The sequence below is a fragment of the Paenibacillus sp. strain BS8-2 genome (genome assembly GCF_054483835.1).
This window is the reverse complement of sequence record NZ_CM137010.1, coordinates 2,754,385-2,812,055: the sequence shown is the minus strand read 5'-3', so window position 1 is coordinate 2,812,055 and position 57,671 is coordinate 2,754,385. Positions and strand designations below refer to the sequence as shown.

Below are 57,671 nucleotides of genomic sequence, written 5' to 3'. Positions count from 1 at the left end.
CGTCAAGCTCCGCTTCCGCAACTGCAATCCAACCATCGATGGCATCATAATCCTTCTGATCTTTATAGGACATCTTAAGCGCCCGATCTCTGCCGGATGGGCGTTCTTGCTTGTTTTCTTGTTGGGTGACAGCAGCGGCGCTGACCCCGCTTCCTTGGCTGACTTTGGGCGATATAGCATTCTGGTCTGCTCCAGTCGAGGACCGTTTGCCAAGCGAAGTTAGTTTGTCCACATACTCCTGATATTCACTGTAGTTACCTGTATGCTGAGTAATTATTCCATCTTCGAAAGCAATAATCTTGTCGACCGTGCGATCCAAGAAGTAACGATCATGGGACACGACGAACACCACTCCAGGGAAGTCATCCAAATAATCTTCAAGCACCGTCAACGTCGAGATGTCCAGATCATTGGTCGGCTCATCGAGGAGCAGGACATTCGGCGCGTTCATCAGCACTCGAAGCAGCTGCAGACGACGTTTCTCTCCGCCTGACAGCTTGGAGATCGGCGACCACTGCATTGCTGGCGGGAACAAGAATCTCTCCAGCATCTGACCGGCAGAGATCGTGGTACCATCAGCCGTCTTGACCTGCTCCGCGTCTTCGCGAATATATTCAATGACGCGCAGCGTCTCGTCCATCTCTTCCCGTTCCTGCGAGAACCAGCCCAGCTTGACCGTTGTGCCTAGCTCAACCGTCCCTTCGTCTGGCTGGATCTTGCCTGCGAGAATTCGAAGCAGCGTGGACTTGCCGCTGCCGTTGCGTCCGACGATGCCGACTCGATCCTCCGGTACAGCGATGTAGTCGAACCCGCTGAACAACTGGCGATCGCCGTAGCGTTTGCCCACATCTTCGGCCTCCACGATCTTCTTGCCTAGCCGCGACGAAGCAACGGACAGCTCAAGCTTGCCATCGGAGCCCTTCGGACCCGCGTCCTTAAGCGCCTCGAATCGATCAATCCGCGCCTTCTGCTTCGTTGTCCGCGCCTTCGCTCCGCGTCTGATCCAAGCGAGCTCGTTCCGCAGCAAATTCTGACGTTTCGACTCCGTAGCCGCTTCACGCTCCTCGCGCTCCAGCTTAAGCTCGAGGAAACGGCTATAGTTCGCTTGATAGAAGTGAGCCCGGCCACGGTCCAGCTCAATGACCCGATTGCTGACCCGATCCAGGAAATAACGATCATGCGTAATCATGAGCAGACCGCCGCGCCGTTTCTGCAGCATCCCTTCGAGCCAAGCAACCGATTCATTGTCGATATGGTTCGTTGGCTCGTCCAGAATCAGTACGTCCGAGGGAAGGAGCAACGCCGCAGCCATCGCCACCCGTTTGCGCTGCCCGCCTGATAAGGTCTCTACTTTGGCGTCATGCTCAAGTATACCCAGCTTGGAGAGCGCCGTCTTCGCTTCATTCTCGAGTCCCCATGCGTCGAACTCGTCCATCCGCGCATTTGCCGCAATCAATTCTTGCTGCAAGCTTTCGCTGCTCGGATTTAACTCGATCGCTTCCATCGCTGCCGCATACCCTTGTACAGCTCTTAGCTGTGGCGAATCTCCACCGAGTACATGCTCCAGCGCCGTCTCGTTTGCCGTAAACACAGGATCCTGCGACAGCATCCGGACAACGACTCTGCCTCCGACGGATACATTGCCCGAGTCCGGCTGGTCGATGCCGGCGATAACCTTGAGGAAGGTTGACTTGCCTGTGCCATTGACGCCGATAATGCCGATTTTATCCCCATCCTCGACGCCGAACGTCACATCCTCGAACAGCAGCTTCTCGCCGTAACTCTTTGTTATATGTTCAACAGATAATAGATGCATGCGCTAACCTACTTTTTGTTTGATATGAGAAGAAACCATAAGTATCATACCATAATTGACTATAACCGCGCGACGCCGCGGACCAGCCGCCATCAGCGCTTCAGCATACCTTCATCACCGCTTTAACAAACGCTCATGCAAGAATCGATTGTCCCTGACGATTTTTCTAACCTTACTCATCGTATCTGCATGTTTGGGGACGCCATCGTATCGGTCGAGCATCAGCCATCTCAGGCAAGCAATCGCTTCAAAAATCTCTAATTCTTGCGTCGCTATATCTATTTCCTCTTGATACTTATACAGGAACGTGAGATATTTGCTCTCGCTCACATAAATACGCAGAAGCAGACAAGCCCACGCCAGATCATACCTCGGATCCCCCAGCTGCCCGTTCGTCCAGTCGATCACCGTGTACTGTCCGTCCTCTTCCACTATATTCCCCAGATTAAAATCACCGTGAATAACCCGGTCCATCTTCATATCTGCGTCGGCTGCTAGAGTAATCAGCGCCTCTTGCAACGACGGGAACGCCTCGATGCCAGCAAAAAAATATCCGACAAAATCATAGCTAGCTACCGTCTCGTTTTCTAACTCATTCGGGTTAAGCCTGTGAATATCTGCAAATACAGCAGCGATTTTCCCGAAAATGCTCGGACTCAACTTCGTAACCGTTTGACCGTGATAACGGGCTGCTAATACGCCATGCCCCTCTTCCGTTTGCCCATAGCCGATAGGCTCGGATACCCGAATTCCTTGACGAAGAAGGGCATGCAAGAGACGATATTGGCGCAGAATGTTGGGCCTCGATTGTTTGTTCCATACTTTCAGTACAAAGTGCTGCTCGCCTTGCGTGATCTTAACGACATCCGCCTCGAAACCCGGCGTAAGCGGGCTAACGCTCTCTTCAACTCCAGCAGTAATGAGCTCGTTTAAGGTTGGTGTTGTTTCATGCCATTGGATACCCGACAATCTATCCATCATTTGAGTGCCCGCTCCCTTTGCGTTCAACTTGTGTTTGGCCTTATCATCGTCCTAATCTCGATACGTGTAAAGAAGAACACCGCCCAAATCGTGAGAAGGCCATCTTTCCATTGGAGATGCGTTCAGCGTGTATGACTTGCCGTCAATACCGTATTCGAATGGGGCGCACGGCGAACGGAAGCGCCGATCCCGCTCATCCCATATCAGGATGCAGCTCTCTGTTGTATTCGGATCTTGTGCGGCGTACACTTCATGACCTTGCACGGTTTCAATTACAAAGTAATTTATCGAAGGGTATGACTCCCAATACAACACTTCCCCCTCACGAGAATGCTGGAAGTGATGAGCGCCTTGACCCTCAGGCAGCAGAATTTCCCAAGTATCCGTTTCTTTGCTATTTCGTATGAAGTAGCTTCCGTCAGCCTCATAAATCGGTGTTCCTTCTGCATATGTCCCTGTCTTCTCCGTCAGCAGATCGGTCATATCCTCCGGTCTCGTGTATTGAATATGATCAGGCAAAGTAGCTTTCACGGCAGCTACCTCCTTGTACGGCAGCAATGGCGACCAATCATCTCCCATAAAATAAGAAGTGAAGATCTCGCCGTTCAAGACGACCAATGGGCGCCAATTATCCAGGGTGATCTCCACATCGTCGCTACGGTCCATGTATCCGGAGAGCGGCATCGATAGCAGCGCATAAAGTTCAGTTGAAATCTGGTAATGATAACGGTTATTCACGATCATCATTGCTCCGTCGGAGACTCCAGCTCCCTGAGCCGAATCCGATAGAAATACCTTAGCGTCTAGCTTGGTGTGTCTACCATCTTCGACTTGCACATGTATGGTATCAACTCTTGATTTGGGATAATCGGGAGGGAAAGCCTCCTTGATAAATACTGACTGTTTCAAGTCGCCCAATACTTCGCGTATCCAAGCTTTATCCTTGATAAGAATAATTTCTTCTTGCAGAATTTCCCCGTTTCTGCGGACGATCTCAACCCCATCTGCTTGATAAGGGTTCAATCTGACGCCTTTTATCAGTGGACGATCCCAGAAGAACCAATAGAAGAGTCCAACAACAATAACAAAACCTGCGATTATAAACCATACTTTGCGATGTTTGTATAAATCGTGCATAGCTGCTCTTGTCTCCCCTCTACCATCCCATCCCTTTCGTTCCCGCAACGGGATGCTCCTCTGTTAATCCGCGTTTGAAGTGATACACAACATAAATATTTACATTTATTCTACCATCAATGCGTACAGGAAAGCTGTCTGATTTCTTAATTAGGCAGCTAGCATGCGGAAGTACAGTGCAAGAGATCGATATTTCGATCTCTTCTGCCCCGTTTGGTAGGGTAACTGTTGGAGCCGAGGCAGCACTTATTCACCAACTAGTTAGTCTACGTACGTTCCACATAACAAAGAAGCATGCGGTCAACGACCACATGCTTCCCCTCTTTACGAGAACGCTGACTCTCGTACTTCTACGCTGCAATCACAATGACTAACTCCCGTCGATACGAGGCCGATGCCAAGCAATCGCCCCACACCGACTACTCGACCGCCCATCCGCCATTCGATACTTGGTAGGAGAATCGATCATCGTCGAAGTCCAGGCCGAATCCCGCTTTAGGCGGAACGAGAAACATGCCGTCACGAACAGCATAAGCACTGGCATCCATGCCTGCAATTGTGATGTCATCCCATTCTACAAACTGGAATCCCTGGATGGCGGCGGAGAGATGTCCCGTCGCATAGATGCCATACGCATTGCCGTAACAATGCGGAGCAGTAAATAGCGCACGCTCATCCAGCCTAGCTCCTAACTCCAGCCAATGAGTGAAACCCGGATGGATAATATCGTATTGCAGCACGTCAACAAGTCCCTGCTCAGCCCATTCGATCAAGCGAGGCGAGGCATACCCTTCGCCGTCCGCGATTAACACATTCTGATTACGTCCCTTCAGCCACGACTTCAAATCTCTGTATAATGCATCATCCTCATGGAACGCTTCCTCGATCCAATACAAACCCACATCGGACAAAGCAGCGAGTACTTCTTTGGTCAGGTTGAGATTATAAGCGTTGTTGGCATCAATCATCAGTTTCCCTTCCGGGCCTGCGATTTCCCTTACACCTTCTACGATCGCGATGTCCCGCTTGGTCCCTTCCATCAGCGGCATATGCATCCCGCCGCGTCCTACTTTTATTTTAAAATGGCGATGCCCCTTCGCGTAACCCTGCTTGGCTTCTTCCTGTATTAGGGCTACCGCATCCCTATCGTTGCTTAGATGCAGATCGTCAAAATAAAGAGATGTGTCGTAACACGGCACAGATAATCCGCCCTGCGTTTGACTCAGCGCTCCCTGATAGAGCTCATACACCGGTTTATTCCATCTACGGCCAAGCCAATCCAATAGCGGATATTCGAGGCTGATACGATAAGGCTCCTGAATTTTTCCGTTATCATCGAATAAATCGCGAACTGGCTTCCCGATAGCAGCCTTCGCCTGCTCCTTTGTCATTCGCGAAGCGCCGTATGCCGTCTTGCCGTCGATCGTGATTCGCACAATGCTCACTTCGCAGGCGTTGCCATGAACGCCAAGTCTTGCGTTTGCTCCCGCGCTGCGAGCCCGCTCCCCGTGTAATTTAGCAAATTCGATCTTCTCGATCGTCCAATTTTTATCGATTGCCGCAAGATTCATTTTCATCTCATCTCCCTCATTAGTGGTTCTTGTATGGTCACTTCTCGTTCATGCTCCGATATTCCCCGGGCGTCTTGCCTGCCAGCTTCTTGAATACACGATTAAAGGAGACCGAATGCGTATATCCAACCAGATTAGCGATATGTTGAATAGGCTCAGCGGTTTCCCTCAAATATTGTTTGGCCTTCTCCATACGAAAATAAATTAAGTAGCTCACGAAGCTTTCCCCGAACTCCTCCTTGAACAGTCGGCTCAAATAATTGCCGCTCATGCCGAATTTCTCGCTAATCGTCGTCAAAGACAGATCGGCATCGTGGAAGTTCATTTCGATATAACTTTTAATTTCATGAATCGTTTCGTGGTTGCAATGATTTTCGCGCATGGCTTGGATGTCGTTAAATAAGGTCATAAGAATGTTTTTTAAATTGGCTTGCGTATCCGTGACAGACTCGATGACATCGATTTCCTCGCGAATATAGGACAAACTGTTTTCCTTTAAAGATTCTATCGGACCCATGTTTAAGTAGGATAACTCTTTATCCAACTCGAATAGCAGGTAATTCAACAGATTCACCATATCTTCCGAGGTTATGATGGCGCCTTTCACTTCTCTGAATAATTGTTCGAAGAGGCTCTCCCACTTCGCGTCCCCTACTCTGAATGAATCGGCGAGCGTATGAACAAGATGCTGGTATTCGTAATAAACCTTTCCCGATTTGCCATCCACATCTTCACGCGATATAATTTTGCGATCCTCGAGCAGCCACTTGTACCGCAGAATCTCATCGGCATCCCGGTAGGATCTGCTTAAATCGTGTATGGAGTAAACTTCGCTCCCGATTCCGACGGTTATGCTGAACCTCATATATCGGTCCATCCAATCAATGACTTCCCGCCACAATCCGTTCGCGGTCTCAGACATGTTGCACGATTCGGATTCGCCGAGGCTGAACAAGAGGATTAGTCTAGTTGGCGACATCCATTCAGAATAAATTCCGAACGGATAATACTCCGCAATCTCCTGAATCGCTTTGGTTACGGCGTATCTGAACAAATATTGGTCGGACGACGAGTACCGCTCTTCGAACTGGTGAAAACGGTCGATCTCAGCGATCGAGAACAGGAACCGCTTGGACTGGATTAACAAATCCCCGTCCTTTAATTCCGTAATCAATTGCTCGACCTCACCAGTGACATCCTCGCTCATGATCTTTTGAAAGACATGTTTGCGCTTAATAATGTCGTCCTTCGCAGACTGCGCCCGGAACCTGCCGAGCTCCTCTGTCATATTCCCGAATATAGATTCAATGAATCCAAATTCGTCCGTATTACCGTCACTGGCAATTTCGTCCCTTTTGTTCGGGGCATTCATGCGGATGTGCGTGAGAATCGATTCGATCGGTTTGTAATTTCTGCGTGTTGCATACACTACCCAGACGACGCCTACCACAGTGACCAGCGAACCCAGTATGATCCACAAGTACGAAAAGGCCGATGCATAACTAATCAAATTGCCCTGTTTGATTCCGCTTTCAAATGTCCATCCCGTGTATGGCGAAGTGACGCTTGCCAGCTTCACATGATGACGTTCGTCTTGCTCACCTGATGACTTGCTTGTGTCGAGTAGTACATCTCCTTGTCGTTGAATCGCGATAAAACTTAGCTTCATAGCTGTCTTTTCTTCAATCGACGCGGCGATGGCTCTGGCGCGAATGTTCACAACGATCAGCCCCTGGCTGCCATGATCCAGCGGCGCCTTACGTACGAGAGTTACCACCTTCTGCGAAGGATCATGAGGAGCGAATGGATCCTGTCTGGCGATCCAGTTTGGAAGATTCCTAGCATTCTGAGCTTCTTTAATAAAAACCTCGTCCCTGAACTCATCCAAATGAGACAAGCCGTCTTGGGCCAGCAAAGAACGATCGGACCAACGCACGACGTAGACGGACGAAATCCATGAATTAGAATAAATCCATGCCCGCAACTTCTCGCCTACTTCGTAATTTAGGAAATACGTATTTGTTGTCTTGTTTTCGTTAAAGAACGCGGAAAGCACCTCATCACTCTGAATGCCTTGCATGATGGCCCCATCAATCGTGAGCAGCGATTGATCAACGGATTGCATGACGGTCTGTGCGAACATCGCATTGGCCCGTCCTGCCTCTTCCTGCGACAGCTTCACAATGAACAGGAAACAAGAGATGATCAGACCCGAAACAACGAAGAGCAGGATCGGGAGATAAGAGAACAACAACCGATAAAACCAGTTATTCCGCTTCATTCTTTATCCCCCTGCCCTTCATTCGGATGGTTTATGCGCTTACTTGATATATAAATCTTTCGTTAAATAGGCTGTTTCTTTATTCGCATTATACCAATCTCTCCACCAAACGTCGATTTGTTCGCCGCCAACTTGATTCCATATTTTCTCAGCATCGGAAATTGCTTGATCCGCTGTATATGAGTCTCCGCTAACGATTGCTTTCTTAAGAATGTTATCGATTTGCCCATTTACGGTCGAGGAGATCGTCTGCAGCTCTTTGGGCAATACTGGTCTGAATTCCATAAAGGTGAATCCCGGGTAAGGACGTTCTGGACTCAGGTAATTTTGTTTGGCTTGCTCGTACAGCTCGAGCCACGTTTGCTCCACCTTGTTTTCGAGATTCAATGAATTGATATACGCTGGTACGCTGCCGAATGAGGCCGGAGAATACAATAGGTTAACATCGTTCGTCCAAGAGAACTTGGGATTGTTAAGCTCCTTGAGCGCCGGATAACCGGCTTCCGACAACGTATGTTCGGTACCCTCGTCCCCATAAGCAATCTTGGTCATATTCTCTTTATCCGATAGGAAATCGATATATTTCATGACGGCTACCGGATCTTTGGCATTGGCGTTCACGATGCCTACCACCTGGATCGGCGGAATGATTCCACCACTGAACTGTCCGTAGCTACTAGCGGGCAGCGGGATACAAAGCACCTCAGCATTCGGGTTATTCTCCATTAATGTGGCGAGCACTTGCATTTCGTCGATACCATCAATCGATCCGCCATAAATGCCGAGCTTGCCCGTTACCCACTCTTCTTTCGCCTTGGCCCCGTCCTTGTCGTTCAGGAAATCCTTGTTGACAATGTCTGCGTCAAATAATTGCTTCTTGAATGCCAACGCATCCTTCTTGCGGTCCCAGCCGTTTACTAGCTCGTCGTTTTCTACCACAGGGCTGACATTACCGAACATCACGTCAATCAAGGAACCCGTAATGAAACTCATCGATATGCCGTGCGTATCGGTTTCCCCGTTGCCGTCGGGATCTTGAGTTGCGAATGCCTTCGCCACTTCAAGGAGCTCTTCTGTCGTTTGGGGAACCTCCATATTCAGCTTTTTCAACCAATCCGCCCGAATAAACAAAGAATCATTCGGCTGCAATCCGTTCACTCGCCCAATTTGATAGATGTGACCATCGGGATCCGTCGTAAGCTTTTTCATCCCCGGATTCTCCTCAAGCAGCTTCTTGTACGTGGTACTCGACTCATTGATGAGATCCTCAAGCGGCATCGCTTGGCGTTGGTTAATCAGCTGACCTTTGAAGTCGCTGCTGTAAGACCAGACGATATCCGGTGCGTTGCCCGCCGCGAATAAGGTATTGTACTTCTCCGTATCCGAGAATCGAGGAATCGGAATAAACTTAACCTCCGAAGGACCCGCCTCGTTGATCCATTTGGTCGCCCAGTTATCCGCTATCGTGCCTTGATCTGCGGGAACATTGCCCCTATCGTATACGGCAGCAGTCATTTTCCCCTTTGCCTCGGTTTTCGTCCCTCCGTTGCTCGGATCGGACTCCCCGGACGGGCTTGTCGAGCAACCTAATACCGTTACACTGCACAATAAGACGTAGCCAACCGCCAACATCGAACCCTTTTTAAGATTCCATTTGCTCATGCGATGCGCCTCCCTATTCGTTCCCATTAGTGTTTGATATAAAATTCAGTTGTCTTGCTTCGTCACTGCTAACCTTTTAACGATCCGATCATGACCCCTTTTACGAAATGCTTTTGGACGAAGGGATATACGAGCAGCACCGGCATAACCATAACCAGCACTCCTGCAGCCTTTACACCCTCTGGTGTAATCGCTTGCTGAAGATCCGAATCGATGGCGAGCTGCGGGTTCGAGGCAGAGAATATCATTTGCTGTATTAATACAGCCAAATTGTATTTGCTCGTGTCATTGACGTAAATCAACACGTTGAAGAAGTTATTCCAATATGCAACGCCATAAAACAAGGAGATCGCCACGAGCATTGGCAGCGAAATAGGTAACATGATTCGCATTAGCAATCGCAGCTCGCCGCAGCCGTCGATACGTGCCGCGTCCTCCAGCTCTCTCGGGATATTCTGAAAAAACGTCTTCACGACCCACATGTTATACGTGCTGATCAGTCCAGGCAGCCACAGCGCCCAGTAGGAATTGACGAGACCAAGAGATTTAACCAACAAATAATTCGGAATTAAGCCGCCGCTAAATATCATCGTAAAGATAATCGCCAGCGATAAAAATTTGCGACAATAGAAATATTCTTTGGACAGCGGGTAAGCAACAGCGATCGAAGCTGTCATGCTGCATAACACGCCGACAACTGTAATGACGATACTATTGCCGAACGCCTCCACGATCCGGGTCCCGACGAATAAAGCTTTGTACGAATCCACATTCCATTGTACAGGCCAGAACGAGACCCTGCCCGCCATTATCATGCCTGGATCACTAAACGAGGTGGCAAACAGATGAACCAATGGCAGGAAGCAAAGCAGTCCCACCATTAACAATACAACATAATTAATTGCATAAAACACTTTTTCACCATAGGATGCGCGCATCGGTCCATCCCTCCTTTACCACAGTTCTTTCCCCATGCGGCGGGCGATTTGGTTCGCAATCAAGATTAATAGCAATCCCACAAGCGATTCGAACAATCCCATTGCAGTCGTAAGGCTAAATTGTCCGCCTTGCAGCCCAAGCTGATACACCCAAGTGCTGATAACCTCCGAGACGCTGGACACGACTGGATTGCCCAGAATGTAGATTTGATCGAAAGAAACCTCCATGATGCTTCCCATAGACAAGATCAACATCATGGCGACGACTGTGCTTACACCTGGCAACGTAATGTGCCAGATTTGCCGCCATTTGCTTGCACCGTCGATCGCGGCCGCCTCGTACAACACAGGATCAATTGCGGCCAGTGCAGCCAAATATATGATGGCGCTAAAGCCTGCTTCCTTCCATATGCCCGATCCGAGATAAATCGTAACCCAGGAAGTCACTTCGTACATAAAAGCATGACTGAAACCGAACCACCGCTCCAGCAGCAGGTTTAAGCTTCCCCCTTCCTGAGAAAACAACGTTAGCACGATGCCCCCTACAATGACCCAAGAGAAGAAGTGAGGCAAAAACACCATTGTCTGAATCGATCGTTTGAACCAGGTTTTGCGTACTTCATGAAGTAGTAGAGCCAGAAGAATCGGAAACGGAAAACCAATAATGAGCCTGAGCAAGCTAAGCCATAATGTATTAAGAATGATATCCGTCGTAAGTGGATTGCTGAAAATCAGGTCAAAGTTGTCCATTCCCACCCAAGGACTTCCGAGGATACCATCATGGAGGTTGTAATCCTTGAAAGCAATTACGAGACCTGCCATCGGTGTGTACTTGAATAAAAGATAGAAGATCGCTCCAGGGACAAACATCCATAAGAGCGGCACATTCTGTTTGAACCGTCTGCTAGCGCTCGTATCCATAAGTCGCCTCCCGGTTGCTTGCATAGTCTGTTTTCATTCCGCCCGTACCTCCTCCGTCCGACATGATCAGGGATGTATGCTTATTGAATTTTGAATGCTTCCTCATCATCAACCCATTGCAATTCCGAGACAAGATACAATAAAAACGGGACTAAACAAATTAGAAAAATCCGGACTAAACACTTTCCATAGAATAAACAATTTCAGCAATTCTCCTTTGAAAACCTGCCCAAAACAAAGAGACCAGCGGAAATTGGGCTGGATTACCTAAGGTATACAAACTCAAAAAAAACCCCGGAAAATGGAGCTCCCGGGGCTTACAATTGTATGCAAGGATATGCAGGCACTTGACCTGCTATTTGCGACCGATCATATTCTCTGGACGCACGAATTCGTCGAACTGCTCGGAAGTCAGGAGGCCGCTCGCGATCGCGGATTCTTTGAGCGTCAGTCCTTTTTTGTGCGCGTTCTTCGCGATTGCCGCTGCGTTCTCGTAACCAATATGCGGATTAAGCGCGGTAACTAGCATCAACGACTGATCCAGATTACGTTTGATGACTGCTTCATTAGGCTCGATGCCAATTGCGCAGTTATCGTTGAACGAAATCATGGAGTCCGCCAGCAAAGCAACGGATTGAATAAAGTTGTACAAGATGACTGGCTTAAACACGTTAAGCTCGAAGTTGCCTTGGCTCGCCGCCATACCGATCGCTGCGTCATTGCCGATAACCTGGCACACCGCCATCGTCAAAGCTTCGCTTTGCGTAGGGTTAACCTTACCCGGCATGATGGAGCTGCCCGGCTCGTTCTCAGGGATGGAGATCTCGCCGATGCCGCAGCGCGGACCGCTTGCCAGCCATCTTACGTCGTTGGCGATCTTCATCAGGTTAGCTGCAAGCGCCTTGATCGCGCCGTGCGTGTAGACCATTTGGTCGTGGCTTGTAAGCGAGTGGAACTTATTGCGCGCTGTCACAAACGACTTGCCCGTCAGTGCCGTTACTTCTTCGGCAACCGCTACGGCGTAGTCCGGATGTGCGTTAAGTCCTGTTCCTACCGCTGTACCGCCAAGCGCCAGCTCACGCATTGTGTCCACGCTCTGAACCAGCATCGCACGCGTATTGTCCAGCATCGAGTACCAGCCGCTGATCTCCTGACCAAACGTAATTGGCGTAGCATCCTGCAGATGCGTACGACCAATCTTCACAAGGTTGTCGAACTTCTCAGCCTTATCACGCAGCGTGCCGTTCAGCACATCCAGCGCCGGGATCAGCCGATCCTCAACCGCGATAACGCCAGCGATATGCATCGCTGCCGGGAACGTATCGTTAGAGCTTTGTGAACGGTTGACGTCATCATTAGGATGAATGCGAGTCTCGCTGCCGCGTGCTTCAAGAATTTGATTCGCGCGACGTGCAACTACTTCATTTACGTTCATGTTGGTTTGCGTACCGCTGCCGGTCTGCCATACAACAAGAGGGAATTCCGCATCCCACTGCCCGCTAAGAACTTCGTCCACCGCTTCGCCGATCACTTGCGCTTTCTCTTCGTCGAGAACGCCTACTTTAAGGTTGGCGAACGCAGATGCTTTCTTGACGATCGCCATCGCGTAGACAACCTCTATCGGCATTTTTTCGCCGCTAATTTTGAAATTCTGCAAGCTGCGCTGCGTTTGCGCTCCCCAGAGCTTGTCGGCGGGAACTTTAATCTCGCCCATCGTGTCCTTCTCAATCCGGTAGTCCATTACAACATTCGTCTCCTTTACGCCATAATTATTCCATCTTGCCATTCATTCCATGTAACAGTAAATAACCTCTTTCATTTATAACCCTAAACGAGCCTAGAAGCAAGCCTGATCCCGCCTGCAGAAGGGCAGTGAAGATGATTGGAGCTCCCGCTTCTGTGCTCTGCAGGGCTCTTGCGAGAATTGACTGAAGATGCCGCGATATAAAATCGGAAAAAACGAGAAGCAAATTTCTCTTTTTCGCCATCGGTAATTCTTCTATGCTTAAGCAAAACCGGATCAATGAGGTGATTCTTTGAGAGGCTCCATCACACAACTGCTCCATTTCGGCTACCATCAAGCAATGAGCTGTCTGTTTCCCGCAGCTATCTTCGGCACTTTGGCGTTGTCTGGACTTATCGACTGGCCGTATATCCACCGATATGACGCTATCCTGCTCATCCTGCTTGCCGTTCAATTCCTCATGTACCGCAGCGGATTAGAGACGATCGACGAGATAAAAGTTATTGGCCTGTTCCACTTGATTGGACTGGCGCTTGAAATGTATAAGGTGCATATGGGATCATGGTCATATCCCGAGCCGGGTTTCACGAAACTGCTTGGCGTACCGTTCTACAGTGGATTTATGTATGCCAGCGTTGCCAGCTTCATGTGCCAGATCTGGCGCAGACTACGGATGGATATGAGCGGTTGGCCGGGGCTTGCTTCGGCGGGCTTGCTTGGGGGCGCCATCTATCTGAACTTCTTTACCCACCATTACCTGCCCGATGTCAGGTGGTGGTTGACGGGGCTGGTGCTCGTCGTATTCTGGCGCACTTGGATATTTTACCGTGTTCGTGGCACTACCTACCGGATGCCGCTTACTCTGGCTTTTGTAATCGTAGGTTTTTTTATATGGCTGGCCGAGAACATCGCAACGTTTTTTAATGCGTGGAAGTACCCGGATCAACACATCACATGGAAGATTGTAAGTTTCAGCAAAATAAGCTCCTGGTTCCTGCTCGTTATCATCAGCGTGATTATCGTCGCTCAATTAAAGCATGTGAAAGCAGGACGCTCCAAGCCGCGGGGCGAGTAGCTAAGGGAGAGTTATCGTCTTAGCACCAATTGAATCCTCCAAATACAACAAACAAGAGCGCCCGGCGAGATGAATTACCTCACGGACGCTCTTTTGTATTAGCCATTCATGTGCTCAAGGCGCGAGGTTCGGACTTGCAAGTCCTTCTATCCTTGACACTCCGGTCTTACAGCCCTTTCGCCTCGCGGTATGCGGAAACATAGGCGGCTGCCTTCTGCTCAATGATCGAGAAGTCGCCTGATTTCACGGCATCCTTGGTAAGGTCGGAGCCGATCCCGACAGCTACAGCTCCTGCTTTGACCCAATCCTTGAGATTGTCGAGCGATACACCGCCGGTTGGCATAATGTTCGCTTGCGGCAATGGTCCCTTGATCGACGGGATAACGCTAGGCGAGTACAGATTGCCAGGGAACAGCTTGACCACATCGGCGCCAAGCTCCAGTGCTTGCTGAATCTCCTGAATCGTCATCGTACCCGGCATGATCGGAACTCCATAACGGTTGCATAACTTAATCGTGTCCGGATTAAGCGCCGGAGCCACGACGTATTGCGCACCGGCCAGAATCGCAGCGCGGGCCGTCTCCGGATCCAGCACCGTTCCTACGCCGATAATCGCGAAATTATCCGCCTCCGGAGCTACATCGCACGAATATTCTTTGGACAGCTGCTCGATTGCGCGAAGCGCGAACGGCACCGTCATTGTAATTTCAATCGCCTTAATGCCGCCCTTGATGGCGCGTCTTGCCATCTCCGCTACTTCCTCTGCCGAGTCGGCGCGAAGAACAGCCACTACCCCTGCTTCTGTCAATTGCTGCAATACCTTCAGTTTCTTAAGCACGCTAGCACTCTCCCTATTTCGTTCGTCTTTGTTCGAAAATGTTCGAATTGTCTAGCGCCATTATAGAGCTTTTCTGCCTATCCGGCAACCAAAAATGCAGAGGAACCGCTATTGGACCTGCTTTTAAAGCTGATAGTCGATCTCCAGGAACTTCTCGACTTCCTTCTCCCAACGTTCAGACACGAACGCCGAATGAAGCTCATGATGGTTATAGGCGTCATATTCCTGCTGATTGGCGAATTCCATGGCGAAACCGAAGTCGTACTCGTTTTTGGCGCTGACCTGCTTGTACACCTTGAATTGTTTCACGACCGGGATCGACGTCAATATACGCTCCCCATCCTCCAGGAATCGGCGTTCCGCCTCTGAACCCTTCTCGTGCTTCAGCGAAAAAATGACGGAATGCAAAATCCAACCGTTAGCATGACTCATCGTTCAACTCTCCAATCTCTCCATTGATAGTTGTCCACTTCTAGCTATAACCAGTGCTTCTTCCATACTGTCGTGTTACGAGGTTCTAGCCCCTCGTGTAAACCATGCGAAGCAGACAAGCGCAGCCGCGACAAGCGTCATAATAACGATGGCGAGCGGCAATGCCGTACCTTCGCCACCTAGACCGACAAGCGGTGCTGCAATACCGCCAAACACAAATGACATCATGCCAAGCAGCGCCGAAGCACTGCCAGCCGAGTTTCCTTGATCTTGCAGCGCAAGCGAAGTCGTAGTCGCGCTCGTAATGCCAATGCTGGATACAACAAAGAAAAAACCTGCAATGACTACCGGCAAACCAAGCTCCAGCACAATCGCGGACATCAATATAATAGCGCCTAAGCTGGCGATTGCAAGTCCCGTCATCAGCAGCTTGCGCGCGGCAACCTTGCCGGCTAGTCTACCTGCGATTTGGCTGGCGACGATAATACCCGCTCCATTCAGACCGAAGACGAGACTGTACCCCCGTGGCGTCACATCGTACAGCTCCTGCAATACAAATGAAGAACCCGAAATGTAAGCGAACATGGCAGCCATCATAAAACCTTGGGTAAACGCATATCCCATAAACGCTTTGTTGCCAATCAATCTGCTGAACGTTTGAAGTGTATTACGAAGTCCTCCGCTGGATCGGCGCGCCGGCGGCAGCGTTTCTTGAAGTCCAACGAATACGGCTGCAAGCATAAGCAGTCCCGATACGCTTAATACCGCGAATACGCCCCTCCACGAGGTGAATGTGACAATCTCGGCGCCGATCATGGGCGCCAGAATCGGTGCCGCTCCGTTAATCAGCATCAGCAGAGCAAAAAATTTCGTAAGCTCCGCGCCGGAATACAGATCCCTTGCGGTTGCACGCGAAATAACGATTCCCGCTGCTCCTGCGAACCCTTGCACAAAACGAAGCACAATAAAAGACCAGATGCTCGGTGCCATGACACAGAGCAAGGAAATAACCACATATACGGCCATACCGATCAAGAGCGGCGTACGGCGGCCTCTTACGTCGCTGATCGGGCCGACAATCAATTGTCCCAGCGCAATACCGACAAGACATGCGGTCAAGCTAAGCTGTGCAAGCGACGTAGATGCCCCAAGATCATCCGCCAAAGCCGGGAGCGCGGGCAAATACATATCGATACTGAGCGGTCCAATACCGGCGAGCATGCCGAGAATAACTGCGATCAACAGCCTCTTGGACTTGGCGCCCGGCTGAGCGATGGTGTTAATAGAAGACATTTGTTAGTGAACTCCTCTCTAGCTGCACAAATCTAACTTTTATTGTAGACCTAGGCGACTGATGTGGCAATCATATGGCAAAAAGAAGCTTTCCCGCCCGATTTCTGTTAGAATGGAAGCGGCGACACTCATAGCGGAGGTAACAGAATTGGACTATATTGTATTGGATATCGAATTTAACGGCCGCAAGTTCGCAAGCGATCTCCCTATGGAGGTCATCGAGATCGGCGCCGTTCGACTGAACGACTCGCTCGAGATCGTAGACGAATTTTCGGCTTTTATAAAGCCGGTTTATTTTGCAAAACTCAATAGTTTCATACAGAAAAAAACAGGTATCCCGCAGTCCTCGATCGACAGTGCCGAACGTTTCCCGCGTGTTATCGGGAATTTCCTGCAATGGCTGTCCCGCAGCGAAGCGCCACTGCTCGTTACATGGGGCGGGGAAGATCTCAAGCGCATTGTTCTGGATACGCGCATGCACAAGCTGGATGACGGTTATTGGCTCAGCGTGGACTATCTAGATCTGCTCAAGAGCTTCTTGCGTTACCGCGGCCTCACGAACGACGTTAGTGTAGAAGGTGCCTTGCAGGAGCTTGGATTGAGCTCAGAGGGATCTGCCCACCGAGCGCTCGACGACGCTCGGATGACGGCGGATATATTCCGTGCATCGTTCCCGCATCTCGACTTCAGCTACACTCAGAAATATAAAGATATGCATTCCAATGCCAAAGAACGACGCTTCGTCAAAAACGCCATTCGTATGCTGCGTACCCAGAAGAAGGAGCTTACGTGGGAATCTCTTGTCGAGCATGTCATCAAGGATAAGATCAAGCTGGACAATCCCAAAAAAGTAGTCGAGCTGCAGGCTTATTTCGAAGCAGAGGCGGCTAAGAAACCTAAACCTCCTGCTCCGCGGCCGATCAAGGAAATTTCCCCTGACCGCTCGGAGGAAGAACGTGCCGCAGACGCCGACTCGGCGCTTCATACTGATCAGCAATTGCCGAAAGATACACTTGACGACTAAGCGCATCTATCTCAGCATAAAAAACAGCATAAGCTTTGAATCTGCAGTTATACTCGTAACGATTCCTGTCGTTCGGGCTATAGCTGCTTGTTTATGTTCTGAGCTGCGCAGCCCTCATTAGCAGAATAACCAATCATTTACACTGGCTGAACGACCAGTCCATAAGCTATATTCGAATATGGCATTCATCCCAAGACCGAAAGCGAGCCTACACCTATGAACCGGAGCACCAAAGCACCAAGCACCTATGAGCTACTTTATTTGGTCGGCATTATTGCCATCTCATTTTCTTCGATCTTCGTCAAATGGTCGGAGGCCGACGTCGCCGTTATCGCGATGTATCGGCTGTATCTTACTAATTTGTTGCTGCTCCCATTTGCTTGGAAATATCGCAGCGAGCTGTTCTCACTCACCCGCAAGCAATGGCTTCTGTTAGGCGCTTCCGGTGTCATGTTAGGACTGCACTTCCTCCTCTGGATGGCATCCCTGCGCTTGACTACCGTCGCCAGCTCGACCGTAATCCTGACTCTCGAACCCGTGCTTGTCATGCTAGGCTCCTACTGGATCTACAAAACCAAAGCCAATCATGCCATGTTAGCCGGAATGGGTATTGCGATTATCGGTTCCATCATGATCGGCGCCGGCGATTTCAATCTGTCCGGTGACGCGCTTGCTGGGGATATCCTCTCCTTCTTCGGAACGGTGGCGGTCGCCGTTCATATGCTGATCGGCAAGGGACTAAGAGACAGCGTAGGTGCATTCGCCTACAACTTCTGGGTTTTCTTCACGGCGGCATCCGCCCTCGCGCTCTACAACGTCGGCTTCGGCAATTCCTTTACGGGCTATTCCTCCAAGGAGTGGGGGTTGTTCCTCTTGCTTGCCATCGTACCGACATTGTTCGGCCACTACCTCTTTAACTGGCTGCTCAAATATATGAACGCTACCGCCGTATCGATGGCCGTCTTAGGCGAGCCCGTCATCTCATCCCTGCTTGCCTGGGTTCTTCTCAAGGAAGCGTTGACAGGTTATCAGCTCATTGCGGGCGTCTTCATCTTATCTGGCGTATGGTTGTTTATTCGCAAGGGGCAGGACCGGAGTGTTTCGGCATCACAGGCTTCTGTCAGCCCTCCTTCCTTATAATGTTGAAGACAACATTATTTTGACAAGTTTCGGTTGAACGACTTATAATTCACTTAACATAGTCGACAATTATGAACGTGTAACCGAGAGGGCATTAGTTCAAGAACGGATGTTGTTCTTGAGTTATGCCCTTTTTCTTATTTATACAAAGGATGGTTGACATTATGAGCTACATTCAGCGTATTGGCCGGTCTTTGATGATACCCATAGCCGTTATGCCAGCCGCGGCTCTTCTCTTCCGATTTGGCAAAATCAACTTTGACAACCCGTTCCTTCAACAGCTTGCCGTCATTTGCGAAGCCGGAGGCGGGGCTATCTTCGACCATCTCCCGCTTCTGTTCGCGATCGGCATTACGATCGGCCTCACGGATGGCAAAGGCGTATCCGCCCTTTCCGCTGCCGTTGGGTACACCGTTTTCCAGGAGGTGATGAGAACGTTCGAGACGACGAAGGCCGGCGAACTAGCCGAAACGCATGTCCAGATGGGCGTGCTCGGCGGTTTGATAACCGGTGTCGTCACCGCTTATTTATACAACCGCTTCCAGCATACAAAGCTGCCTCAGGCATTAGGGTTCTTTGCCGGCAGACGATTCGTCCCTATTGTGACTGCACTCGCCATGACCGTTATAGGCGGACTTCTCGGCTTCATCTGGTCACCGATCCAAGAGAGTATTCAAACACTTAGCGTCTGGCTCGAATCGACCGGAGGGTACGGCACATTTCTCTACGGGACGATTAACCGCCTGCTGATCCCAACAGGCCTGCATCATATTGTTAACCATATCGCCTGGTTCCAGATTGGAGAATATTCGGCCGCAGGTGGCAAAGTCGTCTATGGCGACTTAACGAGGTTCTTTGCCGGAGATCCTACCGCTGGCGCATTTATGACCGGCTTCTTCCCTATCATGATGTTCGGACTGCCGGGTGCCGCCCTTGCAATGGCAATGGCAGCACGTCCGGAGAATCGCAAAGTGATCCTGTCCATCATGATGAGCGGCGCGCTTACATCGTTTCTTACCGGGATTACGGAGCCGATCGAATTTGCATTTATGTTAGTTGCGCCTGCCCTCTTCATCATCCATGCGCTCTTAACCGGCTTGTCCATGATGATTATGTATTGGCTTGAAGTCAAAGTCGGCTTTGGATTCTCTGCGGGCTTCATTGATCTTGCGATCAATTGGAACGATTCGACAAAGCCCTGGCTGATCTTCCCGATCGGCATCATCGCCTTCGCCGTCTATTATTTTGTGTTCCATATGTTTATTCGGCTATTCCGTCTATCTACACCTGGCCGATCATCCGAATCGCTAGATTCACAGCCTTCTGTCACCAAAGCAGAACCGTTAGAGCAAGCGTTGCCGGAAGCATCGATCGGACTATCCTCTCTGCCGACAACAGCCGCAGCGGACGAAAGCCATAAGACGTCTGTCCTGCCCGCGATTCATGCGTTGCGAAGCCCGGTCCCAGAGCAGATGGCGCAGATGGCCGTTAGTGTCATCCATCATATCGGGGGGGCGGACAATATTATGAATACAGACGCCTGTATTACACGTCTGCGACTGACACTTGCGCAGCCAGAGCTAGTGGACAATGATGCACTCAAAGACCTGGGAGCGGCAGGCATTCTTAAAGTCGGCAAACATCACGTTCATGTCGTCTTCGGCACGGATTCCGAATTGATTAAAGAAGAAATCAACAAGCTGCTTTCGCCAAACGCGGGCAACCGGAGAGGAGACTGAAGATGGCCGCAATCGAACGTAAAATCATTCATGTGCTGTCCAACAATGTTGTAATGACCAAATTATCCTCCGGAAAAAATGCCATCGCGTTCGGCAAAGGAATCGGCTTCAAGAAGCAGCCAGGCATGAATGTGCCCGAAACCGAAATCCAACAGGAGTTCCTATTGCATACTATGGAGACAATTGAACATTACGAGCAAATACTGAACAATGTCGATACCAGAATTATCGGCGTCACGGAGGAAGTGATCGCGATGGCGCAGCAGCGACTGGAAGGCGAGTTCTCGGAGACCATCCATGCCGCGTTAGTTGATCACATCAACTTCGCAATCGAGCGTTGCCGCAGAGGTGTACTGATAACAAATCCCTTCTCTTACGAGATCAGACTGATGTACAAGGAAGAATACGAGGCTGCTTCCTTTGCTGTAAGCTACCTGAATGAGAAGCTGGAGGCCGGACTTCCAGAGGATGAAATCGCCTTCCTCGCCATGCACTTCCACGGCGCCCGCAATCGCGAGCGCGGCACAGAAACGCTTGCCGTTGTCCGGCTAGTAGCGAAGATCATGGACGAGGCCAGGAATATCGGTCTCGCCTTCAATGATTCTTTCTCTTCCCTTCGTTTCATCTCGCATCTCAAGGGCTTGATCGATCGCATCAAGAAGGAATCGCATATCAAGAACCCGCTGCTGCACCGCATCCAGACCGAATATCCCGCTTCCTATGCGCGTTCGCTGACGTTATCTGCGATCCTGGAGGAGCACCTGGGAAAATCGGTGCCAGACGATGAGATTGGATATTTGACGCTTCACATTGAACGGTTCAACCAGCGCGAGCATATGTAGACAAGTTGTATGTTTTTGGGTTATTTTTTGTCTAGTATAAACAAAATAAATATAATTTATTGACAGATATTCATTTATCAAATATGATGAAAACGCAAACTAAATGACATTACACGATAATGTGTTACCGAAAGGGCATTAGTTATCGAAGCAAGTATTATTGCTTCGTTACTAATGCCCTTTTTTTGTCATGAAAGGAGGCCCATCGTTTACTTTTTTCGTTGAAATTGCTGGCTTCACAGAAATCAATGAGATTCAACAAATTACAATCAAGGGGTGTTGTAACAATGAACAATGTCAAATTCAAATCCGCACTAATCATCCTCTCGCTCATGCTCATGACTAGCTTGATCGCCGCGTGCTCAGGCGCGAACAATTCGAAAGGCGGCAACGACAAACCTGCGGCAACAAACGCTGGAGAGAAAACGCCTGCGGCAGGCGGTCTAACAGGCGAATTTGAAATCCAATACTTCGTTGGCGGTTACGGTGATACGTGGTGGAAACATGTCATCAACAAATTCCAGGAGGCTAACCCGGAGCTTAAGATTACCCAAACAGCCGGCTCCCAAATCAACGAGCAAATGCGACCGCGCTGGATCGGCGGAACGCCTCCAGACTTTGTTTACATTGACGGCGCTGGCTCCAATGAATCGCAGATGGTGCAGGACAATCAACTGATGGATCTGACAGAATTCCTGAAAGGCGCCAAAAACGCGGACGGCAAAAGCATTCTGGACATCGCCATCGGTCAGCCGACTGACTACAATGGCAAAAACTTCACGATGCCGCTGGTATTCGGCTCTTGGGGAACGTTCTATGACAAAGCTTGGTTCAAAGAAAAGGGCTGGGAGACACCAACCGACTTCGAGAGCTTCATGGCTGTCAGCGAGAAGATCAAAGCATCAGGCGTATCGCCTTACATCCACACCGGCGTATACCCTTACTACATCAACGGCGGTCTAGTAAACTCCGCGATCGTAGCAGCCAACGGCGGCGATGGCTCCATTATCTCCAGAATGGCAGCGCTCGAGGAAGGCGTGTTCAAAAGTGAACCGGTTATGAAGGCCCTGGACAAAGTTGTACAAATGCGCGATGCCGGTCTGATTGACACAGGTTCAGTTGCCTTGAATCATACGGATTCCCAAATGGCATTCCTTCAGCACAAAGCCGCGTTTATCCCGAACGGCCTGTGGCTGGAGAACGAAATGAGCAAAGACATCCCGGCTGGCTTCGAGTTCGACTTCGTCCCTTCCGTTATGCAGGACAAAGGCGGGAAGTACGTCGCAATTCCGTACACGGCATCCGTTGCCATTGCAGAGAAAGCCAAAAATCCAGAAGCGGCCAAAGCGTTCCTGCAATTTATATTCACAGAGCAATTCGCAGTGGATTGGGCCGAGATGACAGGCGCGATCATGAACGTAAAGGCGGATCTGGAGAGCTCCTCCGCAGGTCCGGTCGTGAAATCCGCAATGAACTACTTCAACAGCGATGATCTGGTCGTAGCTCCAGCTCTGATCGTTAATGCTGACGTTGAAAAAGCGCTGCAAGACAGCATTATCGCCTTGCTCACGAACAAGATCACGCCTGCCGAGTGGGGCGATCGTCTAGAAGCAGCTGCGGCTGCGGCAAGACCATAAAGCAACTGAAGACGGGCAGTTGATCTGCCAATCGTATCATTCGACAACTCACCGATGACATGATCCGGAGGAGAAGCCTTAGTCGTTTCTCCTCCGTGCATCTGTTACCTGAGTAAGACTCCAAACCAAGGGGCGTGTTCCTATCATGACTGCTGCACCTGCTTCTTACCGGCTGAAGCGTGCCTTGTTCATACTAAGCTTCATCTTGCCGACGCTGCTTCTCTTCGCCGCTTTAACCGCATACCCGCTACTGCGAGGATTGTATATCAGCTTCTTCAAGTGGTCTGGGTATTCGGGCAACATGTCGTTTATCGGCTTAGACAATTATGTAAGAATGTTCAAGGACGACATTATTGGCACAGCGATCTTCAATGACTTTTTCCTCGTGTTCTGGAAGGTTGTCCTGATTATGCTGATGGCCACTATTTTGGCTGTCGCGCTTACGCGAATGAATATTAAGCGGACCGGATTATTCAGAGTTATTCTCTTCTTCCCGAACCTGATCTCCGTCGTCGTCATCGGCGTTCTATGGAGATACATCTACAATCCTTCAGATATCGGCTTCCTTAATGCCTTTCTCTCCTTGTTCACTAGCGATCCTGTAAAAACGGTATGGTTAGGTTCGGAAACTACCGCCATGTGGTCCATCCTTGCGCCAGCTGTATGGGCGGGCATCGGATTTTATATGATTTTGCTCATGGCCGCGATCATGAACATTCCTGAATCGCTTTTCGAAGCTGCCGGCATTGACGGCGCTTCTAGATGGCATCAGTTCAGACATATTACGATCCCGCTTATCTGGGAGCAGATGAAGGTATCCATCGTTCACATTGTCATCACGACACTGAATGGCTCATTCATTATCGTCTGGCTTATGACTGAAGGCGGACCGGACAACTCTACGCAGGTCATGGGCTCATATTTGTATCAGATCGGCTTCAAACAATACCACATGGGTTATGCATCCGCGATCGGCGTACTTATTCTCGTCCTGACACTTGTCACGTCGCTTATTCTGAACCGCTTGATGAAGCGGGATACGATCCAGATGTAAAGGGGGAACAGACTACCAAATGAAATTAACTCGCCAACAATCACTCTCTACCTGGCTGGTCCGACTCCTGCTGCTTGTCTGGACAGTCGCCGTCGTATATCCCCTTCTTTGGACGCTGTTATCGTCCTTGAAGGATAATCCGCAATTTTACGGAAACAAGCCCTGGGCACTCCCGGAGATTCCCTTGCAGCTTGCGAACTTTTCGTACGTTTGGACAGAATACAAATTCGGAGCGTATTTCTTCAACTCCACTATCGTCACCTTTGCCAGTACGGCGCTTGCAGTCCTGCTTTCGGCCATGACCGCCTATATTATCGCCAGGTTCCCGTTCCGGGGCAGCAGCCTGCTGTACTTTGTATATGTATCTGCCATGATGATCCCGCTTATTCTGGGACTTATCCCGTTGTTTTTCCTGCTCGACAGCGTTGGTCTGACCAACAATCTGCTCGGACTGATCTTGGTCTACGCAGCAGGCGCATTGCCATTCGGCATCTTCGTCCTCGTTGCATTCTACAAATCACTGCCGCGAGAGATGGAAGAAGCTGCTGCTATTGACGGCAGCTCGGAAGCCGGCACGTTCTTCCGCATCATGATGCCGCTCTCGAAGCCAGGACTCATAACGGTCGCTATCATCAACGTTCTTAATATATGGAACGAATACATCCTCGGCACTGTCATCATGAACGACCCTATGACGAAGATGTACACATTGCCGGTCGGTATTGCCGTCATGCAAGCCGAGATGCAATACCGCACCGAATGGGGTCCCCTCTTCGCTGGACTGATGTTCTCCATGGTACCGATCATCATCCTCTACAGCTTCTTCCAGCGCCAGATTACAGGCGGTATCACGGCAGGAGCGGTGAAGTAACAACAAGCTTGTCACAAACGACCAAAACAAAGAAGCCGTACCCTCTCCATCCAGGGGAGGTGCGGCTTCTTTGTTTTGATTAGACTGCATATTTAATCCATTTGTCCAGGCCCCTACTCCCTCTTCTCCCTCAGCCCCACCGCCGGGATCCGAATGCTGACGGTTGTGCCGATGCCAAGACGGCTGAAGATGCTGACGCCATATGCTGCTCCATAATATAACTTAATCCGCTGGTTCACGTTGCGGATGCCATACCCTACGCTGATGCTCTCTTCGGGATCGTTCATCTGCTCCAGCAGCTCGCGGCTGATGCCAAGGCCATCATCAATGACTTTGAACAACACGGTATGTTCATCCTCCAGCTCACCAACGATGCGGATATGAATGCGGTCCGCGCACCAAGCATGCTCCAGCACATTCTCGATAAACGGCTGGATGATCAGCTTAATCGTCCCGTATTTGAATATTTCGGGATCGATGTCGAAGCTGACGCTCATTCTCTCCTCGTATTTGATCTCTTGGATATTAATGTAAGCGCCAGCTTGCTTCAGCTCATCGCTAATCGGAAGAAGAATACGTCCCTCGTTCAGCGACAGCCGGTAGAACTTGGCCAAATCCATGACCATTCGCTGCAGCTTTTCGAGCTCACCGAACTTCGCCAGACGATTGATCGAAGATAATGTATTGTACAGAAAGTGCGGATTGATCTGCGCTTGCAGCATATCCAGTTCCGCTTCCTTCTTGTCCAGATCGGCCACATACACTTTGTTGATGAGCTCGCCAATATTTTGACCCATCTCATTGAGAGACCTTGAGATTTGACTGAATTCATCATTCCCCTTGAAGTTGATCCGCTTGTGGAAGTTGCCTTCTTGGAACGAATCCAGCACAGATACGATCTTGCCGACCTTTCTGGAGAAGTAGTTCGAGAGCAGAGCTCCGGATACAAAGTAGACGGCCGTAAACACCAGACAGATATAGAAGGTCAGGAGTCTGATTTCATTAATTTTTTTACCGAATATTTCGTTGGGAATAACGGCGGCTATGCTCCAGTTCAAGCCAGGAATAACCTTGGTTATGACCAAATCATCGCCAAAAGCTTCTTCATCCCATACATCTCCGTAATTGACATCGGTTTGACCGGAGGTCAGCATGATGCGCCCTGCATCGTTCTTAATATAGATCGCTGCATCGTTGCCGATTTTGTTGAAGTCGACCGTCTGGAACAGCTCGGACAAATAGACACTTTGACGAAGAAATCCGATCTCCTGTAGATTGCCGACTGCTTGTACATTGACCATTCGCCGCAGCAGCGATATCCGGTCGTACGTTACGTCATCTTCGACTTGGCGCCATTCTATCGTCTGGCCGTACACTTCTTCCGGAAAATCCTTATACCACATTTTGTCTTCGATCCTCGACAAGTGGTAGACGTCATACCGGCTCATGCCGGAGACAATAGGATCTTTGCCTTTATAATTGAAATAAATTTCAGGAAACTCTGTGTTTTTTATATATATGGATTGCCACATTTTCATGCTCGGAGCTTGCTTATACGCCTCGAATTTGGGCAGCAGCAGATTAACCGTCGCCTCGTACGCCACCCAGCCCTTCTCATAATTGCGGAGATGTCTGGCTAACGTATTGTCGAAGTAAAGAAATTCAGACACACGAATGGCATCGTCGATTTTGTAGGATACGTTATCGCTAATTTGAATCAAAGTGCCGTTCACGCTGCTCTTGATCTGTTCGCGAATCGAGTTGATGTAGATGGAGTTGGCGAAATAACCGATTACAACTACCGGTATAATAATGAACAAACAATACGATAACATCAGCTTATAACCAAACGGCAAATACTTATACCTTTTGAATATCCTCATGTCTTTCTCCTATATTCAAGGGGGGTCATCCCGTGATAATCCTTGAATTGACGGCTGAAATAAGGCAAGTAACGATACCCGATCAAACCTGCGATCTCATAAACCTTCAGATTCGTGCCCACGAGCAGCTCCCCTGCTTTCTCCATTCGAAGCATCGACACGTAATCGCTGAAATTTGTATTCATTTCTTCTTTGAAAATTTGACCCAAATAGTTAGGCGAGAACGAATATTTTTCTGCAACATCCTTTAGTGTAATATTCTCATGCAGTCTTTGTTTCACATCGTCGGCGATATCATGTGCAAGCTTCCAGTTTTTTTTCTGCTTTTTGTTCTGCAGCAGCTCCGACAACTCATAAATTCGGTAGCGCAGCCACGAATGAATTTCGTCCATCGTCTCGTATCGCAGCAGATCGTCCAGGCTGCTGAGATCCAAGTTAAGCATTTGGAACAAATCTTCGTTGATCTTCTGCAGATGGGCATCCAGCTTCATTATCAGGAAGATGGTGAAATTTTGTATCGTATATTTGGATCGCAAGTTGTTAGCCAATCCGTACAACATCCCTAGCTCATCATGTACCTTGACCAAATCGTATTCGGTCATCGCCGCGAATAAAGCGTCCAGCTGGATGTCCAAATTCTGTACGTCCTTCATCTGTCCTTGCTGGAGCTCTTCATGGAGAATAACGCGGCCCTTCCCGACAAACACCTTATAGTCCAGCGCCAGCAGCGCTTGGCGACAAGACTCCTTCAGCTCGCGCGGCGATTCTGCTTCTCGCAGCTGCTCTAGCGACTTTCCTTGATCAAGGATCAATCCGACACGATTATTTCCTAGCTTGCAGACATGTTCAACTTGGAGACGATCACAGGTCTGAAACACCGATTGCAGGAACAAGCCGGTCAAGTCCACGACCTCTTTGGCCTCATCCGAGCCTCGATTTAACATCCATTCGTCGCGTTCTACGACTGCGACGCGGACCGGCCAGTCTAGCCGACCCAGCTCATATTCGCGCGTCAATACCTTTAATGCTCCATCATCCAGTGAGCCCTCCAGCAATTGGAGCAAATGCTCGTTCCTGACGATGGGGATCATGCCCTTGTAGAATTGTTCAGTCTCCGCCATCTGCCGCTCGGTATCAAGCTCGACGCTAAGCTTCTGCAGCGATTCGATTAATTCGTTATCATCCATCGGCTTCACTACATACCCGCAAGCATTAAGAGCCATCGCTTGTTTGACATAATGAAAGTCCTGGTACCCGCTTACAAAAATAATCTTGATCTTTTCTTGTTTGTCCAAAGCCTTGCGCGCCAGCTCCAAGCCGGACATATTCGGCATACGTACGTCAGTGACAAGTATATCGATCTCTTCGTTCTCAATAATCTCCGCTGCTGCGAAGCCGTTAGTTACAGCATGGACAACCTGCATCCCGAGTTCCTTCCAAGGAATAAACGTCTGCATACCTTTGAGGTCCAATATTTCGTCGTCAACGAGCATCACTTTGTACACAGCATTTCACTCCTAATCTATCACTCCATAGGGAAAAGGGTATACATGTAGAGTATACCCTTTCCCTGAGGATTCACAATTAATATGTTAGATTTACACGTTTTTCGTGCCGATTATTGACCTGCAATAATCTCTTTGTTTTTCTTCCAGCCTTCCGTACGGAATTCCAGAAGCTTCGTGTAACCAGCATCTTGTGCATCCTTCTCTGCTTTGTTCAGAATGCTATCTACTTCTTCGTCACTCTTCGCCATGACGGATTGCGCATAGGCTTGCGTGAAGATATCGTCAACGCGTTGCTTAATAATGCCAAGCTCGCTGTCTGGCTCAGGGTTCAGGTTAATGAACTCTGTTGCGTTCGCTTGCGTTGGCCATGTAATTTCGCTTTGGTAACGTGCCGCCCAGTTTTGCTCTTCCTTCGGCAGCTTGCTTTCGTATTTCATCTTGGCAGGGTCGATGTAACCCGTGTTGCCGTTCCACATGATCGGGTCATGCGCCTTCTGCAGCTCAAGCACTTCGTTTGCGTCATAGTTAGCTGTGAATACAGGATGTCCGTCTGCATCGAAGCCTTCCCAGTTCTTGCCCTCTGGTCCGAAGAACAACAACGATTGACCTTCCGGTCCTGTGTACCAGTCAAGGAATGCAAAGATTTTTTCTGGATCCTTAGCTGCTTTTGTAATGACGTTTACGTTCCAGCCCAGCGCTGTGTAAGTGCCAGGGAAGATTTTATCTTTGTCCAAACCTTCTTTGTGAATCGGCCAAATCATGAAGTAACCGGAGTTCGGATCTTGTTTGATCATTTCGTTATGGGCGTTCATCGCGATAACCGTCGGGCTCGAAGACGCGTATACCGCTACGCGGCCTTGCATAACCTTCTCGTCGATCTGGTCCACTGTTTGTGTGAAGGCATCTTGAGAGATCAGCTTCTCTCTATACAGCTTCGAAATATATTTTTGAGCTTCGCGGAACACCGGATCTGTGAAGAGGGATGTCAGTGTATCGCCTTGCGGCACGGCGCGAAGACCAGCGTTCAGGTACGAATAAAGTGCATTTTCGCCAAAGGCTGTGTACAGTACGCCAAGACCTTGCATGTCTTTCGCAAGATGCGGCTCGAACGGTATCACCGTATCACCGTATTTGGCTTTGACGGACGTCAGGTATGCATATAGATCATCCGTCGTTTCGAGCTTCGGCGAACCCAATTCCTCATAGATCTTTTTGTTGATAACGTATCCAGAGTTGCCGTTCGGACGACCTGTATACCAGTTCGGGAATTGGTAGAGCTTGCCGTCCTCGGAACGCAGCAGGTTGAGGTCGTCGCCCATCCATGTTTTCAGGTTCGGATATTTATCAAGGTAGTCGTCGAACGGAACCAGCATTCCTGCTTGGCGAAGTCTCTCTACGTCCGCGCCGCGGTCCATCCACATCACGTCAGGCAAAGAGTTGCTCGCGATCATCGTGCTAAGCTTTTGTTCAGGATTGCCGCCTGCGGAAACAGGTTCGATGGTCAATTGTTTGTTCTCGATCAACCACTTGCCTGCAACTGTGCTGTCCCATGCCGGTACGTCATACCAGTTATAATGTCCATACATGCTGAATGAGAGCGCTTCGGAACCAAATTCCCATACATCTGATGCTTTCTCGCCGCTTTCAGGTGCTTTTGTAGCTTCAGCTGCCGCCGTAGGCGAGGGTGTGTCTGCACCTGATTTGTTGTTGTTGTTGTTGCTGCTGCAGCCAGCAAGCACCGTACCCAGCACAAGTACAGCTGTCGCTGTGAGCAATGTCGTTTTCTTTGCTTTCTTCATGCTTATACTACCCCTCTCATCTTAACAATTATATGTCCAAAGCGGTTACGCCTCAAACCAATTCCGAAACTACTCTTTCAGCGAGCCAATCAGCACGCCTTTGACGAAGTACTTCTGAACGAATGGATACACCATGATGATCGGCAGTGTAGCGACCATCATCGTCGCCATGGTAAGCGACTTGGTCGTAATGGTCCGCATGCCCTCTAAACGAGCCGCCGAAGCGGTATCGATATTATTAGACATCTCGGTTACGATATTGGCATTCAGAATTTGACGGAGCATCGTCTGAATGGGAACCAGATGTTCGTTCGTGATATAAATACTCGGCATAAACCAGTCATTCCAGTGCGCTACTGCTGTGAACAATGCTAGTGTGGCGACAACAGGGCCCGATAGCGGCAACACGATGCGGAAGAAAATCCCCCAGTTTGTGCAGCCATCGATTTGGGCGGATTCTTCGAGACCGGCCGGTAAACTCTTGAAGAAGGTACGGAATATAATCATGTTCCACACGCTGATGAGCGCAGGGATAATGAATACCCAGAAGGTATTCATCAAACCGAGGGAACGGATTAGCAGGAACGTCGGGATCAAGCCGCCGCCAAAGTACATGGTGAAAACAAAGAACAGCATGTAATAATTGCGGCCGATCAAATCTTTTTTCGACATACCGTAGGCTAGCAGTGCCGTCATGAGAATGGCGGAGAGGGTACCCGCAACTGTCCTTGCGATCGATACCATAAAGCCGTTAATCAAACGATCGTCGTTAAGGACGATGTCGTAGTTCTCAAGCGTCCACACTCGCGGCCAGAACGTAATGCCGCCCTTTGAGGTGTCGATGCCAAGGTTAAACGATACGACCAGCGCGTTCCAGAATGGATAAAAGGCGCTGAATGATAACAAAATCAGAAATGCATAGATGAAGATCAGCATAAGCCGATCGTTAATTGCTATACGCTTCATGGCGGCTTGCCTCCTCGTTAGTCCAATGTGCCTCTTCTACCATAAGCTGTTGCCTGACTTGCGGGCCAAATAATTCGCGAGAGCCAGCATGGCAATACTTACGACAGCCTTAAACAATCCAACGGCTGTAGCGTACGAATATCGGTAGTTCGATAATCCGACTCGGTAAACGTACGTGTCGATGACATCGGATACCGGTCTGAGTACCGGATTGTTGGCTAACAAAAGAATGTCCTCGAAGCCCGCGCTGAGCAAGTTTCCGATCGAAAGAATCATGAAGATCACGATAACTGGCATGATCGTCGGAATCGTAATCAGGTAAATCTGCTTAAACTTACTGGCGCCGTCGATGTCAGCCGCTTCGTAGAGATGCGGGTCAACACCGGCAATTGCAGCCAGGTACACAATGGAGCCAAATCCGATTTCCTTCCAGACGTTGGCGGAGATCAGGATGGACCAGAAATAATCGGACATGGAGAGGAAGTTAACCGGCTCATCGATCGCGCCGATTTTCTCAAGAAGCATGTTGACGCTTCCGTTCTCCGTGGCGAGCATGGAGGTGAACAATCCTGCGACAATAACCCAAGAAAGAAAGTGAGGCAGATACGTAATGGTCTGCACGACACGTTTGAAAATCATGTGACGGACTTCGTTCAGCATCAACGCCAGAATGATCGGCGCCGGGAATCCGATGATAAACTTCAGGAAGCTGATGGCGATCGTGTTGCGCATGACATTATAAAATTCGGGAGAATCGAAAAACATCTCGAAGTGTTTGAAGCCTACCCATGGGTTTTCCCAGATCCGGCCTCCCGTGAAGATGTTATAGTCCATAAACCCCGTCAATACGCCGTACATTGGTATGTAAGCGAAGACGAAAATGAGCAGAATACCCGGCCATACCATGAGCTGAATATCCCATTGCTTAAGGAGACGCTGGATAAAATTTCTGCGTTGCGGCTCTAGCTGCCGTGCTTCCGCGTGGTGCTGCTCCATTGATGCTTGCGACATATGCTTCCTCCTTGCTGCGCTCGTTGATACCGTTATTGTACTGGACAGCAGGCGGACGTTACTATTTGCCAGATCAACAAAAAATGATACTTTGCAATGATTTTTATTGAAAAGTAGTGCTTTTATTGCTGAAATGATTAATCGGAGATTTTAAATGATTGATCAGAGACTTTAAATGATTCTAATGATCATCGTTTTGCGCGTATCGATTTACACTTTCAAGCCTTTGTTTCATTGGGAAATGTTCTTGGCTGCGTGTTACTTGTCGCTGGAAACGCCAAGGTGAAACGGCTGTTGCCATCCATGACTGCGAAGCACGTTGCATGCCGAGAATTCCAAGAGAATTCTAAGAGCATGAACGTGAAATAACTTAACATTCTTTGGACACTTAGAACACACAAAAAAACCCGCGCCGAAGACGCGGATTCTGGTTTATATAATTTGAGTTCACATGATTTGAGTTCACATGATCTGAGTTCACATGATCTGAGTTCACAGCTAGATCAACTTTTTGCCCATAAATACGGCCGCTAATTCAACGGCTAACTTAGCGGTTCGACCATCAACGTCTTTGGATGGATTCACTTCCACGATGTCCATCGATGCAATGGCTTTGCTCGCCGACAGTCCTTCCATCGCAAGCCGTGCTTCTCGGTACGTAAGACCGCCAGGTACTGGCGTCCCTACCCCCGGCGCTTCGATCGGATCCAGCGCATCCATGTCCAGACTGACATGAATCCCGTCGGCATCCCGCCCTGCCAAGGCATGCGCTCGCGCGATAACTTCTTCCATGCCAAGCCTATCGATGTCCGACATCGTGAAACAATGAATGCCATGTGTGCGAATAAACGCCTTCTCCCCTTCGTCCAAATCACGGGATCCCACAAGCACAATGTTTCGTTTGCGGATCAGGTTCGTTGTCTGTCCAATATCGTTTTGCTTGAACAATGCTAATCCGGATGCCACGGCGAGCACCATCCCATGTGCGTTAGCAGACGGAGAGGTGTGTTCGGTATTCAAGTCGCCATGCGCATCGATCCAAATGACGCCGAGCCTGTCATACACACGAGACATGCCCGCCAACGTTCCAATCGCGACGCTATGATCACCGCCCAGCACCATCGGGAAATTGCCGTACATGACCGCCCGGCTTACGCGATCTGCCGTTTTCTCGCACATATCGCGTAATTGCGGCTCATATTTGATCCTGCCATTCAACCTGGTGTAAGCATCAGGTTGAGTCGGTAATTCCCCTGCAGCCGCCGGTGCTGCAGGTCCCGCTGCCCCGCTTTGGTGTGATAGACGGACTACATCGCTGTTCACGCCATGCGGTGCTAATCGCTTCAATTCATCCAGCAATCCCGCCGCCAGCAGACTATCTGGACCTCGCTCCGCTCCAGGCACGGCGCCGCCCAAACCAAACGGCACACGGATTACGGATACCTTCTCTCTCGAAATGTTCATGCCGCTCAACCTCCCCAAGGTGACTATACTAGCTGCTACGGAGTGGCGTTCAATAGAACATGTGCGATACGCGAGACCGCCCAATCGATGTTCGGTTTCTCGATAACGAGCGGCGGAGCGAATCGGATCGTTTGTTCGTGGGTTTCTTTGCACAACAAACCTTGTTTCATGAGCGCCTCGCACCATGCCCTGGCGGGAACATGAAGCTCCATGCCGATAAACAAACCTCTGCCCCTGATTTCGCGGATGATGGGAGCATGAATGTTAGAGAGCTGTTCGAGAAAGTAAATGCCCAGCTCCTCGGAGCGTTCGGACAGCTTCTCTTCGGTGGTCACGTCGATCGCAGCAGAAGCCACCGCACATGCAAGCGGGTTGCCGCCAAATGTTGAACCATGCGAACCCGGCTCGAACACATCCATAATCTCAGCATTTGCGGCGATCGCAGATATGGGCAGGACGCCTCCTCCGAGAGCTTTGCCCATGACATAGATGTCAGGCGTTACGCCCTCCCAGTCCATCGCAAATCTTCGTCCCGTTCGCCCGAACCCAGTTTGGATTTCATCGGCTATGAGTAATATGCCGAATCGCTCACAAAGCTCTGCAGCCCCCTTTAGATAGCCATCTGGAGGGATGATAATACCGGCCTCGCCTTGGATTGGTTCGATAAGCAATGCTGCTGTTCGAGGAGAAATCGCCTTCTCCAGTTCGTTCAGATCACCATAAGGAACGCAGACGAAACCGGGGGTAAACGGACCAAAATTCGCACGATATTCGTCAGTCGTCGAAAAGGACGTAACGGTAATCGTTCGCCCGTGAAAATTGCCTTCGCACACTATAATTTCTGCTTCGTTATCCGGGATCCCCCTCGTTCGGTATGCCCATCTTCGTGCTGCCTTGAGGGCTGTCTCTACCGCCTCGGCTCCCGTATTCATCGCCAATATTGCATTTTTGCCTGTGTAGATTGCCAGCTTCTCGTAGAAGCTGCCGGATACATCGTTGTGGAACGCTCTGGATGTGAGCGTCACTTTATCCGCCTGCTCCTTGAGCGCCCTGATGATGCGCGGATGTCTGTGCCCCTGATTAAGTGCCGAGTAGGCGCTTAACATATCCATGTACCGGTTTCCATCCGGGTCGGTCACCCAGACGCCATTCGCCTCGCAGATGACGATCGGCAGCGGCTTGTAGTTATGGGCTCCGTATTGCTCGGCCAGCGTCATGGCATCCCGCGATGACGGATTCGGCATTTGCATATTCATGCGCAGTCCTCCTCGTCGGCAAGTCGTGTTACTATTCTATTCACGGGACAACGCCGACGAACCCATGGGCCCGAATTATTTTCGGTTCGGGCTATTCGCGCGTACGCGGCCGGCGGGGCTGCGATAGCCCGACTTTTTCGGGCTATTCGCGCTTGCGCGGCCGCCAGGGCTGTGATAGCCCGACTTTTTCGGGCTATTCGCGCTTGCGCGGCCGCCAGGGCTGTGATAGCCCGATTTTTCGGGCTATTGCGCACGGATCCCGCTTAGGCGCGTGCCTACTCTTTTGCAAAGATTGATGTGTTAAAGAACAACTTGAACAGCAACGGTTATTGGAAAGTTACAGTCCGTGCTAGTGATTCCGCATATGCAACTGGGACCATTTCCTACTATGATCATCCGCCAAGACGTAGGCATGTACACGCTGCCTTCCTGCATTTAGCGGCATTATGTAATGTTTCGATTGAAGCTCCTTTAACACCTTGCGGCAAACGTCATCTCCTCGCTTTAAACATACCCGCACATCTCGCAAATCGAATGGTCTATTGATGTAGGTTGCGTACTTAATTACCGCCTGTTCATAAAGTGTTAGCTGCTCACCTCCAGACGCCCCCATCGTTCCCAACAATTCAAGCAAGCTTGTCCTGCACTTATCAGGCTTTTTATTCAATTCATCCCAAGTAAACGGATAATACAAATAACCTTTGTTCGCCAACGTGCGTACGCGATGTTTCTCAAAATCAAACCTGTCACGAGTGATGTTCTCGGCATGTGCAACAAAACCTTCGCTCTCGAACGCAATCCCCATCGGTGCATAGAAAACATCGATAAAAATAGTCACCCCCGTAAATGTAACAAGCTCGTATTGCATAACAAAACCTTGAAATGTTCGGAACACCGGCCATAATACTTCCTGAAACATTTTCTTCTCAGCCACTAAATCCTTTTTCAGCATTTCCAGCCTTCTGCCGGACGCTGTTTTTATTTGCTCAATTAAAAATTTATCGAAATGAACGTCAAACGACATCGCCCTCACTCCCTCCAAAATAAATAAAAGCGCCGCTCATCTCTAAAGAGACAAACGGCGCGTGCTTCGCGCTTTAACATGGTTTGGCTTGCTGTTCGATCGCTGTTGGCTTGCTGTTCGCATTACGTTCGCTCGCCGTTGGCTTGCTGTTGGCTTGCTGTTGGCTCGCTGTTCGCTTGACGTTCAGCTCGCTGTTGCCTTACTGTCGGCTTAATGGCGCAATGACATTGATTCGCATTGTTTATGCGCTACCAGTCTTGCCGGATTCGCTTTTGGCTCGCTGTTAGCTTGCTCTCGGATCACTGACTACTGCAGTCTACCCCCAAGGTTCTCATCCAACATTCAGATTATATACCTATTCCCAAGTGTTGAGAAGAGCTTTCGGCAAGCCCCACTTACTAATATGTATGTATAAGGGATTCAACTTAGTGGTTCCTTCCATACAACAGGTATGATATGGTATTCGCAACTACGCTACGTCATTTGTTTCTGGAGGTTGATCATTTGCTCAAGCCTAAAATGTTTTTACTAATTTCTATATTGGTTGTCTGTATCATCACCATCAGCATTTTCGTTTACCAAATACGCTCCAACGATTCCAGCGCTCAGCATGCAAAAAGTAACGAAAACATGATCGCAATCGAAGAGTTTCATATTACCGCCTCAAAAGCAAACCTCGAATCCAAAATCGAAGGAACAGTGTTCGCCTCAGGCGCCGACAAATATATCGAATCCATCCAAATTGTCGCCACCATTCAAATCGACCCTCTCGATTGGGGAGGCGCCTCCTTTAATCTCCCTCCTCAATGGATCATATCCGAGTTAAAAAGCAGCTTCGTCCCTGAAGGAGAAACAGAGATGTTTGGAAACGACCATTACGTGAGTTTGTTGACGACGGTGGATCCAGAGAAAAAGTGGACGACAATCGTGAATATCGCCAAAAGTGACGATTACGCGCCACTTGGTGGCAAAGGCACCATTATTATCAATCTCACACCACTTAAGCAATGGGATGAGCAGTCCCCCTTCAACTTCTCAGTCGCTGTTGGTTCGCAAATTCGCAACGGCTATCGAGTGTCGGAGACCGACTTCATCGAGGTGAACGTTAGCTCAGTGACCGCTACAGAGGGTTAGACGCTAGACGTGGACACTGTACGCCGAGTGAAACTTAGCTTAACCGCCTCAACTCTCAACTCTCACCACTCAGCACTTAGCGCTTAGCACTTAGCGCTTAGCACCCACCCCTCACCAACTACACAAACCATTATGTTCTATTTCCCACGCAAAAAACCTCCACCCTATCGAATCAAATTCGAAGTTGGAGGTTTTTCCTGCTGGCTTTTCTATATTAGAAATGATCCGCTACTTCATCACTTTCCTCGCCCACTTCAGCTTGTCCTTGTAAGGTGGGAACAAGAAGCCCGGCTCGAAGCGCGTTGTGCGCTTGAGAAGACTCTTGCGATGCGAGAACAGCTCAAAGCTATGCTCGCCGTGATAGGCGCCGATGCCAGAGGAGCCTACTCCGCCGAACGGGAGATGGTGGTTGACGATATGCGACAATGTATCGTTGACGCAGCCGCCGCCAAATGAAAGCCGGCCCATGACTTCCCGCTCCGTATCCGCATCCTCCGTGAATAGATACAAGGCAAGCGGCTTGCTTCGGCCGCGAACCATCCGGATCACGTCTTGTACATCCGTGAACGTCAACACAGGAAGCAGCGGACCGAACAACTCGTCCGCCATCGCCGCGCAACCTTCTCCATCGCTAGTCGCCTTGCCCGCATCAATCAGCGTTGGAGCCACATACAAGTCGTCCCGGTTCCGTTGTCCACCCCACAGAATACGTTCCCCATCACGCTCCAGAATCGCAGTTAATCTGTCGAATTGCCGTTCGCTGACGATCCGGCCATAATCGTCGCTAGCCGCAGGATCGTCGCCATAGAATTGCCTCACCGTTTCCCGCAGCAGCCCAGACAACCGCTCCTTCACCGATTCGTGCACAAGCAGATAGTCAGGCGCGATACAGGTCTGTCCCGCATTAATGAGCTTACCCCAGATGATCCGCTTGGCTGCCAACTCCAGATTAGCCGTAGCATCGATAATCGCCGGACTCTTGCCGCCGAGCTCAAGCGCAATTGGCGTCAAATGACGGGAAGCAGCCTCCATGACGATTCGCCCTACCTGTGTACTCCCAGTGAAGAAAATAAAGTCAAACGGCGCGTGAATAAGAGCCGACGTCACATTCTTATCGCCTTCCACGACTCTCACGAAAGCAGGTTCGAACGTATCTTCTATTAAATCCCGAATAACAGCAGACACATGCGGCGTCATCTCCGACGGCTTGATGACCGCGCTGTTGCCCGCCGCGATGGCTCCGATCAACGGCTCCAGCACGAGCTGCACCGGATAATTGAACGGACCGATAATGAGCACCGTTCCATACGGTTCGAATACCAGCTGGCTGCGGCTGCCGAACAATGTCAGCGGTGTCTTCACCTTGCGCGGCTTCATCCACTTCTGGATATGCTTTGTCATGTAGGTGATACTGCTAAGCACCAGCCCGATCTCGGTCGCATATGCTTCTGCCTCGCTCTTGTGCAGATCTCGGCGAAGTGCCTCGAACAAGGCTGGCTCATGTTTCACAATCGCTGCCTTCAGCTTGCGAAGCTGCTCGATGCGGAACGCTCCGTCCGCCGTCGTCCCGCCTTCGAACCAGCGGCGATGCTCCGCGACAATCGCGGCGGCGTCCAGCCCGCGTTTTCTGTCAACCATCATGTTTTCTCCTAACATCGACGATCCTCCTCCCCTTCAAGCCTATCTATGATCCTCAGAATGGATAATCAACTGCTGTCCTTTAGTTTACATGACTATCAGTAACGAAACTAGTTGGATGGGAAAATGGTAGTCCGTGCTGCTACAGGTCGAGACGGCAGTGGGTTTCACTTCCAGAATTCAAAGTTCAAACCTTATTTCTTAGAGCATTTCGAGCGCGATATTACATTGGAAATAGTGGAGGACCAATTAAACATTTCCGGCGGCGTATCTTGCTCCCGCATCTCGCAGGCTCAAATGGCTTATCCATTCTTCTAACGTTCCGTCAAAAGGATATTCCCCCGCCGCAATGCGAGCCTGAAGTCTCTTCAGTTCTTCCCGAGCTTGGGCAATCAATGATTCCGGATATCCGAATTTAATCGCATTGTGGGCGAATTCATCCTCATCGACTACCATCCATACCCCATCGCGCTGCACCAGATCCAGATCGAGGTCTACAAAAGCCACCTTACCCTCGCCAATCAAGGCCGGTTGGTTAATGTTGCAATAATATTCAGTGATTCGGCCATCTGCAACGACCGCGCTCAACGTAAACCAATGCTTCCTAGAGAACCACTCTATCGACCAGTTATTGATGGTGAATGTAGCGTTCTTCGTATGGTGGCGAAGTTGTCGGCCATGCTTGGCAAGGACGAACACATCATCATCCCTCTGCTCCAGTAGCTCTGTCTCCCATTCATAATGAAGCACATTCCCATACTTCAACGCTTGAATATGAACCGTATTCCCCACAATTGGTGTACCCCTTGTCTCTTATTTCTTCCAATTCGCATCAATAAATTCATCGCGTCCCGACATCGCGCGATCTTCTTTGTAATGCTTCGGATTTTTTTTGTGAAAGTCCTGATGATAGTCCTCCGCCGGATAGAACGTCTCTGCCTCTCGGATCTCCGTCACAATCGGTTTATCGAAACGGCCGGACTGTTCTAGTGCATGTTTCGAGGCTAAAGCAAGCTCCCGTTGCTCTTCATGATGGTAGAAGACAGCTGTGCGATATTGGCTGCCGCGGTCTTGGAATTGTCCTTCCGCATCGGTCGGATCGATCTGCGGCCAGAATAACTCTAGTAATCGTTCGTACGGGAAGACTACTGGATCGAACGTAATTTGTACGACCTCGAGATGACCCGTTTCTCCTTTTTTGACTTGTTCGTAAGTAGGGTCAACCTGAGGACCACCCATATATCCAGATACGATACCGTGAATACCTGGCAGCTCCTCGAAAGGAGTCACCATACACCAGAAACAGCCTCCGGCAAATGTAGCATGTTGTAGATGTTGTTGCATGTTATCTTACCCTTTCTTATTAGGACTTGCTTGGTCTTACAAAAGTAACTTGAACGGCGCTAGAAGTCAATTTCGAAGCTAGCTATTCTGTTAGGTTGCCGAACTCTGCCCAGCACTAATACCATCGTTTTCATAATGAACATTTTTTCACTGCCCTGTAAAATATTCTAGGGGTGAATTAAAAAATGAAAATAATAAAAATCGTTTTACTCGCATTAGTTGCCGCATCCGTGTTTCCACAAGCGACTTCAGCGGCCGCAACACAGAAGCCGATCCACGTGTACGTACAAGGCTTAGAGGTCGAATTCGACCAAGCGCCGATCATCTCGAACGGCCGTGTGCTTGTTCCATTCCGTCAGATCGCAGAGGAGATGGAGATCAGCGTCACTTGGGATCAAAAGTCCAAACGAGTTACTGCACAATACAAGAGTGCTTTCAAGAAGAAGACGGTTATCATTCCAGTTAACGGGACCACAGCAACGGTCGATAACAAAAGCGTGAAGCTTGATGTCCCTGCCAAAATCGTCAATGGCAGAATCATGGTGCCGCTTCGTTTCCTAACCCAATCGTTAGGTGCGCAAGTCGATTGGAACAACGACAAACGTGAGGTTGAAGTTACCTATTGGAAGGAAAACGGAAGCTCCTATTACCAGATTAATGGTAACGCTAACGTAACAAATAGTTTCACAGAAGCTCAGTTCGATAATAAACTCAACGCGATTTACGATGGAGAAGAGTTTGTCTTGACGTCCAAGTGGACGAATCTAATGGATGCGGGACGAGTTGGGATTGTTGCGCAGCATATGGGATTCTTCCGTGTCAACGGTAAGATCCGCGAGGTTTCAATGGTTATTGACGGCGAACTGAATGCCAGCGGTACTTTCGACGGCTACTTCTATCTCGAACTTTATGACGAGAATACTGGCGAATTCATCGATGACATCACAGCCGATATCACAAACATCGCATTTGATAAAATCGTAAAGTTTAATGTGAAAATGGCTGTACAACTTGTAGACTGGAGATTCGGCTAAAGCAATTAAGAAAAACCGTCAGGAAAGTTCGGTCCTGACGGTCTTTTTAGGTTTGGAGGATATCCTTGCACAAACCATATCCATTGGAGCTCATTCTACTAAAGATATATACCTAAGCTGCCTTCAATGTTGATGCGACGCGCGTCGCCTTCTCAATGCTTCGCAATCTAACGCCGAATCCAACTGCCGCGAAGGTCAGTCCGATTATAATGCCGAACCAGTATCCGAATGGTCCGAGCTCTGTGTAATTTGACAATAGATAACCGGACGGTATGCCAACAATCCAATAGGAGACAAAAGCAATAATAAATGGTACTCTGACGTCCTTATAGCCGCGCAGCACCCCTTGCAGCGATGCCTGCAAGGCATCAGACAATTGATAGAAAATCGCAACAACGAGGAATTGGGCGGCTAACGTCGCAACCTCCGGGTCCTTCGTATACAAGTTAGCAACCTGATCCCTGAATACATACAGCAACACCGAACACACCGTGAGGAACATCACTGCGCCGGAAACACCGAGCAATGTATAGCGCCGCGCTGCATAGAGCTTGCCCCCTCCCACGGAGAAGCCGACTACAATGGTCAGCGCCATCGAGATACTAAGCGGAATCATAAAGATCAACGATGTAAAGCTTAAAGCGCTCTGATGGGCCGCCACCGTCTCTGTCGAGAATTGTGCACCCATTAACAAGGTAACGACCGAGAAGATACTGACCTCAAAGAAGATAGAAAGCCCGATCGGCACGCCGATCCCAAGCAGCTCCTTCCAAGCTTTCAGTGATGGCTTCGCCCATTCTACAAAGAGACGATAACCTCTGATCGCCGGTATCCGGAAGGTCATCCACGCGCTGATCCCGAGAATAATCCAGTAGGTGATCGCCGTCGCGTAACCTGCGCCAATACCTCCGAGCTGAGGCAATCCTAGCTTGCCGAAAATAAATACATAATTCAGGCCTGCATTAAAAGGAATAGCAAGCAACGTAATGATCATGGAGATACGGGTAAAGCCCTGAGCATCAAAGAAATATCTAAGTACATTAGACGCGAATAACGGTATTAGCCCGAGCATGAGCGCAAGCACATAATGATACGAAATATGGTGAACCTCTGCCGTTACATTCATCCCATCCAATATAAGCTTCAATCCGAATGAGCCCAAACCGCCTACGATGATAGCAAGCGCAAAGGAGACATACAACGCTTGGTTGACAGCCTTCCCAATTTTGTCTTGCCCTCCGCTGCCCACTAACTGGGCGATAATCGGCGATACGGCCATCAGAATGCCGCCGATCCCCGTTATGATCGGCATCCATAGACTGGAGCCGATCGCTACGCCAGCCAGATCATTGGTGCTTACTTGACCCGACATGATCGTATCGGTCATATTCATGGCGTACATGCCTACTTGAGTAACCATAATCGGCCATAAAATTTTAAGAAATAACGAAACTCTTTCTTGCCAGGTTGTTGCGTGAAACATGATGAGTACCTCCATATGACTGAATTTGCGAGTAAAATCTTGTTGCTCTTCACAAGGCTTAGCGCGACTGCGCTCCTGTGGCCATGACCCCATTCCAATATACCGTCCATGCCGCCGCAAGCCGCTTCTCCGTCCGCTCCACGTTCCCATACACAAGCTCTACGCAGATTGCATCAAGCAACGCTGAGAACGCTTCGTTCGCGACATCTACCGCCTCCACTTCAACTTCCTCCTGCTCGGCAGCTTGCAAGAATCGAACCCGCGTCATTGCTGATAAGGTGTCGATATGTTGACATGCGTATGCATCGATCTCATCATACAGATGGACCGGCGGATAAAAGGCGGTTCGCAGATAGAACTTAAGCGTGCTTCCGTCTTGGAAGCTATCGATATAGGATCGCAGAATACGATATAAGCCGTCTCGAAGCGATTCTGTTGTCGTCCTTGCGATCGTAGCTCTTATACGCTCCAGCTCCGAGGCGAAGGCCTCTCGCACGACCTGCAGATACAGGTCATCCTTGCCTTTGAAATGGGCATAGACCGACTGCTTCTTCAGTCCGATCTCATCCGTGATTTGAGCAAGTGATGTTCCTTCGTATCCGTAGGCCGAGAACATCTTCAGCGCTGCTTCCTTAATAGCTATGCTCATTGCAAATCCTCCTTAACGAACGTTCGTCAATCAACTGACATTCCTTGTACTTTAACAGATTTCCGATAAACATACAATGACTTGGAAATAATCAAGGTGAAACGGCTGCGCCGTCTTTGGCGGCGCAGCGCGTTTCATTCCGAGAATTCTAAGCTCAGATAAGATGCAAAAACTTATAAATTCTTAGAATTTAAAAAAACAAACGCCCATCCTTTGTGGACAGGCGCTTGCGGAATTTATATTACAATTTATCGTTTCGGCAGAAGCTTAACATATTCGTCAGACAGCTTCATCAGATTCAGAATGTAGTCGTAATCCTCACGGTACTGACTGAAGTCCGCCACTGGCTCATACGTCTCGATATCATACGCAGTACCGTCATCGAACCCTTTGCCAGGGATAAACAAAATATCATCGTTGAAGAACGAGCCCGTTGGCAAATAATACCGCATCCCTAGTACGTTCTTCTCTGTATTAAGCAAGTCCTTGCCGAAGATCGACAATCCTTTTTCCTTCAAATCAAGACCAAGGAGATTGGAGACGGTCGCCATAATATCAAGCTGCCCGCCTACCTGCTTGGATGTTACCCCTTCAACCCCAGGGATGTGGATTAGAAGCGGAATATTAAAGCGCGCGATGCGGTTGTCATACTTGATCCCAAGCTGCTCAGCGACAAATTCAGGCGCAGCTTCCTTCTCTTGAATACCGAAGTGATCGCCATATACGACCAGCATCGTGTCTTCCCACATGCCGTTCGCCTTCAAATTGTCGATCAACAGACCAAGTGCATAGTCCGTATAGTTCGTTGCTTCGACATAATAACCGAGCTGCGTCTTCTTAAGGGAATCCGGAACCTCAATCTTCTTGAAGCTCTGAGGAATCCAAAACGGATGATGGCTGGATGTCGTAATAAATTGCGCGTAGAACGGCTTGCCTTCTTTGTGATGCTGAAGCAGCGCGTCGAACCCAACCCGATACATCTCTTCATCGGAAGCGCCCAGCGCATTAAATTTGTCGTCAGTGAAAAATGGTTTATCATAGTATTTCGTAAAACCTAATGCCGGATACATGCGATTACGGTCCCAGAAGGTGACGTCATTAACATGGAACGTATTCGACACGTACCCTTCTTCTCCAAGCAGCCTTGGAAGTGCCGGCACGGCGCGATCGCCGTAACCTTTGGACATCGCTTCGGTACCAGTAGGATAGATGCCTGTGTTCACGTTCCATTCGGCATCCGATGTATTCCCTTGACCGATCTGCTGGAAAATATTCGTCCAGTAGAAGCTCCCGGTATCAATTAGATCGTTGAGTACCGGTGTGATTTCTTGACCATTTACTTCCGCGCCGACAAGAATATCTTGGAACGACTCCAATTGAACAACAATGACGTTCTTGCCTTTGGCTGCGCCAAAGAACTTAGGCATGCCGGCTTCTTCCGATACTCCGAATTGATCCTCTTCGAGCTGCTCCAGTGCTGCAGCCGTTTTATCAGGATCCGCATCCTTAATCGCTTCGTTCGCCTTACGTTCATTAATGGCTGTTGCGACTTGATAATTCAGAACACCCAGACGCTCTGCCTGAACAAGCTCATTCGGGATATCCAGATCCGTGCGTATATACACAACCGAAGCACCAATGGAGATGATCAGTGCAATGCCTACGTACAAGGGTTTGCCTGCAGAGCCTGCGCCCTTCCGGCGCGGTTTGCTGCGCAGGGTAAGCAGTGCTAATACGATCAAAACAACTAGATCCAAGAATAACAAATAAAACTTAGGGCTAATCGCCGCCTTGACACTGTCTCCAACTTGTCCAACTTGATCTAGTCCGCTCAGAGCTGTATAGGTTGGCACGCTGCCGAAGAAAGCAAAGTAAACCGAACATGCAAATAAAATGAAAGATATGAGGCCATTGACGGACCCGAAGGTCACGGATTTCCAGCGAGATGTCGTTAACAGCTCCACTGCACACAAGATAACTAAAACAGCGGCCGCATCGGCAAGCAGTCGATCGATCTGAATCGTACCGAAATTAAACTGACGGAATAAGACCATTTTCAACATTAAAAGAACAAAGGTCGCCCAGAACGGCGATCGGCGATAGATATCCATTACCGTATTCACGTTTCGTTCACGCTCCTTGATTTGATACTGTGCAAAAAGAAAAACCGTCCTATAGACGGCTAGTCGTATCATAAATGTTAAGTTCATATTAACTCAATCTATGTCAGAAATAAATAGGGAACTCGCTCCAACCAGCCTCTATTCGACCAGAATGACCCAATTATCGACAATATGATGAACACCGAGACGAAGATACGACTGTCATGGTTGTATCTCTTGTCTCGTTTTGATATTTTGAAGGTATCATAACGAGGCAAGGAGCCCAAACGAAATGAGTATCAAATTAGTGTCTTGGAATGTGAACGGCCTTCGCGCCTGCGTCGGCAAAGGATTTCTGGATTATTTCCGCGAGATGGACGCCGATTTTTTCTGTCTGCAGGAAACGAAGCTGCAAGAAGGTCAGATCGATCTGCCGCTCGGCGACGACTATCATCAGTTCTGGAATTATGCGCAGAAAAAAGGGTATTCGGGCACGGCTATTTTCACCAAAATCAAGCCGATCTCTGTTCGTTACGGTTTAGAAGAGGACTTCGAGCCCGAGGGTAGAGTCATCACGCTTGAATTCGACAGCTATTATATGGTCACCGTATACACGCCAAATGCGAAGCGCGACCTATCCCGGCTAGACTACCGGCTGGAGTGGGAAACACGGTTTATGTGTTACTTGAATGAGCTGGACGCGAGCAAGCCCGTTATCGTATGCGGTGATCTTAATGTAGCCCATCAAGAAATCGATCTCAAAAACGCGAAGTCCAACCACGGCAATTCCGGCTTCACGACAGAAGAACGCGGCTGTATGACGAAGCTGCTCGACTCGGGCTTCGCCGATACGTTCCGGCGATTATACCCGGATCGAACAGACGCCTTCAGCTGGTGGTCGTTCATGCCGAAGGTGCGCGAGCGGAATGTAGGCTGGCGCATCGACTACTTCCTCGTGTCGGAGCGGCTTGTCCCTTCCGTGACGGAAGCCTCCATCGACAGTCATATTCTTGGCAGCGATCATTGTCCCGTCACGCTTACATTAGATCTCGCATAGACGACTTTGCAATGGACACACTTTAATTAGAGAAGAGGGCTGGTGAGCCCGGTATCATACCTGGCTCGCCTCATTTATTTGGCTTCAAGCTGCTCCGCCAAGCCGATCAGGAGACCTTCGACTCCACGAATGTAACAGAGACGATATGAGGTTCCATATTGAACCACATCGCCAACAACCTCAGCACCATGCTTCGAGAGCCTGGATACCATTTCGTCGATGTCCTTAACCGCGAACATGACGCGCAGGTAACCAAGGGCATTGACAGGAGCTGTTCGGTGATCTGCAATAGTTGGCGGGGTAATAAATTGCGAAAGTTCAATTCGGCTATGGCCATCAGGCGTAACCATCATGGCAATCTCTACGCACTGTGTTCCGAGACCCGTGACGCGGCCGGCCCATTCACCTTCCACAGTCGCTCGTCCTTCAAGCTTCAAGCCAATTTCCTCAAAGAACGGAATGACGTTATCAAGGGATTCTACAACGATGCCGACATTGTCCATTCTAAGTAATTTGTTATGTTCCATCGCTTTTATCTCCTTATGAATTCGGATATATTACATCATATCAAAGAAGAGTCGCAAACTCACGTTAGCTGCATTAGAGAACGATCAACGAAGTTTATGAAAGCATAAAACTGCACCTCAGTCGCTATCATACATCTAGCAGCTGGGGAGCAGTTCTATTCAAAGCGGTTATATGATGATGGCCCCACTACTGTTACCGGACAGCAAACACTCGCAACAGTTCACTGATGAGCGGGTGGATGACCGTCATATGCTCTTCTTCTTCGAACTTCCGGAACGACAGTCGGAACGCTCCTTTGTTTGCCAGCGGCAGCAGACGATCATAAAGCTTCTCGGCATCGTCCACCATGTTCGCCTCTCGAGCGCCAACCGCGATCAAGAGATTGGCTTTTATTTCACCAGCAGACACACGTCGCTCTAGTTCAGGCAATTGCTTCAGCAGGTCGTGATTTTTCCACCAGATCGAAGGGCTGCCCGCGATGTAGGTCTGGAAGCTATCAGGTCGTGCAAGCAAAGTCCGGAGCACGTAGTAGCCGCCCAAAGAGTGACCGAACAACGCCTGACGCGAACGGTCAACGTGATACAACGTCTCGACAGCTGGCTTCAGTTCGTCCTCGATAAATGCAGCAAAGTCCGCTGCTCCGCCATTGGCAGGCCATGGTGAGCCGTCTGGTCTGGCACGAAGCTCCGATTCATCGGCAGGATCGGTGTAATCCCAGAATCGCTCCTTCGTTACAATTGGACCTTCCGAGTCATAACCAATGCCAACAACTATACATGGCTGTAAGCCGCGCGGTCCGCGTACCTGAAGGATCATCGCTTCTGCGATAGAAGCGAACGACGCGTTGGCGTCCAGCGTATACAGGACTGGATATCCTTCCGCAGGCGCAGGTTCTGCAGGCTCGTAAATAAAAATACGATAGGCTCTGCCCGTCGCCCGAGAAACAATCTCCTTTACTTCCGTCCGTGGAACGACATAACCTGTACGCTCTAGAGGACTTATTCCTCGCAGCGCCGGCAACTTATCAGCCTTATCGGCCGCATCCGCTTGAAACAGCCAATGGATAGCATGAGTCAGATTGCCCGCCATCGTAAGCGCGTCATGCGTCCCGCCTTCTTGAAGCCGGAAGCGCATCCGTTCGGACGGAAAACCTTTGGCAGCCCATAACTCATAGGCTTCCTTGCTTGCTGCCACCATGTTGCGCTGAATGTTCGTCTTGTAGATCCCTTCGCAGTCGCCAACCGACATGTAAATCCGAAGGTCTGTATCAGGGGCTTCCCTTTCGCGTAAGAACGGCATCACACCTTCGAACCAGAAGGATGCGGAAAGGAGACCCAATAAGCCGAATGTATCTGGCCGCCATAACCCGCCGAATAACGAAATAAGCCCGCCAAAAGAGCCGCCAATGACCGCTGTATACTCCCGCTCCGGTTTCGTGCGGAACATACAATCGACATAAGGCTTCACGATATCCGCCAGGTCGTCGAGGTAAACACGCGCTCCGCCGCCGAATGCCTCGTAGGACTCCAGCAGCGGAGGTGCAGGCCACGGTGTATACTCCAAATTGCGGTTATTCGTTTTCACGCCGATAAACAGCACCTCCGGCAGCTTGCCTTGAAGCATCAGATGCTGCAGCGTGTTCGAGATGAGCTTGAACATTTCGCCTCCATCTTGCACATAAGCAACCGGATACCGCCGTTCTCGGCCTTCTTCCGTATCATACGAGGGTGGCAGGAACACGACAAGCTCTCTGCCGTTCACCTCAATTTTTTTGAACCAATTCATATGAGCCCACTCTCCAAACGTTCGTCCGCACTATAGCAGACCTATTGATCACCGCTTCGCGCGGATTAACAAATATACAAAGTAAGGAACTCCGATAATCGAAATGACGATTCCGACTGCGAGCTCCGCAGGTGCAAACACCGTCTTGCCGATCAAATCGCCGACAACAACCATCGCCATACCAATCAAACCGCTGATGGGCATAATCGCCCGATGCGTATGACCGACGAGCCGCCTTGCCATATGAGGCGCAATCAATCCCACGAAGCCGATGCTTCCGGATACCGCTACGCTCGCACTGACCAGACAGATGCTGCATACAAGCAATATGTTTTTTTCTCGTTCTACACGAACACCTAATCCGCCTGCGCTCTGCTCGCCAAGCTGGAAAACATCCAGCGTTCTGGACCTTCGCCATATAAATGGAGGAATAATCAGCAGCCAAGGCAGCATTGTCACGATAAACTTCCAATTCGCACTATAGATACTGCCTGCCAGCCATACTGTGGCCATCTCGAAGTCGTTCGGATTCATCTTCAGGGAGAAATATAGTGTGAGCGCTCCAAAGCCCGAGCTGATCGCGATTCCGACAAGAATAAGTCGCTGCGAATCCAAAACGCCGTTCTTACGTGCGAACAGATAGATGAGCGATGTGGCTAGCAGACCGCCTGCGAGACCGAACATCGGTTTCATCATAACCCCAAGCCAGCCGGATATCGAAACGGTGCCCTGCAGGAAAAACATAAACAATACAACCGTCATCCCCGCACCTGCATTAATTCCCAGGATGCCGGGGTCGGCAAGTCCATTCCTCGTGACACCCTGAATGACAGCTCCCGCTATCCCAAGCGCCGCTCCGATCAGCATCGCGAGGACGATACGCGGCAGACGGAATTCGAACACGACAAGATCATGTTCACGAACGGGATCGATGCGAAGCAGCGTTTTGGCAACATCAAGCACGGACATATCAAACATCCCATTCGTGATGCTGATATAGACGGCTGTTAGAATCACAGCAACCGTGCCCACGCTTGCCCAGATGACGCGAGTTTTTTCCGTCCTACGCATGTTTGCCTCCTCCTCTCGTCTTGATGAGATAGAGGAAGAACGGTACCCCAAATATTGCGGTCACGACACCGATCGGCGTCTCGAACGGATAATTGACGAAGCGAGCGATAATATCACATGATGCCAGGAATAATCCTCCGATAACCGCCGACAACGGTATAATCCGCTTGTAGTCGACACCGCACATATACCTTGCAATATTGGGCACGATCAATCCGACAAACGCAATCTTGCCGGCGAGCGCCACGGACACCCCCGTCAAAATAACAACGGTGAGAATGACGAGCGCTTTCGTCACTGCGGTCCGCTGCCCCAAGCCGGCTGCAACATCATCGCCGAGCGACAACACCGTTACTGATTTGGATAGCGCTATGGCGATCACAAGACCAACAAATGCGAATGGGATACAGAGCTTCAGCAGCTCCGGGTCCATCTGGTGAAGCTTGGCGTTGTACCAGAAGCTGATATTTTGCGAGAATTGAAAGAAGCTCGATACGGCCGCAGCTACCCCGCTCAAGAAGGTGCCGATAATCGTCCCCAGTATAGCCAGCTTCACAGGCGACAGTCCGCCAGGGATTAACCAGGCAAGACCGAATACGAGTGCGGCGCCTACAGCCGACCCCGCCATGGAGATGACAATGAGGCCAACCGATCCGTTAAATTGCGGCATAAAAATCATCGCGAACGTCACCAGCAGCACCGACCCGTCGGTCACGCCCATAATAGAAGGCGAGGCCAAATAATTGCGGGTCATCCCCTGCATGAGCGCTCCGGATACCGCAAGCGCGGCACCGATAAGCAAAGCGCCTGCCGCACGGGGTAGCCGGGAGTTCAGGATGATCTGATGATCCACATTGTCCGGATCGAACGCGAACAGAGCCTGCCATACCGTATCCGCCGATATCGACTTGCTGCCGTATAGAATAGAGAAAAGCATCAATAATATGGCTGCTGCCGGCGCCATCACGAAGATGACAGCCGGCAGGAATTTGTTTATACGCATAGAAACACGCCAATCTATTTCTTTATTGGTTAAGCTTCTCGACTGCTGCTTTCAGGAACTCGATTTTGCTGTAAGCCGTTCCGCCTTGAGCTAGTGGATCAACTACATTGACGAACACTTTACCATTCTTGAAGGCGTCCGTGCTCTTAGCAATCGGGTTGTTCTGCAGGTCTTCGAGCGCTTTAGGCGTTTCAACATTCTCAGTCGCCTCAAATTGCAGGAACAAATAATCCGGATTGATTTCTGCCAGCTTCTCGACTGTCACTTCCTCCTGTGCTTTTGCTGCAGCGACGGATGCTGGTACTGTAAGTCCTAGCTCTTCATAGAGAACCGGGTTGAAATATACGTTCGCCGGGTAGATGAACATTTTGCCGCCTTGACGAATACGGATCACGACAACTTCCTGATCCTTCATTTTTTCGCCGAGTGTTACTTTCGCCGCTTCCAGATCGGATTTGTACTTCGCAATCTCTTCATCCGCTTGTGCTTCTTTGCCGCTCAATTGACCTAGAAGCTTCAAGTTAGCTTCCCAATTTGTCGAGATGTGGGAATAAGAAATCGTTGTAGCGATTGTTTTCAGCTTTTCCACTGTTTCAGCAGGGAATTTGGTAGATGCAAGAATCACATCCGGCTTCATGGACAATATTTTCTCGAAATTCGGCTCCGCTTTCTCACCAGTGGATTCCGCATTTTTGGTCACGCCTTCGAACAGAGCTGGGAACTTGCCGCCGAACGAAATCGCACCAACGGGATTCACATCTAATACGATAGAATCTTCCATCGCCTCTACAGCGCCTGTAATAACAATTCTTTCAATTTTAGCTGGAAGCTCGAATTCTTGATCGAGGTATTTAATTGTTTGCGTAGTCGCTGCTTCTTCTGCAGGCTTCTCCGATTCTTGCGCACCTTCGACAGCCGGCTTCTCTGTTTGTGCCGGGCTTTCTGACGGTGCCACGTTGCTGTTATTTCCCCCACAAGCTGCGAGCACAACGGTTAACACGAGCAGCAGGCTAAGACCTGCAAATGCTTTCTTCAACATAATGAATGAACACCTCTCCTATTTCTCTAATTGATAATGAATATCATTAGCGATTATAGGGTATTTTCCTATATTTCGACCATGGATAATTTCCGGTTTCGGCATGGAAATTATCCATATCAATTATTCGCTGCGATGTGAGCCTACTTTCTGATCTCTGAAGCGAACATTTCCGAAGTCATTCCCAAGCACCGTTCGATCGCGATTGGCGAATATTCGCGCCATGGATCCGAAGGAAGCATACGAAGCCGCTCCTCTCTGACAAATCGAAGCATATTCCATGCAGGCATTTCCTGAAGGCTCTTCCAATGCTCGAGCGTCTCGGAGTCCCTGCGAATCAACATACATGCCCAATCTGTCTCTAGCTGAGCTAGCTCGGAGATCGTAACAGGATAGCTGGACTCTACCGTCGCCTCTGGATATGCCGATTGAAAACCCAGTCCTTTATGCATGACATCATGGAAAGTGGCACTCCAGTCTATATAAAGCTGATCCTGATCCATCCGAATGAGCAGCGCTCTATTGCCTGTCCCGGCAGAGCCGCTCTCCAAGCTCTTGCGCTGCTCCTGCGCTTTGCGGGTATACTGTTCAATCCACAGCTTCGCTTCTTGCTCCGCGCCGAGCTGTTGGCCGAGCTCCACCAGAATCTCTTCCCAGCCAATCGTATACGGAGGCAAGACAATGAGGGGAGCTATCTCTTCAAGCTGCTTCCGCTCCCACTCCTCCGCCTCGTGCGAACAGATAATGATATCCGGTTTGGCCGCTTTGAGCTGTTCGATGTTCGCTTTGTTATGACGATTCATGCGGAAACCGTCCAGATGTATCGGTATATCTACGCCGTATCGATCGCTATACAGCTTGGTCCACATCGGATGCAGCGGAGCAGCATAAGGGATTATGCCAAGCGGGATCAAGAAGCCGATAATGGATGAAGTGTCATATACAGCGATTCTCCTGCTGCGTGACTGAATGAACGCCGTTGGAGACATGCCCGCGAATTTCTTGAATTTGCGGCTAAAATAAAACTCGTCCGCGTATCCAACCTGATGCGCGACTTCCTTCATAAGCATGTTCTGGCGCAATAACAGCCGCTTGGCCTCATCCATGCGGACATTGGTTAAGTAATCGATCGCGCTGACACCATACGTTTTTTTGAATACATCAACAAAATATTTCGCACTCAGCTCCGCAACAGAAGCCAGACGCTCAATGGACAAATCCTCATGAAAACGTTCCTGCATGAACGCCTTCACTCGCTCCAGCGCCATCTCGGTCGTATCCTTGCAGCTATCTTCACTCTCGGATAATAGATAATAGATTAGCTCGTTCGTATCAAGCTCCGCCCTCCATCGCTTGAGAGGATCCCTGCTTCGCCTGTTCTCATCGATCGAACGACATATAAACGCGAGCCGCCCATTCACAGGAACCGCAAGCTCGGATTTGCCTCTGAACAGCTCATCAACGGTAGGCTTGGTTTGCTCGAAAGCAGCCTCACGCGCCTGCCTCTTCGCATCTGCACAGGTTTCCTGCTCCCAATCCCGCCACTCTTCGCCCAGGTCATAATAGGCATCGAAGCGCAGTATAGCCGCTGTAAGCTCTCCTCCTCGATCCGCACGAATCCCGAACGTTGTATCCGTTCGGACTGGGTATACGTGATCACGCTGCAGGCGTATTTTCCCGGCATCCAGCTCGAGCTCGCCGCTGCCGTGAATGGGTATGACAAGAGCTGGAGTCGTAGCCAGCCTGCGCTCCATCCGATTGCCCTCTACACCAGTGAAGATATCGATGTCAATCAACCGAATACGAAGCCTCTCCAGCGGCATCACCTTGTTCCGCGTTGCATCCGTCATGTTGTTTTCTCTCCGTCCATTTAGTGATAATGATTATCATTGTAACACAAAACATTCGTTTGGTGGGGGGCGGACATACGATTCCTGTATTTCATCCATCAATCGCTTCGCGATAACCTCGAATTGGAAGATGTGAAAGCGCCCAGCTCCGATCGCGACAAATTTGTCGAAATGCTTCAAACGTATGCTATATCAAATTCCGCAATAAAGTTTAATTCACTTATTGATACAACCTATTAGGCCATTCCAAATAACTATTTCCGCTTTTTCCCATGCAGACGGATAATAAGCGTATCAAAAGAGAGAAGGATGATGAGCGATGGCGGATAAGGAGACTTCAGGGACACAGACTTGGGATGCCAAACATTATGATGAAGCGATCGGTTTCGTATCGCGGCTAGGGAAAGGACTCGTCGAGCTCTTGCATCCCCGGAAGGACGAACGCGTCATCGATCTTGGTTGCGGAACTGGCGATCTTGCACAAGTGATTGCGAGCTCAGGAGCGGCATGTGTGGGGCTAGACTACTCCGAGGATATGATTCAAGCTGCGAGAAGTAAGTATCCCGGAATGTCCTTCCGCGTAGCCAACGCGGAGCAGTTCCGGTTGGAGTCTGGCGAAGAGCCGTATGACGCCGTATTCTCCAATGCCGCGCTGCATTGGATGCTGAAACCTCAGGATGTCATCACTTCAGTATGGCTGGCGCTTCGACCGGGTGGCAGATTCGTTGCAGAATTCGGAGGGAGCGGTAACGTCGGTGCCATCATCGCGGCTTTGGCGGAGCAGTTGGAGCACGCAGGCGTGGATTGGAAAGTGCGATTCCCGTGGTATTTCCCCACGGTTGGCGAATATGCCCCTTTGCTGGAAGCAGGAGGCTTCGAGGTCCGTTACGCGGAGCTGTATGATCGCCCCACCACGCTCGGCAGCGGCGATGCAGGCATGCGCAATTGGCTGCTAGCCTTCGCGGGACCACTGCTCCAAGACATCCCAGAAGGTGATCGAGACTCCATAATTGCGCGGTGCGCAAACACGCTTGCCCCTCTCCTGTTCCGGGACGGCGAATGGTTCGCTGACTACCGCCGCATCCGGATCGTCGCCGTGAAGCGCTAGCAACTCAAAAGAGCATCGGGTCCTCCATAGACCGGATGCTCTTTCGACTGTACGCTCGAGCTCAACTTATTCGTACACCACGCCGACATAGAATTCGACCAGATCACGCACGAGCGAGAACGCTTCGCCAACCTCAAGCTCCTCCGTGTCTCCGATGGCGTCAATCGTCGATTCGGCGAGCCAACCACGGGACGTCACTTCCTCAAGCGCTTGCTCAGGCGATACCGTCAAACCAGCCGTCAACGCGATCGTATAAGCTGCTTGGTCAAGCGTAAGCGGCGTTTTCGCCGGTTCATCCATATCGGCAATTGCCGCATAGGGATTGCCACCGAACGAAGCGGCGTGTATCGTCTTCACCATCTGCATGTTGTTCGCAAATTGTGCAGCCGTCGCAAGACCATCAAGATTAAACGCTTCATTGTGATCGCCGCCGAACGTAAGAGACATGCTGACAGCCGCCAGCAGTGACTTATAATGTTTGTGCTCCACATATTCCGGCTTCGGGAACTTCTCCATCTCCAACTCCATCCCTTGTGAGATGAGACGATTACGAAGCTCCGTTATATCTGCCTCCGACTTCGACAGCTCCCGGAAAGTCATACCGCGTTCGGCAACCAGCTTCGCAGCCGCTCCGGCTGCTTCGCCAGTTGCCATACCTAACGGGATGACACGCGCGCTGCCATGCGGAATTGTATCGAAACTTCCTGCTCTTCCTACCACGAGCAGATTGTCTACTTCAAGTGGTACCAGTGAACGGAACGGAACGCCATATTGCATCGGCTTAACAACAATGGCACCCCGATCTTGTGCGTTCAGCCGTTGAATATCAATTCTGTATGAGCCGTAAGCTATGGCATCCCAGAAATCGCGATTGTCTACGACATCGACTGTCGTCAATCGATATTCGCCTTGCATATGCCGTGTCTCCCGCACATATAGCTCTGGCGCTACGCCTGCGAACTCTACGTGACTGAGCTCTTTATACGTATTCTTGAGATAATCCACAATAAGCGGCGCTTCCTTGGTGCCAATCTCGATCGCCTCTTTGACAGAATCGGGATTCAGCGGATCAATACCGAAAATATGCATCGCGTTAATCAGGATAGTATTATCGTTTTGTCTCCCGACATTCAGCGCTCTTATGCCTACTCGCTCCGGGTTGGAGGACACGTATTCTCTTGCCTTCAGGAATCCCCATGCGCTCATCTGGTCAATGCCAGTGCCGTCGCCGATATGAGCGAAGGAATCCCACACCTTCTGTGTTATACCACTCATCTTAAATACAAGCGTAACCGCCATCTGATCCTGCGGCCTTCCTATATCCTCACGACCGATTGTGTAAGGAACACCCGCCTGTGCCGCGATGTCTCCATCTTGTGTCGCATCAATCACGGCCTCGGCATGTACGTCAACCTTCTCGCCGCTTTCCGTCTCAAGACTAAGCCCCGATACCATCTGCTCTACTCCACTACCATTCCCTGGTACCATCAAAGGCTCCATTGTTCTCGCTCTCAGCAGGAGATCGATGTTCGGCTCCGCTTTGACCATCTCATAGAAGACATTCGCCGCCGTATTGACATCAAAGGAGGTCCCTTCAATCTTGTCATACCATTCCTGGAAGATTCCCTTGTTCAAAAAGTTATGTTTTCCCGGTATCGAAGATTTCTCCGGCGAATAGTTCAGATCCAGCGAGTTCAGCCAACCGATCGTCATCAGCCCGCCTAAAATTTCTCTTCCTTTGCCATCAACAAGCAGTACCCTTTGACCATTACGCGCTGCGGAAATCGCCGCCGCCACGCCCTCAGGATCCGTCCCTGCCACGATGACATCATAACTTTCCTCGGGTCTCTCGATGGATACAACTTCGAGCAAAGGCTGCCATTTATGATGATTTACGGTTTTATTGTGGTCTTGATACCATAACCAGCCAGCAACCGCAGCCAGAATTACGATAACCATTAATACGATTAAAAGTAGTGCCTTTTTCCTCTTTCGCGTCATGTTGTTCGTTAACCCTCCCACATTGGCTCGCTTGACACGAGCCTACTCTTCCAACACAATAAGAATGTAAGTAATGGTAAATTATCCTACTTTCGATGACATGGAGGCCACCATGGACGTTAATCCATCTGAAGCAACAAGGGTACGAATGACTGAGCTTGATCTTGTCCGCGCATTTGCCATTATCGGAGTCATCACGGTACACGCATCATCTTTTGCTACAATGGAGATGTCTGGCCAATCTTTTGTCCATTACTTTCCTTACATTACTTTAAATATTGCCTCTAAGTTCGGTACACCTGTTTTTCTTTTCCTCAGCAGCCTAGTCCTATTCATGCGTTACACGACTCAATCTCTTACAAAGGAAACACTTGGAACTTTTTATAAGAAGCGTGTGAACCACATCATTATACCATATATTGTATTTTCAACAATCTATTATATTGCTGTATCGGTGACCCGACCAGAAGCCGAATTACCTTCCAACTACGCAGCGGATTTTATCGTTAAGTTGTCGACCGGGACGGCTTACGCGCATCTGTATTTTATTTTTATTAACATTCAATTTTATTTATTGTTTCCTCTATTGATTTGGATATTTCGGACTTTTCCTCGCCTGATGAACTGGGCTGTACCGATTGGCATCTTCATTCAAGGCTCTTTCTATATCATTGGAACCTTCACACCAATTCCGCATGCAGCCAGCTTTTCTCTCTCCTATTTCGCTTATTATTTGCTCGGCGCATATGTCGGAAGTAACTACTCGGTATGGCGCGAACGTCTCTTGTCCACTCGACTTACATCATCACAAAGGTATGGTCTGATACTAATCTTTGCGAGCTGGATCTCGATAGGAGCCACACATATCTTCATATGGTACAAGCTCCGGGCGCTTGGTATTTCGTATCCCGAATGGACGTATTATTTGCTTTGGAGCG

The 57,671-nt window shown here is 49.7% G+C and carries 46 protein-coding genes (2 of these 46 only partly in view); 13 read left to right on the top strand and 33 right to left on the bottom strand.

Annotation, left to right across the window (positions count from 1 at the left end; all coding sequences use genetic code 11):
* The 9 genes from ACX1C1_RS12155 to fumC form a co-directional block, all read right to left on the bottom strand.
* Nucleotides 1–1,816, bottom strand: the 5' portion of a protein-coding gene (locus ACX1C1_RS12155; RefSeq protein ID WP_458957335.1) for an ABC-F family ATP-binding cassette domain-containing protein. Its footprint begins 161 nt before the window's first position; only the first 1,816 of its 1,977 coding nucleotides appear in the window; it begins with the start codon at nt 1,814–1,816; its stop codon lies beyond the left edge, outside the window.
* Nucleotides 1,817–1,930: 114 nt separating this feature from the next.
* Entirely contained in the window at nt 1,931–2,797 is an 867-nt protein-coding gene (locus ACX1C1_RS12150) for a phosphotransferase family protein (protein WP_458957334.1), read from the bottom strand.
* 51 nt (nt 2,798–2,848) lie between these two features.
* Entirely contained in the window at nt 2,849–3,982 is a 1,134-nt protein-coding gene (locus ACX1C1_RS12145; RefSeq protein WP_458957333.1) for a hypothetical protein, read from the bottom strand.
* A gap of 371 nt (nt 3,983–4,353) precedes the next feature.
* Complete coding sequence (locus ACX1C1_RS12140; RefSeq protein WP_458957332.1) at nt 4,354–5,511, bottom strand: enolase C-terminal domain-like protein; 1,158 nt, start codon at nt 5,509–5,511, stop codon at nt 4,354–4,356.
* Between the two features lie 31 nt (nt 5,512–5,542).
* The gene (locus ACX1C1_RS12135; RefSeq protein ID WP_458957331.1) at nt 5,543–7,786 is read right to left on the bottom strand and encodes an AraC family transcriptional regulator; all 2,244 of its coding nucleotides are present in this window, start codon (nt 7,784–7,786) and stop codon (nt 5,543–5,545) included.
* A gap of 39 nt (nt 7,787–7,825) precedes the next feature.
* Entirely contained in the window at nt 7,826–9,448 is a 1,623-nt protein-coding gene (locus ACX1C1_RS12130; protein ID WP_458957330.1) for an extracellular solute-binding protein, read from the bottom strand.
* Nucleotides 9,449–9,516: 68 nt separating this feature from the next.
* Nucleotides 9,517–10,386, bottom strand: coding sequence for a carbohydrate ABC transporter permease (locus ACX1C1_RS12125; protein ID WP_458957329.1), 870 nt, complete (start codon nt 10,384–10,386; stop codon nt 9,517–9,519).
* Nucleotides 10,387–10,401: 15 nt separating this feature from the next.
* Entirely contained in the window at nt 10,402–11,307 is a 906-nt protein-coding gene (locus ACX1C1_RS12120) for an ABC transporter permease (protein ID WP_458957328.1), read from the bottom strand.
* Nucleotides 11,308–11,662: 355 nt separating this feature from the next.
* Nucleotides 11,663–13,048, bottom strand: coding sequence for a class II fumarate hydratase (gene fumC / locus ACX1C1_RS12115; protein ID WP_458957327.1), 1,386 nt, complete (start codon nt 13,046–13,048; stop codon nt 11,663–11,665).
* A 295-nt stretch (nt 13,049–13,343) separates the two neighbouring features.
* Here fumC and ACX1C1_RS12110 point away from each other — a divergent pair, with 295 nt between their 5' ends.
* On the top strand, nt 13,344–14,126 hold the full coding sequence (locus ACX1C1_RS12110) for a DUF817 domain-containing protein (protein WP_458957326.1): 783 nt from the start codon (nt 13,344–13,346) through the stop codon (nt 14,124–14,126).
* A 166-nt stretch (nt 14,127–14,292) separates the two neighbouring features.
* Here the strand turns inward: ACX1C1_RS12110 and ACX1C1_RS12105 are convergent, their stop codons facing one another.
* From ACX1C1_RS12105 to ACX1C1_RS12095, 3 genes are all read right to left on the bottom strand, one after another.
* Nucleotides 14,293–14,964, bottom strand: coding sequence for a bifunctional 2-keto-4-hydroxyglutarate aldolase/2-keto-3-deoxy-6-phosphogluconate aldolase (locus ACX1C1_RS12105; RefSeq protein WP_458957325.1), 672 nt, complete (start codon nt 14,962–14,964; stop codon nt 14,293–14,295).
* Nucleotides 14,965–15,087: 123 nt separating this feature from the next.
* Nucleotides 15,088–15,396, bottom strand: coding sequence for a Dabb family protein (locus ACX1C1_RS12100; protein ID WP_458957324.1), 309 nt, complete (start codon nt 15,394–15,396; stop codon nt 15,088–15,090).
* A gap of 75 nt (nt 15,397–15,471) precedes the next feature.
* On the bottom strand, nt 15,472–16,689 hold the full coding sequence (locus tag ACX1C1_RS12095; protein WP_458957323.1) for a multidrug effflux MFS transporter: 1,218 nt from the start codon (nt 16,687–16,689) through the stop codon (nt 15,472–15,474).
* A 148-nt stretch (nt 16,690–16,837) separates the two neighbouring features.
* Between ACX1C1_RS12095 and ACX1C1_RS12090 the strand changes: the two genes are divergently transcribed.
* The 7 genes from ACX1C1_RS12090 to ACX1C1_RS12060 all read left to right on the top strand — a co-directional run bounded on the left by ACX1C1_RS12090 (nt 16,838) and on the right by ACX1C1_RS12060 (nt 24,996).
* Nucleotides 16,838–17,713: a 3'-5' exonuclease gene (locus tag ACX1C1_RS12090; protein ID WP_458957322.1), complete on the top strand. Its 876-nt coding sequence runs from the start codon at nt 16,838–16,840 to the stop codon at nt 17,711–17,713.
* 216 nt (nt 17,714–17,929) lie between these two features.
* On the top strand, nt 17,930–18,853 hold the full coding sequence (locus ACX1C1_RS12085; protein ID WP_458957321.1) for a DMT family transporter: 924 nt from the start codon (nt 17,930–17,932) through the stop codon (nt 18,851–18,853).
* 164 nt (nt 18,854–19,017) lie between these two features.
* Nucleotides 19,018–20,592 (top strand): PTS transporter subunit EIIC, encoded by a 1,575-nt coding sequence (locus ACX1C1_RS12080; RefSeq protein WP_458957320.1) that lies wholly within the window; start codon nt 19,018–19,020, stop codon nt 20,590–20,592.
* 2 nt (nt 20,593–20,594) lie between these two features.
* Nucleotides 20,595–21,434, top strand: a complete 840-nt coding sequence (locus ACX1C1_RS12075) for a PRD domain-containing protein (RefSeq protein WP_458957319.1) — start codon at nt 20,595–20,597, stop codon at nt 21,432–21,434.
* 287 nt (nt 21,435–21,721) lie between these two features.
* The gene (locus ACX1C1_RS12070) at nt 21,722–23,071 is read left to right on the top strand and encodes an extracellular solute-binding protein (protein WP_458957318.1); all 1,350 of its coding nucleotides are present in this window, start codon (nt 21,722–21,724) and stop codon (nt 23,069–23,071) included.
* Between the two features lie 145 nt (nt 23,072–23,216).
* A complete protein-coding gene (locus ACX1C1_RS12065) occupies nt 23,217–24,125 on the top strand; it encodes a carbohydrate ABC transporter permease (RefSeq protein ID WP_458957317.1) in 909 nt (302 codons plus the stop codon).
* A gap of 19 nt (nt 24,126–24,144) precedes the next feature.
* A complete protein-coding gene (locus ACX1C1_RS12060) occupies nt 24,145–24,996 on the top strand; it encodes a carbohydrate ABC transporter permease (protein ID WP_458957316.1) in 852 nt (283 codons plus the stop codon).
* Between the two features lie 113 nt (nt 24,997–25,109).
* Here ACX1C1_RS12060 and ACX1C1_RS12055 read toward each other — a convergent pair whose 3' ends face one another.
* The 8 genes from ACX1C1_RS12055 to ACX1C1_RS12020 all read right to left on the bottom strand — a co-directional run bounded on the left by ACX1C1_RS12055 (nt 25,110) and on the right by ACX1C1_RS12020 (nt 35,907).
* Entirely contained in the window at nt 25,110–26,879 is a 1,770-nt protein-coding gene (locus ACX1C1_RS12055; protein WP_458957315.1) for a sensor histidine kinase, read from the bottom strand.
* A complete protein-coding gene (locus ACX1C1_RS12050; protein WP_458957314.1) occupies nt 26,876–28,384 on the bottom strand; it encodes a response regulator transcription factor in 1,509 nt (502 codons plus the stop codon). Before ACX1C1_RS12050 ends, ACX1C1_RS12055 begins: the two co-directional genes overlap by 4 nt.
* Nucleotides 28,385–28,497: 113 nt before the next feature.
* Nucleotides 28,498–30,186, bottom strand: coding sequence for an extracellular solute-binding protein (locus ACX1C1_RS12045; protein WP_458957313.1), 1,689 nt, complete (start codon nt 30,184–30,186; stop codon nt 28,498–28,500).
* A gap of 69 nt (nt 30,187–30,255) precedes the next feature.
* Nucleotides 30,256–31,152 (bottom strand): carbohydrate ABC transporter permease, encoded by an 897-nt coding sequence (locus ACX1C1_RS12040; protein ID WP_458957312.1) that lies wholly within the window; start codon nt 31,150–31,152, stop codon nt 30,256–30,258.
* 36 nt (nt 31,153–31,188) lie between these two features.
* Nucleotides 31,189–32,163: an ABC transporter permease gene (locus ACX1C1_RS12035; protein WP_458957311.1), complete on the bottom strand. Its 975-nt coding sequence runs from the start codon at nt 32,161–32,163 to the stop codon at nt 31,189–31,191.
* Between the two features lie 498 nt (nt 32,164–32,661).
* Complete coding sequence (rocF, locus tag ACX1C1_RS12030; RefSeq protein WP_458957310.1) at nt 32,662–33,627, bottom strand: arginase; 966 nt, start codon at nt 33,625–33,627, stop codon at nt 32,662–32,664.
* A 35-nt stretch (nt 33,628–33,662) separates the two neighbouring features.
* Nucleotides 33,663–34,883 (bottom strand): ornithine--oxo-acid transaminase, encoded by a 1,221-nt coding sequence (locus tag ACX1C1_RS12025; RefSeq protein ID WP_458957309.1) that lies wholly within the window; start codon nt 34,881–34,883, stop codon nt 33,663–33,665.
* 349 nt (nt 34,884–35,232) lie between these two features.
* Nucleotides 35,233–35,907 (bottom strand): hypothetical protein, encoded by a 675-nt coding sequence (locus ACX1C1_RS12020; RefSeq protein ID WP_458957308.1) that lies wholly within the window; start codon nt 35,905–35,907, stop codon nt 35,233–35,235.
* A gap of 504 nt (nt 35,908–36,411) precedes the next feature.
* Here ACX1C1_RS12020 and ACX1C1_RS12015 point away from each other — a divergent pair.
* A complete protein-coding gene (locus tag ACX1C1_RS12015; protein ID WP_458957307.1) occupies nt 36,412–37,041 on the top strand; it encodes a hypothetical protein in 630 nt (209 codons plus the stop codon).
* A gap of 228 nt (nt 37,042–37,269) precedes the next feature.
* Here ACX1C1_RS12015 and ACX1C1_RS12010 read toward each other — a convergent pair whose 3' ends face one another.
* The 3 genes from ACX1C1_RS12010 to msrA all read right to left on the bottom strand — a co-directional run bounded on the left by ACX1C1_RS12010 (nt 37,270) and on the right by msrA (nt 40,023).
* Nucleotides 37,270–38,697: an aldehyde dehydrogenase gene (locus tag ACX1C1_RS12010; RefSeq protein WP_458957306.1), complete on the bottom strand. Its 1,428-nt coding sequence runs from the start codon at nt 38,695–38,697 to the stop codon at nt 37,270–37,272.
* A 231-nt stretch (nt 38,698–38,928) separates the two neighbouring features.
* Nucleotides 38,929–39,471 carry a DUF402 domain-containing protein gene (locus tag ACX1C1_RS12005; RefSeq protein WP_458957305.1) on the bottom strand — a complete coding sequence of 181 codons (543 nt, stop codon included), beginning with the start codon at nt 39,469–39,471 and terminating at the stop codon, nt 38,929–38,931.
* Between the two features lie 21 nt (nt 39,472–39,492).
* Nucleotides 39,493–40,023 (bottom strand): peptide-methionine (S)-S-oxide reductase MsrA, encoded by a 531-nt coding sequence (msrA, locus tag ACX1C1_RS12000; protein ID WP_458957304.1) that lies wholly within the window; start codon nt 40,021–40,023, stop codon nt 39,493–39,495.
* A 185-nt stretch (nt 40,024–40,208) separates the two neighbouring features.
* Here msrA and ACX1C1_RS11995 point away from each other — a divergent pair, with 185 nt between their 5' ends.
* Nucleotides 40,209–41,057, top strand: coding sequence for a copper amine oxidase N-terminal domain-containing protein (locus ACX1C1_RS11995; RefSeq protein WP_458957303.1), 849 nt, complete (start codon nt 40,209–40,211; stop codon nt 41,055–41,057).
* A 112-nt stretch (nt 41,058–41,169) separates the two neighbouring features.
* On the opposite strand, the gene ACX1C1_RS11990 is transcribed toward ACX1C1_RS11995, so the two are convergent.
* The 3 genes from ACX1C1_RS11990 to ACX1C1_RS11980 all read right to left on the bottom strand — a co-directional run bounded on the left by ACX1C1_RS11990 (nt 41,170) and on the right by ACX1C1_RS11980 (nt 45,312).
* A complete protein-coding gene (locus ACX1C1_RS11990; protein WP_458957302.1) occupies nt 41,170–42,540 on the bottom strand; it encodes an MATE family efflux transporter in 1,371 nt (456 codons plus the stop codon).
* Nucleotides 42,541–42,598: 58 nt separating this feature from the next.
* Nucleotides 42,599–43,189, bottom strand: coding sequence for a TetR/AcrR family transcriptional regulator (locus ACX1C1_RS11985; protein ID WP_458957301.1), 591 nt, complete (start codon nt 43,187–43,189; stop codon nt 42,599–42,601).
* A gap of 248 nt (nt 43,190–43,437) precedes the next feature.
* Complete coding sequence (locus tag ACX1C1_RS11980) at nt 43,438–45,312, bottom strand: LTA synthase family protein (protein WP_458957300.1); 1,875 nt, start codon at nt 45,310–45,312, stop codon at nt 43,438–43,440.
* A gap of 277 nt (nt 45,313–45,589) precedes the next feature.
* Between ACX1C1_RS11980 and ACX1C1_RS11975 the strand changes: the two genes are divergently transcribed.
* On the top strand, nt 45,590–46,348 hold the full coding sequence (locus ACX1C1_RS11975) for an exodeoxyribonuclease III (protein ID WP_458957667.1): 759 nt from the start codon (nt 45,590–45,592) through the stop codon (nt 46,346–46,348).
* A gap of 74 nt (nt 46,349–46,422) precedes the next feature.
* Here ACX1C1_RS11975 and ACX1C1_RS11970 read toward each other — a convergent pair whose 3' ends face one another.
* The 6 genes from ACX1C1_RS11970 to ACX1C1_RS11945 all read right to left on the bottom strand — a co-directional run bounded on the left by ACX1C1_RS11970 (nt 46,423) and on the right by ACX1C1_RS11945 (nt 53,624).
* On the bottom strand, nt 46,423–46,875 hold the full coding sequence (locus ACX1C1_RS11970; protein ID WP_458957299.1) for a VOC family protein: 453 nt from the start codon (nt 46,873–46,875) through the stop codon (nt 46,423–46,425).
* Between the two features lie 193 nt (nt 46,876–47,068).
* Entirely contained in the window at nt 47,069–48,661 is a 1,593-nt protein-coding gene (locus ACX1C1_RS11965; RefSeq protein ID WP_458957298.1) for an alpha/beta hydrolase, read from the bottom strand.
* 48 nt (nt 48,662–48,709) lie between these two features.
* Nucleotides 48,710–49,732 carry a FecCD family ABC transporter permease gene (locus ACX1C1_RS11960; RefSeq protein WP_458957297.1) on the bottom strand — a complete coding sequence of 341 codons (1,023 nt, stop codon included), beginning with the start codon at nt 49,730–49,732 and terminating at the stop codon, nt 48,710–48,712.
* The gene (locus ACX1C1_RS11955; protein WP_458957296.1) at nt 49,725–50,735 is read right to left on the bottom strand and encodes a FecCD family ABC transporter permease; all 1,011 of its coding nucleotides are present in this window, start codon (nt 50,733–50,735) and stop codon (nt 49,725–49,727) included. Before ACX1C1_RS11955 ends, ACX1C1_RS11960 begins: the two co-directional genes overlap by 8 nt.
* A gap of 22 nt (nt 50,736–50,757) precedes the next feature.
* The gene (locus tag ACX1C1_RS11950; protein WP_458957666.1) at nt 50,758–51,771 is read right to left on the bottom strand and encodes an ABC transporter substrate-binding protein; all 1,014 of its coding nucleotides are present in this window, start codon (nt 51,769–51,771) and stop codon (nt 50,758–50,760) included.
* Nucleotides 51,772–51,917: 146 nt separating this feature from the next.
* Nucleotides 51,918–53,624 carry a helix-turn-helix domain-containing protein gene (locus ACX1C1_RS11945; RefSeq protein ID WP_458957295.1) on the bottom strand — a complete coding sequence of 569 codons (1,707 nt, stop codon included), beginning with the start codon at nt 53,622–53,624 and terminating at the stop codon, nt 51,918–51,920.
* 319 nt (nt 53,625–53,943) lie between these two features.
* On the opposite strand from ACX1C1_RS11945, the gene ACX1C1_RS11940 reads away from it, so the two are divergent.
* Nucleotides 53,944–54,732, top strand: a complete 789-nt coding sequence (locus ACX1C1_RS11940; protein WP_458957294.1) for a methyltransferase domain-containing protein — start codon at nt 53,944–53,946, stop codon at nt 54,730–54,732.
* Between the two features lie 66 nt (nt 54,733–54,798).
* Here the strand turns inward: ACX1C1_RS11940 and ACX1C1_RS11935 are convergent, their stop codons facing one another.
* Nucleotides 54,799–56,733: an FAD-dependent oxidoreductase gene (locus ACX1C1_RS11935; RefSeq protein WP_458957293.1), complete on the bottom strand. Its 1,935-nt coding sequence runs from the start codon at nt 56,731–56,733 to the stop codon at nt 54,799–54,801.
* 112 nt (nt 56,734–56,845) lie between these two features.
* Between ACX1C1_RS11935 and ACX1C1_RS11930 the strand changes: the two genes are divergently transcribed.
* Nucleotides 56,846–57,671 carry the 5' portion of an acyltransferase gene (locus tag ACX1C1_RS11930; protein WP_458957292.1) on the top strand. 194 nt of this gene lie beyond the right edge of the window, so 826 of the gene's 1,020 nt are visible here — the first part of the coding sequence; it begins with the start codon at nt 56,846–56,848; the stop codon falls past the right edge of the window.

Bases quoted from the DNA above. Each gene is read 5' to 3' on its own strand.
- ACX1C1_RS12150 (WP_458957334.1), bottom strand. From the start codon at position 2,797: ATGATGGATAGATTGTCGGGTATCCAATGGCATGAAACAACACCAACC.
- ACX1C1_RS12140 (WP_458957332.1), bottom strand. From the start codon at position 5,511: ATGAAAATGAATCTTGCGGCAATCGATAAAAATTGGACGATCGAGAAG.
- ACX1C1_RS12135 (WP_458957331.1), bottom strand. From the start codon at position 7,786: ATGAAGCGGAATAACTGGTTTTATCGGTTGTTGTTCTCTTATCTCCCG.
- ACX1C1_RS12130 (WP_458957330.1), bottom strand. From the start codon at position 9,448: ATGAGCAAATGGAATCTTAAAAAGGGTTCGATGTTGGCGGTTGGCTAC.
- ACX1C1_RS12125 (WP_458957329.1), bottom strand. From the start codon at position 10,386: ATGCGCGCATCCTATGGTGAAAAAGTGTTTTATGCAATTAATTATGTT.
- ACX1C1_RS12120 (WP_458957328.1), bottom strand. From the start codon at position 11,307: ATGGATACGAGCGCTAGCAGACGGTTCAAACAGAATGTGCCGCTCTTA.
- fumC (WP_458957327.1), bottom strand. From the start codon at position 13,048: ATGGACTACCGGATTGAGAAGGACACGATGGGCGAGATTAAAGTTCCC.
- ACX1C1_RS12100 (WP_458957324.1), bottom strand. From the start codon at position 15,396: ATGAGTCATGCTAACGGTTGGATTTTGCATTCCGTCATTTTTTCGCTG.
- ACX1C1_RS12095 (WP_458957323.1), bottom strand. From the start codon at position 16,689: ATGTCTTCTATTAACACCATCGCTCAGCCGGGCGCCAAGTCCAAGAGG.
- ACX1C1_RS12085 (WP_458957321.1), top strand. From the start codon at position 17,930: ATGAACCGGAGCACCAAAGCACCAAGCACCTATGAGCTACTTTATTTG.
- ACX1C1_RS12080 (WP_458957320.1), top strand. From the start codon at position 19,018: ATGAGCTACATTCAGCGTATTGGCCGGTCTTTGATGATACCCATAGCC.
- ACX1C1_RS12075 (WP_458957319.1), top strand. From the start codon at position 20,595: ATGGCCGCAATCGAACGTAAAATCATTCATGTGCTGTCCAACAATGTT.
- ACX1C1_RS12070 (WP_458957318.1), top strand. From the start codon at position 21,722: ATGAACAATGTCAAATTCAAATCCGCACTAATCATCCTCTCGCTCATG.
- ACX1C1_RS12065 (WP_458957317.1), top strand. From the start codon at position 23,217: ATGACTGCTGCACCTGCTTCTTACCGGCTGAAGCGTGCCTTGTTCATA.
- ACX1C1_RS12060 (WP_458957316.1), top strand. From the start codon at position 24,145: ATGAAATTAACTCGCCAACAATCACTCTCTACCTGGCTGGTCCGACTC.
- ACX1C1_RS12055 (WP_458957315.1), bottom strand. From the start codon at position 26,879: ATGAGGATATTCAAAAGGTATAAGTATTTGCCGTTTGGTTATAAGCTG.
- ACX1C1_RS12045 (WP_458957313.1), bottom strand. From the start codon at position 30,186: ATGAAGAAAGCAAAGAAAACGACATTGCTCACAGCGACAGCTGTACTT.
- ACX1C1_RS12040 (WP_458957312.1), bottom strand. From the start codon at position 31,152: ATGAAGCGTATAGCAATTAACGATCGGCTTATGCTGATCTTCATCTAT.
- ACX1C1_RS12035 (WP_458957311.1), bottom strand. From the start codon at position 32,163: ATGTCGCAAGCATCAATGGAGCAGCACCACGCGGAAGCACGGCAGCTA.
- rocF (WP_458957310.1), bottom strand. From the start codon at position 33,627: ATGAACATTTCGAGAGAGAAGGTATCCGTAATCCGTGTGCCGTTTGGT.
- ACX1C1_RS12025 (WP_458957309.1), bottom strand. From the start codon at position 34,883: ATGAATATGCAAATGCCGAATCCGTCATCGCGGGATGCCATGACGCTG.
- ACX1C1_RS12020 (WP_458957308.1), bottom strand. From the start codon at position 35,907: ATGTCGTTTGACGTTCATTTCGATAAATTTTTAATTGAGCAAATAAAA.
- ACX1C1_RS12010 (WP_458957306.1), bottom strand. From the start codon at position 38,697: ATGTTAGGAGAAAACATGATGGTTGACAGAAAACGCGGGCTGGACGCC.
- msrA (WP_458957304.1), bottom strand. From the start codon at position 40,023: ATGCAACAACATCTACAACATGCTACATTTGCCGGAGGCTGTTTCTGG.
- ACX1C1_RS11995 (WP_458957303.1), top strand. From the start codon at position 40,209: ATGAAAATAATAAAAATCGTTTTACTCGCATTAGTTGCCGCATCCGTG.
- ACX1C1_RS11990 (WP_458957302.1), bottom strand. From the start codon at position 42,540: ATGTTTCACGCAACAACCTGGCAAGAAAGAGTTTCGTTATTTCTTAAA.
- ACX1C1_RS11985 (WP_458957301.1), bottom strand. From the start codon at position 43,189: ATGAGCATAGCTATTAAGGAAGCAGCGCTGAAGATGTTCTCGGCCTAC.
- ACX1C1_RS11970 (WP_458957299.1), bottom strand. From the start codon at position 46,875: ATGGAACATAACAAATTACTTAGAATGGACAATGTCGGCATCGTTGTA.
- ACX1C1_RS11965 (WP_458957298.1), bottom strand. From the start codon at position 48,661: ATGAATTGGTTCAAAAAAATTGAGGTGAACGGCAGAGAGCTTGTCGTG.
- ACX1C1_RS11960 (WP_458957297.1), bottom strand. From the start codon at position 49,732: ATGCGTAGGACGGAAAAAACTCGCGTCATCTGGGCAAGCGTGGGCACG.
- ACX1C1_RS11955 (WP_458957296.1), bottom strand. From the start codon at position 50,735: ATGCGTATAAACAAATTCCTGCCGGCTGTCATCTTCGTGATGGCGCCG.
- ACX1C1_RS11945 (WP_458957295.1), bottom strand. From the start codon at position 53,624: ATGACGGATGCAACGCGGAACAAGGTGATGCCGCTGGAGAGGCTTCGT.
- ACX1C1_RS11940 (WP_458957294.1), top strand. From the start codon at position 53,944: ATGGCGGATAAGGAGACTTCAGGGACACAGACTTGGGATGCCAAACAT.
- ACX1C1_RS11935 (WP_458957293.1), bottom strand. From the start codon at position 56,733: ATGACGCGAAAGAGGAAAAAGGCACTACTTTTAATCGTATTAATGGTT.